Source organism: Rhizobium sp. 10PS4 (assembly GCF_032464805.1).
Lineage (GTDB): Bacteria > Pseudomonadota > Alphaproteobacteria > Rhizobiales > Rhizobiaceae > Rhizobium > Rhizobium laguerreae.
Map to the genome: position 1 here is coordinate 339,106 of NZ_JAWDIW010000004.1, position 56,128 is coordinate 395,233.

52 protein-coding genes and 2 pseudogenes (1 of these 54 cut by a window edge) are annotated in these 56,128 nt (G+C 61.1%); 32 read left to right on the forward strand and 22 right to left on the reverse strand.

Annotated elements, in window-relative coordinates; translation table 11 throughout:
* The 3 genes from RWJ89_RS09780 to RWJ89_RS09790 all read left to right on the forward strand — a co-directional run.
* Window positions 1-690, forward strand: partial view of a hypothetical protein gene (locus tag RWJ89_RS09780; protein ID WP_077981192.1) — the 3' portion only. 210 nt of this gene lie to the left of the window's left edge; only the last 690 of its 900 coding nucleotides appear in the window; its start codon lies off the left edge, out of view; its stop codon occupies window positions 688-690.
* A 205-nt stretch (window positions 691-895) separates the two neighbouring features.
* Complete coding sequence (locus RWJ89_RS09785; RefSeq protein WP_168286545.1) at window positions 896-3,013, forward strand: catalase; 2,118 nt, start codon at window positions 896-898, stop codon at window positions 3,011-3,013.
* A 147-nt stretch (window positions 3,014-3,160) separates the two neighbouring features.
* Window positions 3,161-3,520 carry a low affinity iron permease family protein gene (locus RWJ89_RS09790; RefSeq protein WP_132609733.1) on the forward strand — a complete coding sequence of 120 codons (360 nt, stop codon included), beginning with the start codon at window positions 3,161-3,163 and terminating at the stop codon, window positions 3,518-3,520.
* A 100-nt stretch (window positions 3,521-3,620) separates the two neighbouring features.
* On the opposite strand, the gene RWJ89_RS09795 is transcribed toward RWJ89_RS09790, so the two are convergent.
* On the reverse strand, window positions 3,621-4,028 hold the full coding sequence (locus RWJ89_RS09795) for a low affinity iron permease family protein (RefSeq protein ID WP_025394249.1): 408 nt from the start codon (window positions 4,026-4,028) through the stop codon (window positions 3,621-3,623).
* A gap of 342 nt (window positions 4,029-4,370) precedes the next feature.
* Between RWJ89_RS09795 and RWJ89_RS09800 the strand changes: the two genes are divergently transcribed.
* Entirely contained in the window at window positions 4,371-5,462 is a 1,092-nt protein-coding gene (locus tag RWJ89_RS09800; protein ID WP_168339313.1) for an extracellular catalytic domain type 1 short-chain-length polyhydroxyalkanoate depolymerase, read from the forward strand.
* Window positions 5,463-5,504: 42 nt separating this feature from the next.
* Here the strand turns inward: RWJ89_RS09800 and RWJ89_RS09805 are convergent, their stop codons facing one another.
* Both RWJ89_RS09805 and RWJ89_RS09810 read right to left on the reverse strand, forming a co-directional pair.
* Entirely contained in the window at window positions 5,505-5,804 is a 300-nt protein-coding gene (locus RWJ89_RS09805) for a DUF6074 family protein (protein WP_077981194.1), read from the reverse strand.
* 108 nt (window positions 5,805-5,912) lie between these two features.
* Window positions 5,913-7,931, reverse strand: coding sequence for an adenine deaminase (locus RWJ89_RS09810; RefSeq protein ID WP_316029801.1), 2,019 nt, complete (start codon window positions 7,929-7,931; stop codon window positions 5,913-5,915).
* 73 nt (window positions 7,932-8,004) lie between these two features.
* Between RWJ89_RS09810 and RWJ89_RS09815 the strand changes: the two genes are divergently transcribed.
* The 6 genes from RWJ89_RS09815 (at window position 8,005) to RWJ89_RS09840 (ending at window position 14,681) form a co-directional block, all read left to right on the forward strand.
* Entirely contained in the window at window positions 8,005-9,045 is a 1,041-nt protein-coding gene (locus tag RWJ89_RS09815; protein ID WP_131640260.1) for an ABC transporter substrate-binding protein, read from the forward strand.
* Window positions 9,046-9,177: 132 nt separating this feature from the next.
* The gene (locus RWJ89_RS09820; protein WP_316029800.1) at window positions 9,178-10,002 is read left to right on the forward strand and encodes an ABC transporter permease; all 825 of its coding nucleotides are present in this window, start codon (window positions 9,178-9,180) and stop codon (window positions 10,000-10,002) included.
* On the forward strand, window positions 9,999-10,790 hold the full coding sequence (locus tag RWJ89_RS09825; protein ID WP_017964016.1) for an ABC transporter permease: 792 nt from the start codon (window positions 9,999-10,001) through the stop codon (window positions 10,788-10,790). The genes RWJ89_RS09820 and RWJ89_RS09825 overlap by 4 nt, the downstream gene beginning before the upstream one ends.
* A gap of 6 nt (window positions 10,791-10,796) precedes the next feature.
* The gene (locus RWJ89_RS09830) at window positions 10,797-11,855 is read left to right on the forward strand and encodes an ABC transporter ATP-binding protein (protein ID WP_077981198.1); all 1,059 of its coding nucleotides are present in this window, start codon (window positions 10,797-10,799) and stop codon (window positions 11,853-11,855) included.
* A 17-nt stretch (window positions 11,856-11,872) separates the two neighbouring features.
* A complete protein-coding gene (locus RWJ89_RS09835; RefSeq protein WP_168339309.1) occupies window positions 11,873-13,270 on the forward strand; it encodes a dipeptidase in 1,398 nt (465 codons plus the stop codon).
* A gap of 145 nt (window positions 13,271-13,415) precedes the next feature.
* Window positions 13,416-14,681: a glycerate kinase type-2 family protein gene (locus RWJ89_RS09840; RefSeq protein ID WP_131663856.1), complete on the forward strand. Its 1,266-nt coding sequence runs from the start codon at window positions 13,416-13,418 to the stop codon at window positions 14,679-14,681.
* 84 nt (window positions 14,682-14,765) lie between these two features.
* On the opposite strand, the gene RWJ89_RS09845 is transcribed toward RWJ89_RS09840, so the two are convergent.
* Both RWJ89_RS09845 and RWJ89_RS09850 read right to left on the reverse strand, forming a co-directional pair.
* Window positions 14,766-15,719 (reverse strand): NAD-dependent epimerase/dehydratase family protein, encoded by a 954-nt coding sequence (locus RWJ89_RS09845; protein WP_168281708.1) that lies wholly within the window; start codon window positions 15,717-15,719, stop codon window positions 14,766-14,768.
* A 96-nt stretch (window positions 15,720-15,815) separates the two neighbouring features.
* The gene (locus tag RWJ89_RS09850) at window positions 15,816-16,772 is read right to left on the reverse strand and encodes a lytic transglycosylase domain-containing protein (RefSeq protein ID WP_168281706.1); all 957 of its coding nucleotides are present in this window, start codon (window positions 16,770-16,772) and stop codon (window positions 15,816-15,818) included.
* Window positions 16,773-16,992: 220 nt separating this feature from the next.
* Here RWJ89_RS09850 and RWJ89_RS09855 point away from each other — a divergent pair, with 220 nt between their 5' ends.
* Window positions 16,993-17,715, forward strand: coding sequence for a glutathione binding-like protein (locus RWJ89_RS09855; RefSeq protein WP_168281704.1), 723 nt, complete (start codon window positions 16,993-16,995; stop codon window positions 17,713-17,715).
* A 153-nt stretch (window positions 17,716-17,868) separates the two neighbouring features.
* On the opposite strand, the gene RWJ89_RS09860 is transcribed toward RWJ89_RS09855, so the two are convergent.
* The 7 genes from RWJ89_RS09860 to RWJ89_RS09895 all read right to left on the reverse strand — a co-directional run bounded on the left by RWJ89_RS09860 (window position 17,869) and on the right by RWJ89_RS09895 (window position 26,513).
* The gene (locus tag RWJ89_RS09860) at window positions 17,869-18,528 is read right to left on the reverse strand and encodes a peroxiredoxin (protein ID WP_017964008.1); all 660 of its coding nucleotides are present in this window, start codon (window positions 18,526-18,528) and stop codon (window positions 17,869-17,871) included.
* Window positions 18,529-18,822: 294 nt separating this feature from the next.
* Window positions 18,823-19,821 (reverse strand): TRAP transporter substrate-binding protein, encoded by a 999-nt coding sequence (locus tag RWJ89_RS09865; RefSeq protein WP_077981203.1) that lies wholly within the window; start codon window positions 19,819-19,821, stop codon window positions 18,823-18,825.
* Window positions 19,822-19,834: 13 nt separating this feature from the next.
* Window positions 19,835-21,667 (reverse strand): TRAP transporter large permease, encoded by a 1,833-nt coding sequence (locus RWJ89_RS09870; RefSeq protein ID WP_316030877.1) that lies wholly within the window; start codon window positions 21,665-21,667, stop codon window positions 19,835-19,837.
* A 118-nt stretch (window positions 21,668-21,785) separates the two neighbouring features.
* On the reverse strand, window positions 21,786-22,769 hold the full coding sequence (locus tag RWJ89_RS09880; protein WP_003538873.1) for an ABC transporter permease: 984 nt from the start codon (window positions 22,767-22,769) through the stop codon (window positions 21,786-21,788).
* Window positions 22,766-23,761: an ABC transporter permease gene (locus tag RWJ89_RS09885; RefSeq protein ID WP_017991160.1), complete on the reverse strand. Its 996-nt coding sequence runs from the start codon at window positions 23,759-23,761 to the stop codon at window positions 22,766-22,768. Before RWJ89_RS09885 ends, RWJ89_RS09880 begins: the two co-directional genes overlap by 4 nt.
* Entirely contained in the window at window positions 23,758-25,296 is a 1,539-nt protein-coding gene (locus tag RWJ89_RS09890; RefSeq protein ID WP_316030878.1) for a sugar ABC transporter ATP-binding protein, read from the reverse strand. Before RWJ89_RS09890 ends, RWJ89_RS09885 begins: the two co-directional genes overlap by 4 nt.
* A gap of 77 nt (window positions 25,297-25,373) precedes the next feature.
* Window positions 25,374-26,513, reverse strand: coding sequence for a sugar ABC transporter substrate-binding protein (locus RWJ89_RS09895; RefSeq protein ID WP_221978407.1), 1,140 nt, complete (start codon window positions 26,511-26,513; stop codon window positions 25,374-25,376).
* Between the two features lie 227 nt (window positions 26,514-26,740).
* Here RWJ89_RS09895 and RWJ89_RS09900 point away from each other — a divergent pair, with 227 nt between their 5' ends.
* The 7 genes from RWJ89_RS09900 to RWJ89_RS09930 all read left to right on the forward strand — a co-directional run bounded on the left by RWJ89_RS09900 (window position 26,741) and on the right by RWJ89_RS09930 (window position 36,950).
* Window positions 26,741-27,745, forward strand: coding sequence for a LacI family DNA-binding transcriptional regulator (locus tag RWJ89_RS09900; RefSeq protein ID WP_316030879.1), 1,005 nt, complete (start codon window positions 26,741-26,743; stop codon window positions 27,743-27,745).
* 85 nt (window positions 27,746-27,830) lie between these two features.
* On the forward strand, window positions 27,831-28,418 hold the full coding sequence (locus tag RWJ89_RS09905) for an ANTAR domain-containing response regulator (RefSeq protein ID WP_018241751.1): 588 nt from the start codon (window positions 27,831-27,833) through the stop codon (window positions 28,416-28,418).
* Between the two features lie 34 nt (window positions 28,419-28,452).
* Window positions 28,453-29,733, forward strand: a complete 1,281-nt coding sequence (locus RWJ89_RS09910) for a CmpA/NrtA family ABC transporter substrate-binding protein (protein ID WP_206105872.1) — start codon at window positions 28,453-28,455, stop codon at window positions 29,731-29,733.
* Between the two features lie 482 nt (window positions 29,734-30,215).
* Complete coding sequence (locus tag RWJ89_RS09915; protein ID WP_221945874.1) at window positions 30,216-31,484, forward strand: MFS transporter; 1,269 nt, start codon at window positions 30,216-30,218, stop codon at window positions 31,482-31,484.
* Between the two features lie 17 nt (window positions 31,485-31,501).
* Window positions 31,502-33,952 carry a nitrite reductase large subunit NirB gene (gene nirB, locus RWJ89_RS09920; RefSeq protein ID WP_131629451.1) on the forward strand — a complete coding sequence of 817 codons (2,451 nt, stop codon included), beginning with the start codon at window positions 31,502-31,504 and terminating at the stop codon, window positions 33,950-33,952.
* Window positions 33,953-33,956: 4 nt separating this feature from the next.
* Window positions 33,957-34,292, forward strand: coding sequence for a nitrite reductase small subunit NirD (nirD, locus tag RWJ89_RS09925; RefSeq protein WP_017960132.1), 336 nt, complete (start codon window positions 33,957-33,959; stop codon window positions 34,290-34,292).
* Window positions 34,293-36,950 carry a nitrate reductase gene (locus RWJ89_RS09930; RefSeq protein ID WP_316030880.1) on the forward strand — a complete coding sequence of 886 codons (2,658 nt, stop codon included), beginning with the start codon at window positions 34,293-34,295 and terminating at the stop codon, window positions 36,948-36,950.
* 37 nt (window positions 36,951-36,987) lie between these two features.
* On the opposite strand, the pseudogene RWJ89_RS09935 reads toward RWJ89_RS09930, so the two are convergent.
* Together RWJ89_RS09935 and RWJ89_RS09940 are read right to left on the reverse strand one after the other, a co-directional pair.
* A pseudogene (locus tag RWJ89_RS09935) lies at window positions 36,988-37,664 on the reverse strand (HAD family hydrolase).
* A 119-nt stretch (window positions 37,665-37,783) separates the two neighbouring features.
* A complete protein-coding gene (locus tag RWJ89_RS09940) occupies window positions 37,784-38,203 on the reverse strand; it encodes a DUF2000 domain-containing protein (RefSeq protein ID WP_168281685.1) in 420 nt (139 codons plus the stop codon).
* Between the two features lie 136 nt (window positions 38,204-38,339).
* Between RWJ89_RS09940 and RWJ89_RS09945 the strand changes: the two genes are divergently transcribed.
* Window positions 38,340-38,825, forward strand: coding sequence for an Lrp/AsnC family transcriptional regulator (locus tag RWJ89_RS09945; protein WP_168281953.1), 486 nt, complete (start codon window positions 38,340-38,342; stop codon window positions 38,823-38,825).
* Between the two features lie 52 nt (window positions 38,826-38,877).
* On the opposite strand, the gene RWJ89_RS09950 is transcribed toward RWJ89_RS09945, so the two are convergent.
* Window positions 38,878-39,195, reverse strand: coding sequence for a hypothetical protein (locus RWJ89_RS09950; RefSeq protein ID WP_168281684.1), 318 nt, complete (start codon window positions 39,193-39,195; stop codon window positions 38,878-38,880).
* Between the two features lie 211 nt (window positions 39,196-39,406).
* Here RWJ89_RS09950 and RWJ89_RS09955 point away from each other — a divergent pair, with 211 nt between their 5' ends.
* The 3 genes and pseudogenes from RWJ89_RS09955 (at window position 39,407) to RWJ89_RS09965 (ending at window position 41,553) form a co-directional block, all read left to right on the forward strand.
* Window positions 39,407-39,733: a hypothetical protein gene (locus RWJ89_RS09955; RefSeq protein WP_131663842.1), complete on the forward strand. Its 327-nt coding sequence runs from the start codon at window positions 39,407-39,409 to the stop codon at window positions 39,731-39,733.
* A 153-nt stretch (window positions 39,734-39,886) separates the two neighbouring features.
* Window positions 39,887-39,997 (forward strand): annotated as a pseudogene (locus tag RWJ89_RS09960) (deoxyribodipyrimidine photo-lyase); the annotation flags it as partial.
* A gap of 296 nt (window positions 39,998-40,293) precedes the next feature.
* Window positions 40,294-41,553 carry an SAM-dependent methyltransferase gene (locus RWJ89_RS09965; protein WP_168281682.1) on the forward strand — a complete coding sequence of 420 codons (1,260 nt, stop codon included), beginning with the start codon at window positions 40,294-40,296 and terminating at the stop codon, window positions 41,551-41,553.
* Here the strand turns inward: RWJ89_RS09965 and RWJ89_RS09970 are convergent, their stop codons facing one another.
* The gene (locus RWJ89_RS09970) at window positions 41,554-42,387 is read right to left on the reverse strand and encodes an SDR family NAD(P)-dependent oxidoreductase (RefSeq protein ID WP_168281680.1); all 834 of its coding nucleotides are present in this window, start codon (window positions 42,385-42,387) and stop codon (window positions 41,554-41,556) included.
* 99 nt (window positions 42,388-42,486) lie between these two features.
* The gene (locus tag RWJ89_RS09975) at window positions 42,487-43,146 is read right to left on the reverse strand and encodes a ChrR family anti-sigma-E factor (protein WP_221945870.1); all 660 of its coding nucleotides are present in this window, start codon (window positions 43,144-43,146) and stop codon (window positions 42,487-42,489) included.
* Between the two features lie 226 nt (window positions 43,147-43,372).
* On the opposite strand from RWJ89_RS09975, the gene RWJ89_RS09980 reads away from it, so the two are divergent.
* Genes RWJ89_RS09980 through RWJ89_RS09995 form a run of 4 tightly spaced genes read left to right on the forward strand, consistent with a single transcriptional unit; the run spans window position 43,373 to window position 46,608 of the window.
* Window positions 43,373-44,410 (forward strand): cysteine synthase A, encoded by a 1,038-nt coding sequence (locus RWJ89_RS09980; RefSeq protein WP_168281678.1) that lies wholly within the window; start codon window positions 43,373-43,375, stop codon window positions 44,408-44,410.
* A gap of 6 nt (window positions 44,411-44,416) precedes the next feature.
* Window positions 44,417-45,154, forward strand: a complete 738-nt coding sequence (locus tag RWJ89_RS09985; RefSeq protein WP_168281676.1) for an alanyl-tRNA editing protein — start codon at window positions 44,417-44,419, stop codon at window positions 45,152-45,154.
* Window positions 45,155-45,172: 18 nt separating this feature from the next.
* Window positions 45,173-46,042, forward strand: coding sequence for a 3-mercaptopyruvate sulfurtransferase (gene sseA, locus RWJ89_RS09990; protein WP_168281674.1), 870 nt, complete (start codon window positions 45,173-45,175; stop codon window positions 46,040-46,042).
* Between the two features lie 5 nt (window positions 46,043-46,047).
* Window positions 46,048-46,608 (forward strand): GNAT family N-acetyltransferase, encoded by a 561-nt coding sequence (locus tag RWJ89_RS09995; RefSeq protein ID WP_012757173.1) that lies wholly within the window; start codon window positions 46,048-46,050, stop codon window positions 46,606-46,608.
* 30 nt (window positions 46,609-46,638) lie between these two features.
* Here RWJ89_RS09995 and RWJ89_RS10000 read toward each other — a convergent pair whose 3' ends face one another.
* Window positions 46,639-46,875, reverse strand: coding sequence for a hypothetical protein (locus tag RWJ89_RS10000; protein WP_168281672.1), 237 nt, complete (start codon window positions 46,873-46,875; stop codon window positions 46,639-46,641).
* Between the two features lie 78 nt (window positions 46,876-46,953).
* Here RWJ89_RS10000 and RWJ89_RS10005 point away from each other — a divergent pair, with 78 nt between their 5' ends.
* A complete protein-coding gene (locus RWJ89_RS10005) occupies window positions 46,954-47,463 on the forward strand; it encodes a DUF1203 domain-containing protein (protein WP_168281670.1) in 510 nt (169 codons plus the stop codon).
* A gap of 16 nt (window positions 47,464-47,479) precedes the next feature.
* On the opposite strand, the gene ald is transcribed toward RWJ89_RS10005, so the two are convergent.
* Window positions 47,480-48,598: an alanine dehydrogenase gene (ald, locus tag RWJ89_RS10010; protein ID WP_221946017.1), complete on the reverse strand. Its 1,119-nt coding sequence runs from the start codon at window positions 48,596-48,598 to the stop codon at window positions 47,480-47,482.
* 156 nt (window positions 48,599-48,754) lie between these two features.
* Between ald and RWJ89_RS10015 the strand changes: the two genes are divergently transcribed.
* From RWJ89_RS10015 to RWJ89_RS10025, 3 genes are all read left to right on the forward strand, one after another.
* Window positions 48,755-49,216, forward strand: a complete 462-nt coding sequence (locus RWJ89_RS10015) for an Lrp/AsnC family transcriptional regulator (RefSeq protein ID WP_221945853.1) — start codon at window positions 48,755-48,757, stop codon at window positions 49,214-49,216.
* A 179-nt stretch (window positions 49,217-49,395) separates the two neighbouring features.
* Window positions 49,396-50,277 carry a DMT family transporter gene (locus RWJ89_RS10020; protein ID WP_221998971.1) on the forward strand — a complete coding sequence of 294 codons (882 nt, stop codon included), beginning with the start codon at window positions 49,396-49,398 and terminating at the stop codon, window positions 50,275-50,277.
* Window positions 50,278-50,362: 85 nt separating this feature from the next.
* Window positions 50,363-50,767: a PilZ domain-containing protein gene (locus tag RWJ89_RS10025; protein WP_221946016.1), complete on the forward strand. Its 405-nt coding sequence runs from the start codon at window positions 50,363-50,365 to the stop codon at window positions 50,765-50,767.
* Here RWJ89_RS10025 and RWJ89_RS10030 read toward each other — a convergent pair.
* The gene (locus RWJ89_RS10030) at window positions 50,737-51,459 is read right to left on the reverse strand and encodes a hypothetical protein (protein ID WP_003538796.1); all 723 of its coding nucleotides are present in this window, start codon (window positions 51,457-51,459) and stop codon (window positions 50,737-50,739) included. The two genes, RWJ89_RS10025 and RWJ89_RS10030, sit on opposite strands and share 31 nt — an antisense overlap.
* A gap of 179 nt (window positions 51,460-51,638) precedes the next feature.
* Here RWJ89_RS10030 and RWJ89_RS10035 point away from each other — a divergent pair, with 179 nt between their 5' ends.
* Window positions 51,639-53,627 carry a bifunctional 2',3'-cyclic-nucleotide 2'-phosphodiesterase/3'-nucleotidase gene (locus RWJ89_RS10035; protein ID WP_316030881.1) on the forward strand — a complete coding sequence of 663 codons (1,989 nt, stop codon included), beginning with the start codon at window positions 51,639-51,641 and terminating at the stop codon, window positions 53,625-53,627.
* 43 nt (window positions 53,628-53,670) lie between these two features.
* Here RWJ89_RS10035 and RWJ89_RS10040 read toward each other — a convergent pair whose 3' ends face one another.
* Window positions 53,671-54,639 (reverse strand): LysR family transcriptional regulator, encoded by a 969-nt coding sequence (locus RWJ89_RS10040; RefSeq protein WP_131663830.1) that lies wholly within the window; start codon window positions 54,637-54,639, stop codon window positions 53,671-53,673.
* Between the two features lie 139 nt (window positions 54,640-54,778).
* On the opposite strand from RWJ89_RS10040, the gene RWJ89_RS10045 reads away from it, so the two are divergent.
* The gene (locus RWJ89_RS10045; RefSeq protein WP_029873022.1) at window positions 54,779-55,393 is read left to right on the forward strand and encodes an FMN-dependent NADH-azoreductase; all 615 of its coding nucleotides are present in this window, start codon (window positions 54,779-54,781) and stop codon (window positions 55,391-55,393) included.
* A gap of 48 nt (window positions 55,394-55,441) precedes the next feature.
* Here RWJ89_RS10045 and RWJ89_RS10050 read toward each other — a convergent pair whose 3' ends face one another.
* Window positions 55,442-56,017 carry a TetR/AcrR family transcriptional regulator gene (locus tag RWJ89_RS10050; RefSeq protein ID WP_168256550.1) on the reverse strand — a complete coding sequence of 192 codons (576 nt, stop codon included), beginning with the start codon at window positions 56,015-56,017 and terminating at the stop codon, window positions 55,442-55,444.
* Window positions 56,018-56,128 lie beyond the last annotated feature (111 nt).

Consider the following 56,128-nt stretch of genomic DNA (forward strand, 5'->3'; position numbering starts at 1 on the left):
GCGATCTGGCTCGTTGTCGTGCAATGGCTGTCCTCCGGGCTCGGAGGCTATATCACCGGCCGGCTGCGCACGAAGTGGGCAGCCGTGCACACCGACGAGGTGTTCTTCCGCGATACCGCGCATGGCTTCATCAGCTGGGCGCTGGCGACGATCTTCGTTGCCGGATTTCTAGCCTCGTCGCTGACTTCGCTTGCCGGTGCGGGCGCACAAGCCGTGGGTTCAGCGGCCAGCGCCGCAGGTACGGCAGCAGCGTCGTCGACGGCATCGGCCGCGGATCTGCCTACCGCCTATTTTACTGACGCTTTGCTGCGTCCGGAACAGGCCCGTGCAGGAGCAACATCCGATGATACTGCTGCAACGGCTGAGGTTTCTCGCATCCTCCTCAACGGTGCTGCCGCCGGCCAGATCCCGGATGACGACAAGGCCTATCTGGCCACCATCGTCTCTGCTCGCACCGGTCTTTCCGAAGCCGATGCACGCACCCGCGTCGACACCGTGCTGAAGCGCATCGACGACGCCAAGGTCGCCGCCCAGAAAGCCGCCGACGAGGCACGCAAGGCTGCCTCCACCACGGCATTGCTCGGCGCGTTGTCACTTCTGATCGGGGCTTTCATCGCTGCTGCCGCCGCAGCCTTTGGCGGGTCGCAACGCGACGAAGAGGAAGACCTCCTCGTCACGCCCCGGATCTAAGGCCCGGGGCTCAGGATCAACGGAAATCGGGGCGCGGGTCGAAAGGCCCCGCGCACCATTTATGCGGGGGCCATGCCAGGCTCTGCTGCGGTTGGATGATCGTCCGCTGCAAGCGTTTTTCTCCATGGCGGTTTATTTCGCGTCGGGCGGAACATGTCGCCGTTGGGGAGCTTCGGTTAGGTCAAACCTTTTCCGGAGAATGTAGATGGCCAAGAAGACCTCCCAAACCTCGCCCTCGGACGACGCAACGATCCACGATCAGAAACTGCACCGAGGTGTAGGCGGTGAGCTTCATCAGTTTGCCGAAGACGGCAAACTGATGCTGACTACAGCGCAGGGCGGACCCGTCTCAGATGATCAGAATACGCTTCGTCTCGGTGCCCGCGGCCCTGCCCTCATCGATGATTTCCATTTTCGCGAGAAGATCTTTCATTTCGATCACGAGCGCATCCCCGAGCGGGTCGTCCATGCACGCGGTTACGGCGCGCATGGCTATTTCGAAACATATGAATCGCTGGCCGCCTATACCCGGGCCGATCTTTTCCAGCGGCCAGGCGAAAAGACGCCGGCCTTCGTCCGATTTTCGACCGTCGCAGGTAGCAAGGGTTCCTTCGATCTGGCGCGCGACGTGCGTGGTTTCGCGGTCAAGATCTATACGCAGCAGGGGAATTGGGACCTCGTCGGCAATAATATTCCGGTCTTCTTCATTCAGGACGCGATCAAGTTTCCCGACGTCATCCATTCCGTAAAGCCGGAGCCCGACAAGGAATTTCCGCAGGCGCAGTCGGCGCATGACAATTTCTGGGACTTCATCAGCCTCACGCCCGAAAGCATGCACATGATCATGTGGGTGATGTCGGACCGCGCTATCCCGCGATCGTTCCGTTTCATGGAGGGTTTCGGCGTTCACACCTTCCGCTTTGTCAACGCAGCGGATGAATCGACCTTCGTCAAATTCCATTGGAAGCCGAAACTCGGCCTGCAATCCGTCGCCTGGAACGAGGCGGTCAAGATCAATGGTGCGGATCCGGATTTCCATCGCCGCGACCTCTGGCAGGCGATACAGTCGGGAAACTTTCCGGAATGGGAACTCTGCGTGCAGCTTTTCGATCAGGACTTCGCCGACACGTTCGACTTCGACATCCTCGATCCGACGAAGATCATTCCCGAGGAGATCCTTCCGGTCAAACCGATCGGCCGTCTTGTGCTCGACCGAATGCCCGACAACTTTTTTGCAGAGACCGAGCAGGTCGCGTTCATGACGCAAAACGTGCCCCCCGGCATCGATTTCAGCAACGATCCCCTTCTGCAGGGACGAAACTTCTCCTATCTCGACACACAGCTGAAACGTCTGGGCGGTCCGAATTTCACGCATCTGCCGATCAACGCGCCGAAGTGTCCCTTCCACAATTTTCAGCAGGATGGTCATATGGCGATGCGCAATCCTGTCGGCCGCGTCAATTATCAACCGAACTCGTGGAATCAGGGGCCGCGGGAATCGCCGGTTCAAGGCTACCGCCACTTCCCTGCCGAAGAACAGGGTGCCAAGGTTCGGCTGCGGCCGGAAAGCTTTGCCGATCATTACAGCCAGGCCCGGCAATTCTACATCAGCCAGACTCCACCGGAACAACGCCATATCGCTGCTGCGCTCATCTTCGAACTGAGCAAGGTCGAAACGCCGGTCATTCGTGAGCGTATGGTCTCGCATCTGATGAATATCGATGAGACCCTTGCCAGCAAGGTCGGCCACGCACTCGGCTTCAAATCGATGCCGAAGCCTGCCGATGCCGCCATGCCGACGCGGCAGGATCTCGAGCCGTCGCCGGCGCTCAGCATTGTCGAGCGCGGTCCGAAGCGGTTCGAAGGACGCAAGCTCGGCATTCTTGTCAGCGATGGCACCGATGCCGCTATCTTCAAGGCGCTGCTTGCCGAGATCACCGAGCAGAAGGCGGCCTTCGAAGTGATCGCACCGAAGATCGGCGGCGTGACGCTCTCGGACGGCAATTGGATCGAGGCGCATCAGATGATCGACGGCGGACCTTCGGTACTTTACGACGCCGTCGCCCTCCTCCCCTCAGCCGAGGGAACCGGCGATCTGCTGAAGGAGGCAACGGCCCGCGATTTCGTGGCGGACGCCTTCGTACACTGCAAGTACATCGGTTACGTGGAAACAGCGCTGCCACTGATGCAGAAGGCCGGAATTGCCGATTCACTGGATGAGGGCGTGATGGCGCTCGCAGCGGCGAAAGACGTTCCGGCTTTTATCAAGGCGCTTGGCAAACTGCGTGTCTGGGGCCGGGAGCCATCGGTCAAATTGAATTGACGTCTCGTCGCCATGACGACACGAGGGGCCAGTCGTCGAATAAAACCCGCGGAAACGCGGGTTTTATGTCGTTTGCGGTGCCCTATTTATTGAGCTGAGGTGATGGAAGCTGCTCCATCTCCAGTTTTCCGCGCTGTGGAGAGCCGTATGCGCTCGCACTTTCGACAGATCTCTGATTTGGCCGTCTTGTGGGCAGGCCATCGTGTGGTTCCTGTCACGCTGATCGCGTTCGCAGCCATTTGGGCGGCAGTGGGTCTCAGCTTTTCCTTCCCAAGGCAGTGGTTTTTGCTGACCAATATGGTGGGTACCCTCATCATATTTTTTATCTTGCTGCTGGTGCAGCACTCCCAAAACCGGGACATGACGGCGCTCCATGCCAAACTCGACGAACTGATCCGATCGAGCGAAGCAGGAAACCACTGGATTGCGGCTGAGAAGAAAGATGCCGACGCGATAGAGGGAATGCGCCAGCTACACCACGGCCAAACCTCAGAGACCTCGACCTAAAGCGCGTCGCAATCTTTCAGATTCGCTCCCCGCGCTTCAGATCTTTACTGTTACGCGTGTCGTTATCGCAAAACTGCTGCACAGTTTTGCGCGACATGTCCTAGACGGACGCTGCCTCTGCGGCAGATTTCTCATCCGCTTTGTCCTCGACGCATTCTGCTTTCTCGGCAAGGGTCTTGCTCATTTCCCTGAGTTCGCCCTCATCCAACTTTTCGATGCCGACAAACTTATTGGCCGCCTGGCTCGTCAGGATGAGTTCGTCAAGTTTGGCCTGCAGAGCCTTTCCGTCACGGTTCTGACTGTTCTGCAACACAAATACCATCAAGAAGGTAATGATGGTGGTAGTGGTGTTGATCACAAGTTGCCAGGTCTCTGAATAGCCGAAAAAAGGGCCGGAAACCGCCCAGACAAGCACCAGCGCCAAAGCCGCGACAAAGGTGAACGGCTTTCCCGAGAGATCGGCGACGGTGGTCGCAAAGGAAGAGAAGAAGTTGGATTTGTTCGACATCTGTAAAGCCTCGTTGGGTCGCAATGCTGTCAATCGACAACATCAACTCTACATACGGGCCGAAGTTCCTCGCGCCGCCGAGGTCAATCAAGAGGTCCGACGCTCTTCCTTCGCTGCCCGCGGAGAAGATTGTCGCTGATAACCCGTACCTTCACGGATGTTCCCCCTGCCGGGCAAAAGAAATAAGATATCTGAATAGCTTAGCTGGTTCACTCAGGAGAAGTGGCCCGCCCAACCAAAAACGCGCCAGAAAACATTGTGCAGCGCAGCAACCTTTTCGTAGACTGACGCGTTTAGTTCAGCATCACCGCCGTCCCGGCTGCTGATTGGCGGAGACTTTCAATGAGATCTATGTCAGACACCCTCGCACGCCTTGCTGCGCTGCGAGGAACCCTTCGCGCCCGACCCTCGCAGGACAATCCCGATCTCGTCGCCTTGGACGCATTTGGCTCAAACCCGGGCGCTTTGGGGGGCTACATCTATTTGCCGTCGAAGCGCGGGAAAGACATGGCCCTTGTCGTTGTCCTGCACGGCTGCACCCAGACCGCCGCCGGATATGATATTGGGTCCGGGTGGTCGCGATTGGCCGAGGACTATGGCTTCGCGCTGCTGCTTCCCGAGCAACGACGGGCAAACAATCCAAACCTCTGCTTCAATTGGTTTAACCCAGAGGACATAAGCCGGGATCACGGCGAGGTCTTTTCCATTCGCCGGATGATCGCAAAGGTCGTTGCGGAACACGGTATCGACGGCAGGCGCGTGTTCGTGACCGGGCTTTCGGCCGGCGGCGCCATGGCCGCAGCCATGCTCGCCACCTATCCTGAGGTTTTTGCAGGCGGCGCAATCATCGCAGGCCTGCCATATGCAAGTGCAGCAACCATTCCCGAGGCGTTCGACCGAATGCGCGGCCATGGCAGTCCGACTGGCAAAGAGCTTGAACTGCGATTGAGAAACGCCTCAGGGCACAAAGGCCCGTGGCCGACATTATCACTCTGGCAGGGAACCGCAGACAGAACCGTCGTGCCATCCAATGCGAATGCGATCGTGGAGCAATGGAAAAATATCCACGGTGTCGACGCATCGCCGGGCCGCGTCGAAGATATCGGAAGACACCAGCGAAAGGTCTGGACCGATGCTCACGGTGTCGACGTGATCGAGCTCTATACGATTGCCGGGATGGATCACGGCACGCCGCTCGATGTCGGCACCGGCTACGGAGCAAGCGGCCCCTTCATGCTTGACGTCGGAATTTCATCGACCGTCGAAATTGCCAGGTCCTGGGGTCTGGTCCCCTCATTTGAAAAACGGCGCGATGCAAAAGCCTTTGCTTCGCAACCGGAAAACGTCGCAGGCCCATTCGGCGCGGACAGCGACCGTGGCAGCATTCAGAAAATCATTGAAGACGCCCTTCGGTCCGCCGGACTGCTGCGATAGTCGCAAGGCATACGACGGCCGTCAGAACCCGCGAGATCGGCGCTATCGGTTTTGAGACTTGGGCAGTGGTCCGTTTTGGTGGCTGAAGACGAGTTCGCTCTGGACATCTTGCTGAAACTGCAGCACCCGCTGACCGACATCGCTCTCCGGCATCCCTGCGGCCAGAAGCTGATCGGCAAGCCTGCGGCATTCGGCCTTCCAGAATTCTATCGCATCTGCGCCGTGCCGCCGGCCGAGTTCGCGAGCGCAGCGCTCGACATTGGCAGTTCCGATTCCAGCGGGAAAGGCAATAATCTTGCCTTCATTGGCGCCGGCAGGCCGGCGGGTCATTTCAGTAGCCATCGAACACAGGTTCCTTTGATCCTGTTCGTTGTCTACGGGACTATGGTTAATGCTTTCTATTGCTGCGGTAAGAAGATCAATCAGGTGGAAATTTAGCGGGCCGCAATGTCACCAGACAATCGGATGGGTTTTGCCGGTGAGCACGTTCACGAACCCCTCCGGCGCCAGCTCCGAGGGCGCGACCAGGACCCAGCGCCAAGGCGAGCAGGTCAGCGTCGCAAACGACAGGCGTTCGGGAAATCCCGGCCACCATCGAGGCGAAAAAGTCGGCTCGTACATCCAGTCGATCCCGGCGCCGGCGGCATAAAGAGCCTGCATCTCTGCATCGAGCACTTCGGCCGAACGCGCCGTCATCAGGCCGCCGACCTCGTAGTGGACGCGGGCGAGAATCTTGCCGGCGGATACCAGCACCCAGCCGCCCTGCTGCTCGTTCAAGGCATTGACTGATATCGCCATCGCCTCATCCGATGAGCCGACCGTCCAGATATTGTGCTTGTCGTGCCCGAGCGTGGAGGCGAGCGCCGTCTCCGGCGTGCGCGGCCCGGTGCCCAGCCAGAACATCCTGGAGACCTTGGCCTCCCCGGAGAACCGGTCGACAATCGAGAATTTGGTGACATTGCGCGCGGGATCCCGCTGCACGGCGCCCTCTTCCACCGGCAATTCCATGGTGATGAAGTCGTCGTGCCAGTGAAACGGCCGCAAAAGTGCAGCGTTGACGGTCGTCCGGTTCGGTGGCGCCTCGATGCGGAAATCGTCAGCCGTGACCGTCCTGTCAATTTTCACGGTGCGCGTCGCCCATTGCGGCCAGTCGATTTCAGGACGGACTCCAATGAAGGTCGCACCCTCGGACACGGGACGCCCGTCCGCCCACACTTTTTCGATCGACAGGCTGTCGACGTCGCTGAGAAGAACAATATCGGCGAAGCGGCCCGGCGCGATCGATCCGACCCAGGGCGTCAGCCGCATATGGCGTGCCGGATTGAGGGTGACGCACTGGATGGCGATCTCCGGCGCAAGGCCGTTTTCAATGGCGAGCCGGACATTGTGGTCGGTCGCGCCGATTTTCAGTGTGTCCGAGGCGCTGCGGTCGTCGGTCACCAGAGCGATCTGCGACCAGTCCGTCAGTCCCTTGTCGATCAGTCCGCGGATGACCTCCGGCAGGGAATGCGGCCTGAGCTCGATGAAAAGGCCGTGGAGGAGCTTCTGCCAGATCTCATCGAGAAACCAGCCTTCGTGATCGGAGGCGAGGCCTGCCGCGGCAAAGGCATTGATCGAGGCTATGTCGCGCAGTCCGGCACCGTGGCCTTCGACCACGCCGCGCTGCTCGAAGGTCGCGCCGATCATGCCCCACAGCCGATCGTAGGAAGGATTGCCGGGATCGGATATGGACGGCCAGTCCATGACCTCGTCGAGCCCGGCGACCATCAGGCTTTCGGAAAGGAAGGCCTTCTGCTCATCGTAGCCGAACCAGCCGCCACCCCATTCATAGGCGGTCGGCGGGACGGCGGAGCCAGGCAGCGGAAAGATTTTCATCGGCGATCCGCGCCGGCGCGCTTCCAGCCAGAATTCCAGATTGCGGGCGCCGTTGACGTTGGAAAATTCGTGGCTCGCCTCGCATGTCCAGGTCACGCCATGCGGCATCACCAAAGCCGCCTCCCATTCCGGCGTCAGATGGGAGCTTTCGATATGTTTGTGTGCCTCCCCGAAGCCCGGCACGGCCGCAAGATCCGGCTCGGAGAACCGCTCGTTCACCTCGCCTGCGTAACTGCCGGCGGGGCCGACATAGGCGATGCGGCGGCCCTTGATGACGATCTCCTGATCGTCGAGCCATGTCCTCGAATGGACATCGAGCAACCTGCCGACCCGCAACAGCCTGTCGGCGGGCCGTCGTCCGAGCGCCGTCAGCACGAGATCCTGGCGCGTCAGCACCTCGTCGGAGGCGTTGATCAGCAGATCGTCGGGAAGGGTAGTGCGCGAAGTGGCCATGAATGGAATGCCCGTGAGAAGCTGGAACCGCCGGACCGTAAAGACCACACGCCGATGTGTAAAGCGATGCTCCGGTCTTGGAAAATTCCTCGCACAAGAGCGTATTTGCTCAATTATTGAGCTTGCGGCCCGATCGATCAAAAAATAGTATCCCTCAAATCCTGGGGGTATCATCTCGATTGCCAACGCCGTTTTTCACAGAAGGACATTGCTCATGAAGGCCAGACGTTTTGCCCGAATCCTGTCTCTCGCGCTGCTTGCCGCCGTCGGCAGCACCGCTGCGGCCCATGCGCAATCAAAGACGCTGACTATCTCCTGGTGGGGCTATAACGGCGAGAAGATGAATGCGAACATCATCACGCCTTTCAAGAAGATCTGCGGCTGCGAGATCGTGTTCGAGACCGGCAACAATGCCGACCGGCTCAACAAGCTGAAACTGCGCGATGGCAAGGGCGTCGATGTCATCTATCTCACCGACAGCTTCTCGCAGCTCGGCATTGAACAGGGATTGTTCCAGGAGATCGATGCGTCGAAGATCCCCAACCTCGCGGATATCTACGAGCTGGGCAAGGCGCCTCAAGGCAAATACGGCCCCGCCTATACGATCGGTCGCGTCGGCATCGTCTATGATTCCGCCAAGGTCAATCCGCCGATCACTGCCTGGGGCGACCTGTGGCGCGACGATCTGAAAAGCTCCGTCTCCCTGCCCGGCATCACCACCACTGCCGGCCCGCTGGTCGTTCTGGAAGCCGGCAAGCATGGCGGCGCAGATGCCTATGAGGACACCGACAAGGCCTTCTCGGAAATCGAGGCGCTGAAGCCCAATGTCGTCAAGAACTACAACACCGGCTCGGAGCTGGTGAACCTGATATCAACAGGCGAAGTGCGTGTTGCGCTGGCCCAGGACTTTACCTTGGCATCGATGCAGGCGGCCGTTCCGACGATGACATGGGCCAAGCTCAAGGACGGCGATATCGCCACGCTGAACACCGTGAACATCCCGAAGGGTTCGGAAAATGTCGAACTCGCCCATCAGTTCATCAACTTCATCCTGTCCAAAGAAGTCCAGCAGGCTGAAGCCGAACAAGGCGTCGATGCGCCGATCTCGACAAAGGTCAGCCTGACGCCGGACCAGGCGAAGATCTGGACCTATGGCGCGGATATGGTGGCAGGCCTCACCCGCATCGACTATGCCAAGATGAACGCTGCCAAGGCCGACTGGATCGATCGCTGGAACGAAGTCTTCGGTCAGTAAGCTGCGCGATATCCTGGCCTGAGACCGGTTCATTGCCAGTCCTGGGCTAGACCTGGGCCAGACCTGGAAGCGCCGCACATCCGAATCCGAGATGCGGCGCTCCTGATATCCGGACATGTCACGAGTTTTAAGATGAAGCATTTTGCCAGATGGGGATTGACGATGCCGGCGACGATTGCCGTCGTTGTGCTTCTCATCGTTCCCGTCGCCATCACCATCGCTGCGACGTTTACCGAGCCGAAGGGCGTGTTTGCGCCCTATGTGACATTCTTCAGCAGCGGCTTTCGGCGGGCGGTTCTTTATCGGACGCTGGAAATCGCCCTGATTACGACAGCGATTTCACTCACCGTCGGTTTCATCACCGCCTATGTGATCGCGCAGATGCCCGGTCGCGCAAAGAGCATCATGATCGTCGCAGCGGTCTTTCCGCTGCTGACGGGTGTCGTCGTCCGATCCTTCGCATGGCTGATCATTCTCGGGAAGAACGGTATCCTGAACGCCATGCTGATCTCGACCGGCATCCTCAGTGAGCCGCTTTCGATGCTCTATACCGAAGGCTCGGTGATCGTCGCCATGGTCTATCTCTTCGTTCCCCTGATGATCCTGACACTCGTCGGCGTGCTTGAAGGCATCCCGCGCGATCTGATCGATGCCTCCGCCTCGCTCGGCGCAAGGCCGCTGATGACATTCTTTCAGGTGATCCTGCCGCTCGCGACACCCGGCCTCATCGTCGGCGCGGTCCTGGTCTTCACCGGCAGCTTCACTTCCTATGCGACACCGCAACTGCTCGGCGGAGAAAAGCAGATGATGATGGGGACCTTCCTCTATCAGCGCGCCATGGTGACTTTCGACTGGGTCGGCGCATCGACGATCGCCGCCATCATGGTGGTGCTGACGCTCAGTGTCGTCCTGATCATGAGCCGCATCGCACGCCGGCTCAATCCGATGGCGGTGTGATGGACAGGCGCGTTCACCCGATCCTCGCCGCCTTCGCGGCCTGCGTTTTCTTCTTCCTGCTCGCACCGCTCGTCATCATCATCGGTGCGGCCGTCAGCGACACGACCTATCTGACCTTCCCGCCGCAGGGCCTGACATTGCGGTGGTTCGTCAATATCTTCGAAATCGAGGCCTTCCGCACGACCGCGATCACCAGCCTGCAGGTCGCTTTTCTCGGCACGGCGCTGTCGCTGCTGATCGGCGTCCCGGCCGCCTATGCGATCAACCGCTACCGGGTGGAATTGCCGCGCTGGCTTTCCACCATTTTCGTGCTGCCGATCCTGGTGCCGGAGATCGTCTTCGGATTTTCGCTGATGAAATCCGTCACGATCGGCCTCGGGCTGCCGATCTTCATCAGCCTGCTGGTCGGCCATGCACTGCTGATCCTGCCCTATTCGGTGCGTGTCGTCGGCGCCAGCCTGGCGGCCTTCGATTTTTCCGTCGAAGAGGCGGCGATCAGCCTCGGCTGCCCGCCATTGAAGACCTTCCTGACCGTGGTCCTGCCGAATATCCGCGCCGGCGTCATTGCCGCCTTCATCCTCGCCTTCATCACCTCGATCAACGACGTGTCGGTTTCGGTCTTTCTGACCGGGCCGGGTATCTCGACGCTGCCGATCCAGATCCTTGCGCATATGGAACAGTTCTTCGATCCGACGATCGCATCGGTCTCGGTGCTGCTGATGTTCGTGACAGTCGGCGTCATGGCCGTCGTCGAGGCCACGCTCGGCCTCACCTTCCTGACAAAGTAGAAGCTCTTGACCGTATCCCTCACCATCGATTCGATCTCCGCCCATTACGGCAGCACCCAGGTGCTGAAGGACCTGTCGATCTCAGTCATGGCCGGAGAGCTGGTGTCCCTGCTCGGCTCCAGCGGCTGCGGCAAGACGACGACATTGCGCCTCGTGGCCGGCTTTTTGCAGCCGAGCAGCGGCAGCATCAAGCTCGGCGAGCGCGACCTGACCGGACTTCCCGCGCATGCGCGCGACATCGGCCTGGTTTTTCAGAACTACGCGCTTTTTCCGCATCTGAGCGTCCAGGACAATGTTGCCTTCGGCCTGAGGCAGCGTCGCGTTCCCCAGCAGGAACGGGCGAAAAGAACGATGGCCATGCTGGACCGCGTCGGCCTTTCGGCCTTCGCCGACCGCCTGCCGTCGGCCCTGTCGGGCGGCCAGAAACAGCGCGTGGCGCTCGCCCGGGCACTGGTCATTGAGCCGCCGCTTCTGATGTTCGACGAGCCGCTTTCCAACCTGGATGCAAAGCTCAGGATCGACATGCGCGTCGAAATCAGACAGCTCCAGCGCGCCAACGGCACGACGTCACTTTACGTCACCCATGACCAGGAGGAGGCATTCTCGATCTCCGACAGGGTGGCGATCATGAATGCGGGGCGCATCATGCAGCTCGACGCGCCTGAGGTGCTGTATCGCCAGCCGGCCAATGCCTTCGTCGCCCGTTTTGTGGGCTTCGAGAACCTGATCCGTATGAAGGTGGCTGAGCGCAACGGCGCGCTTGTGGTGGCCGAGACGACCGGTGGAGCGCGGCTGCAGCTGTCGCAGGAAACATTCGGGCCGATCAAGGACGACTTTGTCCTGGCCTGCCGCGCAGACGGTCTTTCTGTCAGCCGTGATGGCGATGGCATCGCGGCCGTGCTCGGCACGCGCACCTATCTCGGCCGGGCCTATCAGTACAAATGCATGACATCAGCTGGAGAGATCACCGCCAATGGGGCGTTGTCCGATCCGCTGGAAACAGGGGCGTCCGCCGTGTTGACGCCTGTAGCAGAGCAATGCTGCATTCTCGATCCGGAAGATTGAAACGCTGAGGAGAGACGATGACCAGTATCATCCATCACGACATCGATGCCGTTCTTGCCTACGTGGACCGGAGCCTTGATGACAGTCTGGCGCGGCTTTTCGAGCTGATCCGCATTCCGAGCGTCTCGACCGACCCGGCCTATCGTGATCACTGCCGGGCTGCTGGCGAATGGCTGAGCCGGGATCTGGCTGCCATCGGCTTCGAAGCATCGGTGCGCAAAACGACCGGCCATCCGATGGTCGTCGCCCATGAAAAGGCGGCGTCCGGACCGCATCTGCTGTTTTACGGCCATTACGATGTCCAGCCGGTCGATCCGCTGGCGCTGTGGACGAGCGATCCGTTCGAGCCGCGCATGGAAGCCTTGCCGAATGGCGATACCGCGATCGTCGCGCGCGGCGCTTCCGACGACAAGGGGCAATTGATGACCTTCGTCGAAGCCTGCCGCGCCTGGAAGAGCGTCACGGGTAAACTGCCGGTGCAGGTGAGCGTGCTGTTCGAGGGCGAGGAAGAGGCCGGCAGCCCGAGCCTCGCACCCTTTCTGGATGCCACGGCGGACGAGTTGAAGGCCGATGCGGTTTTCGTCTGCGACACGGATATGTGGGATCGCGAAACGCCTGCCGTCACGACGATGCTGCGCGGTATCTTCAGTACGGAAATCGAAGTCACCTGCGCCGATCAAGACCTGCATTCCGGCATGTTTGGCAATGCCGCGCGCAATCCGCTGCAGGTGCTGTCAGACGTCGTTTCGAGCCTGCGGCGAGCCGATGGCGGCGTCGCGGTCGAGGGTTTTTATGATGGCGTGAAAGAGCTGCCGGACGCCATCAAGGCGCTGTGGAAAAGGCTGCCCTTCGACGAGGAGGCCTTTCTCGGTGATATCGGCCTCAGAGATCCGGCCGGCGAGGCAGGCCGTTCCGTCCTCGAACAGATCTGGGCGCGGCCGAGCTGCGAGATCAACGGCATGAGCGGCGGTTATACAGGCGAAGGCTTCAAGACGGTCATTCCGGCGAATGCAAGCGCCAAGATTTCCTTTCGCCTGGTTGAAGGACAGGATCCTCAGGCGATCCGCGATGCCTTCCAGCGGCACGTGCGCGCACGTATCCCTCAGGATTGTTCGGTTAGCTTCAAGGATTACGGGCTTTCGCCGGCAACCGTCATGCCGATCGACAGTCCGTTTCTCACCAGAACGCTTCAGGCGCTTTCGACGGAATGGCAATGCGAAGCGGCCCTTGCCGGCACGGGAGGCTCGATCCCCATCATCGGCGAATTCAAACGCCGGCTCGGATGCGATGCCCTCCTGGTCGGCTTCGCCCGCTTTGACAACCGCGTCCACAGCCCGAACGAAAAATACGATCTCTCCAGCTTTCATAAAGGCATACGATCCTGGGTCCGCATCCTGGCCGCCCTCGCCGACTGACGCGAATGTACCGCGCCGCGTAGCTTTTCGGGAGCAGCAAAGGACGCTGTAACACTTTGAATTGCTGCATTATGCAGTAGGCTATGGTGCAGCAAGCGCAAAGCGCCCCACATCACCATCGACACCGAGGCAGCAGAGACCACCGATGACGATAACCGCTCCCCGCGATTTCCTGAAAGGCCTGTTTGACGCGGCGGTTCGCGCCGCCGATCCGCTGACCGGCATCAAGGCGCGTCTGCCTGAAAGGCCGAAGGGAAGGACCGTGGTGATCGGCGCCGGCAAGGGCGCGGCGCAGATGGCGCGGGCGCTCGAAAGCGTCTGGGACAGACCGCTCGAAGGTGTGGTGGTCACCCGTTACGGCTATGGCTGCGAGACACGCGGCATCGAAATCCTCGAGGCAGCGCATCCGGTGCCGGATGTGGCTGGCCTTGCCGCCGCAAAGCGGCTGACGGAGACGGTGAACGGGCTGACGGAAGACGATCTGGTGATCGCGCTGATCTGCGGCGGCGGCTCGGCGCTGCTGCCCGCCCCGCCGGACGGGCTGACCCTCGAAGACGAGATTGCGCTCAACGAAATGCTGCTTGCCTCGGGCGCGCCGATTTCGGCGATGAATGTCGTGCGCAAGCATCTCTCCACCATCAAGGGCGGCAGACTTGCAGCAGCGACCAAAGCGAGGGTCATCAGCCTGATCGTCTCCGACATTCCCGGCGACAACCCGGCTCATGTCGCCTCCGGACCGACGGTGCCTGATGGTTCGACACGGCACGATGCGCTCGACATCATCAGGCAATACGGATTGCAGCTGCCGCAGGCAGCACTCGACCATCTGAACTCGCCGAAAGCCGATGCACCGCGGCCGGACGATCCGGTGTTTTTGCGGCACGCGCATCACATCATCGCCTCCGCCGGCGTTTCGCTGGAGGCAGCTGCCGCCCTGGCAAAATCGCAGGGGATCGAGCCGGCTATCCTTTCAGATGCGATCGAGGGGGAATCGCGTGACGTGGCGCTGGTGCATGCGGCGATCGCCCGCGAGGTGTTGGGCCGGAACAGGCCGTTTTCCAAGCCGGTCGTCATCCTTTCCGGCGGCGAGACGACGGTGACGCTGAGAGCCAAGGGTGGCAAGGGCGGACGCAATGGCGAATTCGCGCTCGCCATGGCGCTTGCGATCGACGGACAGGAGGGCATTCATGTCCTCGCCGCCGACACCGACGGGATCGACGGTTCGGAGGATAATGCCGGCGCCTTTGCCGATGGCGGCACGGTGAGGCGCCTGCACGCCGCCGGGCTCGATCCGCGCCGGCTGCTCGACGGCAATAACAGCTATTCGGGCTTTGCGGCCACCAGCGATCTCTTCGAAACCGGCCCGACCGGAACCAACGTCAATGATTTCAGGGCGATCCTGATCCGTTAGAGCAATTTCAGGAAAAGTGCGAAGCGGTTTTCCGTCCGGAATTGCGTAAAACAAAAGCAGCCGGCCGCCGGCGGCGCTGGCGGATCAGGTCTCGATCCGCCCCTGCTCGACCAGCCAACCCACCGATTCCTGCACCGCCTGCAGGGAGGTGTATCTCGGAGTGTAACCCAGCAGGCGTCCGGCTTTTGCGATCGAACAATTCGGGCTGCGGGCAATATGTTCCCAGGTCGCCTTCGCATCGTCAGCCGTCTGACTTTCGGCCCAGGCGTCGAATGGGGCGAAGCTGAGCTTCGGCTCGTGCCCGAACCAGCGAGACATGGATTCGGCATAACCGCGAAGGGTCAATGCCTGCTCCGAAACCGCGTGGAAACTTTCACCGGTAGACGCATTCCGGTTGGCGATCACATCCATGAACATCGCCGCCACGTCATCGGCATGGACGTGATGAACGGTCTCCAAGCCGAAATGGGGCAGCGCCAGGGTCTCTCCGCGGGCAAGGGTTGAAAAGACCTGCAGGTTGAAATTGCCGGCCGGATTGAGCGGCGTCCAGCCGGGACCGACAATGTGCCCGGGATGGATGATGGTTGCCGGAAATCCGCGAAGCCTTGCCTGCTGCTGCAGATAGGTTTCGATCGCCGCCTTCTGCGTGCCATAGTCGCCGAAGGGAAATTTCGGCGTCTCCTCCAGCGTGGGTACGACCGTCGAATGGCCATGCGTCCAGATCGTGCCGGTATGCAGGAAGTGACCGACATGCCCTGACAGCGCCGTCACCAGATGCTCGGCACTTTCCAGCGTGAAGCAGATCATGTCGATGACGATGTCGGCTTTCAATGCACGTACGGCCGGGCCGAAATCACCCGTCAGTTCCATGGCTGCCCGATCCATCTGACGCTGATCGACGGCAGCCCAGGCGTGGTTTGCCGTATAGGGCTTTGCCGTGCCGCGGCTGATCGTGACGACGTCGTGACCGGCTTCCACCAGACGGGGAACGAGATAGGTTCCGACATGGCCCGTTGCTCCGATTACCAAAACCCGCATCGTCGTTCCTCCCTTGGCATTTCCGTGTTGAATATGCCGCGCTCAGGTGATCCTGCAAGCAGACTTTTCGTGATCAAGTCGGCTCAACCAGGCCCGCTATCGATTCTTGAAAACAAGACAGGTGCCGCCGTGTTTGCGGATCTGGTTGCAGAGGTCGTTGGCTTCCATGCGCGTCTGCCGGCCGATGCGGACAGCATAACGCGGCCGAAAACCGAAGCTGCGATCGCGCTGGCGCAGGATCAGCGGCTGCTCCGCATTCAGGGGCGCGGGCAGATCCTGCATAGCATCGAGAAACATGCGCCGGGCGACCGCGACATTCGCATTCGCCGCAAGCTGGACGCCCCAGGGCGCCCATTCACCCTCCTGACGCCAGGGCGTGTCCTTCAACGTCCGTCTCTCCGCAAGCGCCACGCAACCATCGAGGAAGGACTTGTCCTTGTCGAGCGGGGCGGCCGCATCTTCCGGTGGGTTATCCTTCCATTCCTCGACTGTATGCGCGGTGATCGCCATGACGTAGCTACGTGTCTCGTAAAGTAATCTTCCTGACGCAAGGTAAGTCGCAAGGCCGTTTTCACCGGCATTATAGGCGGCGGCGGCAAGGCCGAGATTGCCGAAACGATTGCGCAATTCGTCGAGATACTGCGCCGATTTCCGCAGCGCTTCCAACACCTGGTAGCTGTCTTCGAGACCGCGCAGTTTCGCCGTTCCGGGCATGAACTGCGCAATCCCCTGCGCTCCCTTGAAGCTGACTGCATCAGGGCGAAAGGTGCTCTCTCGCCAGATGAGACGGGCGAAATAATCCGCTGGCAATTGATTGGCGCTGGCGAAATGCTCGATCGCGACGCAAAGGTCGTAGTTGAAACTGTCTTTCCGGATGCAGAGCGTCTCACCCGATCCCGCCGCCGAAGGTCCCGAATACAAGCAGGCCGGCGGCCCGGCGCTCCCCTCAGGCTGGGCCTTTACTGTATCCACGGCGGGAAACAGAAGACCGAGCGAAAGCATGGCCTTCACCGATCTCCTCCCCATGTCGGACTGACGCTTCCGGCCTATCATCGGATCTCAGCAGGTTCGAACTTCCATCTCGACGCTCGATTCTAGATACCATCGATCAAAGCGCGACGCTTCCCCATTCCATATCTGCACCCGAATTGGCGCCAGGAACGCTCACAGGTTTTTAATTTCGCCATCGATTTTGGAACAAACATATTCGGCCTGCCATGGTCGCAGCGCTATTCTGCTCATCAGGAATGCTTAAGCGAATGAGGATAAGCAGATGATTGATCTCCACTACTGGCCGACGCCGAACGGCAAGAAGGTTTCGATCTTCCTGGAGGAAACGGGCACGCCCTATCAGCTGGTGCCGGTCAATATCGGCCGGGGCGACCAGTTCAAGCCTGATTACCTCAGACTCAATCCCAATCACCGCATGCCTGCCATCGTCGACCACGAACCTGCCGATGGCGGCGGTCCGTTGAGCGTCTTCGAATCCGGCGCGATCCTCTTCTACCTCGCCGAGAAGACCGGCAAATTCTGGCCGCAGGATCTGCGCGGCAAATACGAGGTCACGCAATGGGTGATCTGGCAGATGGCGAACCAGGGGCCGAAACTCGGCGAAGCCGGTCATTTCCGTCGCCTTGGCGATCGCGAAGGCGACCAGTCCTATGCGGTGCGGCGCTTCACCGACGAAGCCAACCGCCTTTACGGCGTTCTCAACATGCGGCTACGCGACCGGCGCTATCTTGCCGGCGACGAATTCACCATCGCCGACATCGTCAGCTATCCCTGGACCGTCAACTGGCAGGCACAGGGTCAGGACATCAACGAGTTCAAACATTTCAAGCGATGGTTCGAGGAGGTCGGCGCAAGGCCCGGCGTTCAGCGCGGCCTTGCGGTTGGCGCCGATCTTGGCACCGACAACAGCAAGCTCTCCGAAGAGGAACAGGCACGCATCCGCAAGATCCTCTACAACCAGCGCGCCCTTCCCGTTCCGGATTGAGCCTAAGCAATTCCAGCAAAAGTGCGCGGCGGTTTGCGTCCGGAATTGCGCAAAAACAAGGCGCAGCGGGGCGACATTCTTCCAGAATGCCTGCAGGAAAAAGCCGCCGGGCCATATGGCCGCGGCGGCTTGGGAGTGGCTTGAAAGCAGCAATCAAGCCGTTGGCTGCTTGGTCTTCCTGAGATAGGGCAGAACCGTATCGAAGGAGCCGAAACGCGTGATCGCGTCTTCGTTGGAAACCGCGGCGGTGATGATAACGTCCTCGCCCTGGTTCCAGTTCGCCGGTGTGGCCACCTGGTGCTTGGCCGTCAGCTGGATGGAATCGATGGCGCGCAGGATCTCATTGAAATTGCGGCCCGTCGTCATCGGATAGGTCAGGATCAGCTTGATCTTCTTATCGGGACCGATGATGAAGACCGAACGCACCGTCGCATTGTCGGCAGGCGTGCGGCCTTCCGAGCTCTCGCCGGCGCCGGCCGGCAGCATGTCGTAGAGCTTGGCGACCTTGAGGTCCTTGTCACCGATCAGCGGATATTCGACGTCGAAGCCGGTGGCGGTCTTGATGTCGTTCTTCCACTTGGCATGGCTTTCCACAGGATCGACGGAGATGCCGATGATCTTGGCGCCACGCTTGGAAAATTCCCCGGCCAGGCCAGCCATGGCGCCGAGCTCGGTCGTGCAAACCGGCGTGAAATTCTTCGGATGCGAGAACAGGACGGCCCAGCCGTTGCCGATCCAATCGTGAAAGCTGATCGGTCCCTGTGTGGTGTCGGCGGTAAAATCGGGGGCAATGTCGTTGATGCGTAAGCTCATGGTCGGCCCTCCAAAGCCTTGTGTTAAATGTTGTTCATCCCAAATCGAGGCCATGGGATCCGTCCGCCGGAAGCGGTCGCAAGATTGCGGTCATCAGGATCGCGCCGGCTGAAGGTAAAAAACTTCCCATCCCAGGATTTTCAGTAAGTCATATACCACGATCACCGAAGGCATGCTCTTTCGATTTCCGGCCTGCTTCGGCATTATTTTTCCGGCAAGTGCGCGCGATGAAGAGACCGATGGCTTTTCCATCGGTCCCCGTTCAAAGCTGCAGGAGAACCGCCCGCCGCTTGCTCAGGCGGCCTGGATCGATTTGATCCTGTCGATGCCGCCGACAATAGGCGCGAAATCGTCCCACACACCCTTTGCGCCCTTCTGCCATTCGTCGAAGGCTTCCGGCTTCAAGAGCTTTCCGCCGTTGGCAAGTGCGGTCTCGACGGATTTGGATTCGTCGTCGACGATCAGCTGGTTGAAATAGGCAGCCCCCTCGCTGGAAGCCTGCTGGAACACCGCCTTCTGCTCGTCGCTGAGGCCGGCCCAGAAGGTCGAGGCATAATAGACGACGCCGGATGCCCAGATGTGCCCGGTCTCGGTCATATCGGGCACGACCTCATAGAGCTTGAAGCCGGCATAGGCCGACTTGGTCAGATCCATCGCGTCGGCGACGCCGGTTGCGAGCGCATTATAGGTCTCGGTGATCGGAATGCCGATCGGCGTCGTGCCGAATGCGCTCCAGAGCTTGGTGTGCAGCGGGCTCTGGATGACGCGAATGCGCTTGCCCTTGAGCTGCTCCGGCCGCGTCACCGGTTCCTTGGTCAGGAGATGGCGGGCGCCGTAGTTGATGAAATCACCGACGACGAAATTCTGCGCCTGCAGTTTCTGTTTGAGATCGGCGCCGACATCGCCGGCGACGGTCCTGCGGACATGGTCGGCATCGCGGAAGAGGAAGGGCAGATCGAGGATCTGCAGTTCCGGCGCCCATCCGGAGAGCGACGAGACCGTGGAAAGACTGGCCTGGATGGAGCCGAGGCGCACGCCTTCGGCCACTTCCTTCTCGCCGCCGAGCGCGCCGTTCCTGACGATATTGAACTTGAACTGGCCGGGAAGCTTCGCTTCGACCAATTCGCCGATCTTCACCCAGATCTTCGTTTCCGGCTTGTCGTCGCCGAGCAGCGAGGCGATCGTGATCGTCGTCGTGCGGGCGGCGGCGGTGCGGACGATGGCGGGCGCTGCAAGCGCCGTTCCAGCGAGAGCTGCGGTCTTCAGGAAATTGCGTCGGTTGAAATTGTCCATGGGGTTGTCCTGTTTACGAGAAGATGATGGCCCAGGCGCAGAGGATTGCGAGCGAGACCAGGAGAGCGAGCAGATAGGGAACCACCGCCCGAAAGAGCTCTGAGGCGGGAATGCGCGTGACGCCGCTGACGACGAAGATCAGCATGCCGAGCGGCGGTGTCAGTCCATGGATCATCAGGTTGACGACGATGATCACCCCGAACTGAATGGGATCGATGCCGGCGGCGACCGCTGCCGGCAGCAGGATCGGGCCGAAGAGCAGGATCGCAGCGCCGATATCCAGAACGAGGCCGATCACCAGCAGGATGACGTTCGACAGCAGGATGACCGCAAGCGCGCTGCCGCCGAGCGCCGTCGTCAGGTGCGAGATCAGTCCGGACACGTCGTCGACCGCCAGCAAAAAGGCAAAGGGGCCGGCCGTGCCGATCAGAAGGCCGATCGCCGCCGCTTCGACTGCTGCCTGGCGAAAGGCGGCATAGAGCGAGAGAACGCCGAGGCGCGCGCCGATGCCGAGCAGCAGCGTGTAGAAAGCAGCAAGAGCGGCGGCTTCCGTGGTCGTGACGATGCCGATGCGGATGCCGACGACGACGATGACGCCGAGTCCGAAGGCCGGGATTGCCTGGACCGCCGATTGCCAGCGCTGCCTCGCGTTTGCGCGTGGCAACGGCACCTGTTCGCTGACCGTCAGATGGATTGCGACCGCCAGGCATATGGCCATCAACCCGCCGGCAAAGAAGCCGCCGACGAGCAGCGAGCCGACGGAGAGATTGGTCGCGGTTGCAAGGATGAGAAATGCGATCGACGGCGGGATGACATTGTCGAGAACCGATGTCGAGGCGATGATCGCCGTCGCCTGCGCCGGAGGGTAGCCGTGTTTGACCAGCTCGGGCTGGAAGGTCGATGCGCCGAAGGCGGCATTTGCGACCGACGAGCCGGAGGCGCCGGAAAAGAGGACGCTGGTCAACAGCGTCGTCTGCGCCAGCCCGGCCCGGCGATGACCGACTATGGCGGCGGCGAAGCGCACGAGCTGATTGGCGACGCCGGAGACAGTGAGAAGACCGCCGGCGAGCAGGAAGAAGGGAATGGCGAGCAGCAGGAATTTCGAGATGCCGGTGACGGTCGCGGAAACGATCGCGGGCTCCGGCAGGCTGCTGCCGAAGGCGATGGCGACATAGGCTGCGGCAAGAAAGGCGTGCGGCAGAGGCGCAGCAAGCACGAGGCCGACCGCGGCGATCAGTCCGAGAAAGATGCTCGGCGGCCAGTCGAGATCGAGCGAGACATGCGGAATGCCGGCATAGAGCGCGACACCGACGGCAAGCGAGAGCAAAACCGGCAGGATCCTGCCTTCGGCGACGCGCTGTAGAAGCAGCACGACGAGGATCAGCGCGCCACTGGTGCCGAGGAAGCCGAAGCGGATCCATTCCGGCACGCCGAGCGTCGGCGAGACGCCGCCAAGCATCGTCATGATCTCGCTGCCGCCGAAGCTCAGAATCAGTGCCGAAAGCACGGTGAAGACATCGGCGCCGATCGGCGTGACCTTCTGCAGGCTTTCCGGCAGCATCTTGACGAAGACGTCGAGGCGCATGGCAAGCGCGCTGTTGAGACTGAGCGGCGCGCCGAGCGCGATCAGGCCCACATGCAGCCAGATGCCGAGATCCTCGGCGCCGATGAAGCCGGCGCTGAAGAAATAACGCAGGCAGACTGTGACCAGCACCATGAAGAGCAGCACCGCGAGAACGACTGCCGCGGCAATGCCGAGAACCGCTTCGACCGCCCTCAAGGCGCGCGCGGCAGGTCCGTCATCCAGAGCAGTCCGTTCGATCGGATGAAATTCGCTGGTGGCCACAAAACGTACCTTCTGACTTCCCTGGTGACATCGAGCCGCGGCAGCTCCTTTTCGCCGAAACGATAGGTTTCCTCAAGCAGCGGATGCTGGAAAACATGAAAGTATCGACAACGGCCGATCAGGCCGGCTTCTGGCGGCCATAGAGCAGGAGCATGCCGATGATGACGGCGCCGTAGATGAGCTGGCGGCCGGCCTCCTCGATCTGCATCACCGAGAGGATGGATTGCAGCAGCGTGATCAGGATGACGCCCGCCACCGTTCCGAGGTAGGAACCTTTGCCGCCGAGCACATGCGTGCCGCCGAGAACGACGGCCGCGATCGACGGCAGCAGATAGGCGTCGCCCATGGATTGCGACGCCTTTGACGCGTAACCCGCCAGCAGAACGCCGCCGAGCGCGCTGAGCCCTCCCGAAATAACAAAAGCCAGAAGCGTAATGCGACGAGTATTGATGCCGGACATGTAGGCGGCGCGCTCCCGGTTTCCGATGGCGTAGAGCGACCGGCCGAAGGTCGTCCGCGTCAGCATGAAAACCGCGGCCAAACCCACGCATAGCCAGACGAGAACCCCGTTAGGGAGGCCCGGGATTGTGTAGCCGGTTGCCAGGAACCGCATGGCCGGCGTGGCCGAATCCTGCGGGGAGAAGCCGCCGGTGTAGACGACCATCAGCCCTTGCGCGACGGCATTGGTCGCCAGCGTGATGATCATCGAGGGAATGCGGAGATAGGCGACCGCCAGGCCGTTGACGAGACCGATCGCAGCGCCGCAGAAAATGCCGAAGGGGATCGCCAGAACCGAGCCGGTCGTACCGTAAGCGGTCGCGGCGCAGGCCATCATCGCACCTGTCGTCACAACCCATGGCACCGAAAGGTCGATCTGGCCGAGCAGGATGACCGCCATCATGCCGGTGGCGATGACGCCAAGGAACGAGGCCACCTTCAGCTGCTGCAGCAGATAATCCGGCGACAGGAAATTCGGCGAATAGATCGATCCGGCGAGCAGAAGCAGGATGATGCATCCGAAGGCGGTCGCCACCGCCGGATCGACGCCGCGCAGGCGTGTGGGCACTCGAAGCTGCCGCATGAGAGACGCTTCCTCGCTCATTGAAACCACTCCAGCCGATTGCGGACCCTGGCAAGCCCGATGCAGCCGATACTGATCGCCAGCATCAACACCACGCCCTGGAACAGCGGCTGCCAAAGCGGATCGAAATCGAAGACGAAGAGCAGGTCGCCGATCGTGCGAAAGGCCAGGGCTCCGAAGACAGCGCCGACGGCGCTTCCCTTGCCCCCCGCAAGGGAAACGCCGCCGAGCACCACCGCCGCGATCGAATAGAGCGTGTAGGCGTTGCCGCTCGCAAACGCCGCTTCGCCGGTATAGGAGAAAAAGGTGAGATAGAGCCCGCCGATCGCCGAAAGCAGTCCCGCCAATGCATAGGCGGTGAATTTCGCCCGCTTGACCGGCATTGCCGACATATAGGCGGCGTTCTCGGCCGAACCCACCGCATAGGCCGCCCTGCCGATCGCCGAGCGGCTGAACGGAACCCAGATGACGACAATGACGGCGAGGAGAACCACGAGGCTTGCCGGAACGATCCCAAAGAGCTTCGAGGTGAAGGCATCGGCCAAATCCTCGTTGACCGAGCCGCCGGGCGTCGGTCGCAGCAACAGCGCCAGCCCATAGAAGATCGCGCTGGTCGCGATCGTCGCCACGATAGGCTGCAGCCGGCCGAAGATGATGATGAGCCCGTTCAGCATGCCGCAGCCCAGCCCGGCGAGCAGCACCACGACGATGCCAGTTCCCGTCTGCAGCGGCGTGCCGACGACCAGCCAGGAGGCGAGGCAATTGCAGAGGACCAGAACCATGCCGGCCGAGAGATCGATGCCGGCGGTGATGACGACCAGGCATTGCGCCATGGCGACGAAGGCAAGCAGCGTCGCCTTGTTCGAAGCCGTCTGCACGACGTTGGGCGTGAAGCCCGCCGGGTGGTTCGAGACGTAGAGGGCGAACATGGCGACGAAGAGGAGTGCGGCAAACAGCGTTCCCTTCTGCTGCGCATACCAGAACCGCCGGTCGCCGGAAGCATGCTTGTTCATAGGGCAATCCTTTGCGCTGCGTGGTCGCCGGCGATGTTGAGAGCGGCGCCGATCAGCTCGTGCTCGTTGATCTCGGCGCCTTCGAGCTCGCGGATGATGCTGCCGTCATACATGACGAGCACGCGGTCGCAGCAGCCGATCAGTTCGTCGTAGTCAGTCGAATAGAAGATGATCGCCGCTCCCGCATCGGCAAGCTTGCGCAGCAACAGATAGATTTCCTGCTTGGTGCCGACATCGATGCCGCGTGTCGGATCGTTGAGCAGGATGATGCGCGGCCGGTTCATCAGCCATTTAGCGATGACCACCTTCTGCTGGTTGCCGCCGGACAGGGCGGCGACGGGCATGTCGATCGTCGCGGCCTTGATCGCCAACAGCTTGAACAGGTCGTCGATCTCGCGACGCTCGGCCACCCGGTCGATGACGCCGTTGCGCGAGACGCGGTCGAGGGCTGCAATCGACAGGTTCTCGCGCACGGTCATCGGCAGCATCAGCCCTTCGGTCTTCCGATCCTCGGGGATCAGCGCCATGGATATGCCGCCGGACTTGGCATCACGGGGGCTTTTCAGCGTCACCGGCCTGCCGTCGATTACGACTTCACCCTTCACATCGCGCAGCACGCCGAAGAGGGCAAGCAGCAATTCGCGCTGTCCCTGCCCGTCCAGGCCGCCGACGCCGATGATCTCGCCGGGCCTGATGTCGAAAGTGATGCCGGAAAGCCTATCGCCCCAGGAAAGGTTGCGGCAGGAAAGGACCGGCTTTACGTCTCCGCGATGCGCCGGTTTCGGCGGAAAGACATTGCTGTATTCGCGGCCAATCATCAGCTCCACCACTTGCTGGTCGGTCTTCGTGCCGGCCGGATAGGATTCGATGCTGCGGCCGTTGCGGAAGACCGTGCACTCATCCGCCAGCTGGGCGATCTCGTGCATGCGGTGGGAGATGTAGATCAGCGCCATTCCCTCGGCGCGCAGGCGCTTCAGCACGGCAAAGACCTTTTCGACATCCGACTGCGTCAGCGCCGAGGTCGCCTCGTCGAGGATCATCAGCCGCGGCTTGCGGGCAAGCGCCTTGGCGATCTCGACCATTTGCCGCCGGGACAGGGGTAGATCCTTGACCAAGGCGGACGGATGAATGTCGGAGGCGCCGGCGCGCGCTAACGCTTCCTCGGCGATCCGCCGCTGCCTGCGCCGGTCTATCATGCCGAATTTCAGCGGTGGATTGCTGATGACGATGTTGTCGGCGACCGAGAGGTCGGGGATCAGCGAAAGCTCCTGGAAAACGCAGACGATGCCCGCCGCATTGGCGGCGGCCGGCGAGGCAAAGGCGATCTCCTTACCGTCGAGCAGCATGCGTCCTTCATCAGGCGCCACGACGCCCGCCATGATCTTGATCAGCGTTGATTTGCCGGCGCCGTTCTCGCCGAGGACGGCATGGATCGCGCCCGGCCGGATGGCGATATCGGCATCCTTAAGCGCGACGGCACCGCCATAGCGTTTCGATATGCCTTCCATGCGGAAAAGCGGTTCGGGCAAGGTCATGCATCCAGCCTCCATTCGGTCTATCACCTTCGAGATTGCGGGTGCGAACACCCGCAATCAGATCCGGAGGACGGCTGCTATTGGTTCTCTTTGGACTGCCCCATGATTTCCTGAGCGCTGAAATTAATGCCGCAGGTGGGGAAGGAATTGCCGACGAAGAAGTTGTCGGACTGGGTGGGATAATAATCCTCGCCTTCCTTGAAATCAGGATCCGAAACAACCGCGGTCGGCAGCTTGACGGCCTGCGGCACGACCTGACCCTCAAGGGCTGCAATCGCCGTCTTGATGGCGACGGCGACCTGGGCCGGGCCGGTGCCGGCGGACGAGCACTTCAGGCCGTCGGCGGCATGGGCAGCGCAGAATTTGCGGAAGCCATTTTCCGTCTCACCGCCGAAGGGCACGAAGGGATGTTTGGCATCGATCATCGCCTGAACGACGCCGGTATCGCCGCCCTGGGCAGTGATGCCGTCGAACGGGCCGTTGGTGGCGATCGCGTCAGCGGTTGCCTTCTGTGCAACGCCGTCATCCCATTTTCCGACGACCTCGGTTACCGTGAACTTCTTGCCCGAAGCGTCCAGGGTTTCGTGGATGCCGTTGTGGCGATCCGTATCGACCGAGGTGCCGGCGACGCCACGCACTTCCAGCACCTTGCCGCCGTTCGGCAGATGCTTCACCAGCCAGTCGGCCCAGAGGACGCCGAGCCCCTTCTGGTCGACGTTGACATTGATAGCGTCCTTGGTGTCCAGGATATTGTCGAAAGCGACGAGGACGACCCCGGCCTCTTTGGCGCGCTTGATCACCGGCCCGAAGGCGGTCGGGTTCTGCGCGTTGACGACGATGGCATCATAACCGGCATCGATGAAGTTGTTGATGGCGGAAATCTGCGCCGGCACATCCTCGCCTGTGGAAACGACCTTGAACTCCTTCAGCTTGGCTGCGACATCGGGCTGGGCGGCGTAGGCCTTGGCCGTCTGCACCATCTGGATACGCCAGGTGTTGGCGATATAGCCGTTGGCGAGCGCGATGCGATAGGGGCCGTCCTTCTTCGGATATTGCAGGAACTGTGTGTCGGCTGCCCACGGCACCATGCAGCCGGGCTCGGCGGCCGGACCGGACACGACCTTCGGTTCCGCACTGGCCGCGCCGCAGAGCAGGGCAAGCGCGGATACGGAAAACGCGGCAATGCGAGCCATTTTGGCTTCTTTCACCTTAAACATGAATGTTCTCCTCCTCAGGCGGACCGAGCCGCCTCTCCTATGCTTTGATTTGCATACTTGGTCCCGGAAGGCTCCACCCCTCCCTTTCCGGTACAATTTTAGGTTAACATAGTTGACAGCGCTGTCAAATCGTATCTGCTAGCGCTGTCAACTACAGCGATGAGCAAATATTCTCTAATTTTAAAGAATATGAGAATCAATATTATGGGACGAATGGCGAGACTTGCATGCGGCGGATAACACTTGATGACGTGGCAAATCTTGCCGGCGTCAGCCCGATCACGGTTTCGAGGGTGCTGCGCAAGCCCGATGCGGTCTCGCCAGGCCTGCGGCTGCGCGTCGATGCCGCCGTCAAGGAACTCGGCTATGTGCCGAATATTGCCGCGAGCCGCCTCGCCTCCTCGCGCACGCATGCGATCGGCGTCATCGTTCCGACCCTCTACAACGTCATCTTCGCGGAATATCTGTTTGCGCTTCACGAGGTGCTGGTCGCCGCCGGCTTCCAGGTGATCGTTGTCAACAGCCGTTATTCCGAGATCGAGGAGGAAAACGCCATCAAGGCGTTACTCGGGCAAAGGGTGGAGGCGATCATCATCGCCGGCATTCATCACACGCCGCTCTCGCGTCAGCTTCTCGCCCAGGCTCGTCTGCCCGTTGTCGAGACCTTCGAGCTTTCTCCAAACCCGATCGACCTCAACATCGGCATGTCGCAGGAGCATGCCGGGCAGACGGCGACGCAGCACCTGATCGAACGGGGTTTCCGCCAGATCGCCTTCCTGACCGGCAATCTCGACCACCGCGCCCAGTCGCGTTTCGACGGCTACCGGCTGGCGATGCAGGAGGCGGGGCTGCCGAATCTGGAGATCATCGCCGAGAGGCCACGCCATAGCTCCGTGGCACTCGGCTCCGACCTCTTCGCCATGACGCATAAACGTGGCGACGTGCCCGAGGCGATCTTCTGCACTGACGACAATCTGGCGCTCGGCGCCATGCAGGAATGCCGCAAACGCGGCATCCGTGTGCCCGATGACATCTCGATCATCGGATTTCACGACCTGGAATTCGCCGCCTGCGCCGCACCCTCCCTCTCCTCGATCGCGACCCGGCGTTTCGAAACCGGAAAACTCGCGGCCGAAAGGGTGCTTGCCGCGTTGAATTCCTCCGTGGTATCGAGGGCCGAGCAGATCGACCTCGGCTTTGCCTTGATTCCGCGCGAAAGCACGGCAATCTGATCATATATTATGCATACTTAGTTTTTGCACACTTTTCAGGCTGGCGCGCTTGCCAAATTTGCTGCACTGCGTCATGAATATAGCCATGACGCATCTCGATCTGACAATTCTGGTGATCGACGAAAATGCCATTCGCGCCTCCATCATCGAAGAAGGCCTGCGCGAGGCAGGGCATGTGCGCGTCACCGTGGTGCACGAGGTCAACGGCATCGCGCGAATCATCGAAACGCTGATGCCCGACGTGATCATCATCGATATCGAGAATCCCAACCGCGACATGATGGAGCATCTGTTCCAGCTGACGCGCACCGTCAGCCGCCCGATCGCCATGTTCGTCGACCGGTCCGACACGGCCTCGATCGAGGCAGCCGTCGATGCCGGCGTCTCGGCCTATATCGTCGACGGATTGAAGAAGGAACGCGTCAAACCGATCCTCGACATGGCTGTCAGCCGCTTCAATGCCTTCAACCGGCTACGGCGGGAGCTTGCCGATGCCCGCTCCGCGCTTGAGGAACGCAAGCTGGTCGAGCGCGCCAAGGGCATATTGATGAAGATGCGCGGCCTGTCGGAGGAAGAGGCTTTCGCCCTGCTGCGCCAGACAGCGATGAACGAAAAGAAGAAGATGTCGGAAATCGCCCAGAGCGTCGTCACTGCCGCGGGGCTGTTGATGTAATGGCCGAGCTGATGAATTTCCGGAGGAAACCGGAGTGGATATGATGACAACGACCTCCAATTCCGGCGGTGAGCTGCCCTCGCCCGTGCGGGTGAACAACGAAGGACCGAAAGTGCTGCGGGCCGGTTTCATTCCGCTCGTCGATGCATCGGTGCTGATTGTGGCGGCAGAATTTGGCTTCGCGCGGAAGGAAGGCCTGACGCTCGATCTCGTCAAGGACGTCTCCTGGGCGAATGTGCGCGACCGCCTGGCATTCCGCCAGTTCGACATCGCCCATATGCTGTCGCCGATGCCCGTCGCCTCCATGCTCGGTCTCGGCTCCAACCCCTCACCGACGATCACGCCGTTTTCGCTGGGGCGCGGCGGCAACGCGATCACGCTGTCGGTGCGGCTCTTCGACAGGATGCGGAATGACGTGGGATTGCCGGAAACGGCAAGCGCGCTCGACAATGCCCGCGCCCTGGCAAAAACATTGGCGGTAATGAAGTCCCGCGGCGAGCCGCTGCCGACTTTCGGGGTCACCTACCCCTTCTCCTCGCATAATTACGAATTCCGCTACTGGCTGGCAGCTGGCGGCATCGATCCCGACAGGGATGTCAAGCTCATCGTCGTGCCGCCGCCCATGACGTCGGATGCGCTGGCAGCCGGTGCGATCGACGGTTTCTGCGTCGGCGCGCCGTGGAACATGGTTGCTTCAGAGCGCGGCGTCGGCCGCATCGTCGCCGCCAAACAGGATATCTGGCCGTCGGCACCGGAAAAGGTGATCGGTATGCGGCCGGACTGGGCGGAAAGCCATCCGGAAACCGTTTCCAGGCTGATCGTGGCGCTCGATGCGGCAGCCCAGTGGTGCGACCGGCCGGAAAATCACGACGCGCTGGCGGCGGCTCTTGCCGACCCGCGCTATATCGCTGCCCCCGTCGAAATCATTCGCCGTGTGCTCGCCGGCGAATTCAGCCTCGACGCAAAGGGTAACCGCCGCATCATCGCCGATTATTTCATGTTCCATTCCGGCTTCGCCAATTATCCCCGGCCAAGCCAGGCGCTGTGGATCTACAGCCAGATGATCCGCTGGGGACAGGCCGAGATCAGCCTTAACATGGCAAGGGCCGCAGCATCCGCCTACCGCCCGGATCTCTATCGCGCTGCTCTCGGTGACGACAACGCACCCGAAGATGCCGATATCCGGATCGAAGGCAGTAACGAGGGCGACCGTTTCATGGACGGCCACGTCTTCGACCCGGCGAGGCTGCCGGACTATGTCGCAGGTTTTGCAGTCAAAAGCGCCCTCGCCTTCGTTTGCGACGACGAGGTCTAACCGATGCCGGCCTGCACAAAACGCCAGCAAGCATCTGCCCACCTCACGACAAGCGCACAAAATATTTGCATGAGCGGGTGCCGGCCCGAAAAACAAGCAGGCGGCTCGTTTTGCAAAATATCATTTGTATTCAGTGACTTGAAGGTAAATCTCAAAACTGGCACGCAGTTTGCATGATCTTTAATGGCACCGGTCAACGACGATCAGCGCAGAATGAGCGCGCGATAGACGCTCATGGAAGACACAGAGATTGCTCTTCAGATTGAAGAGGTAGGTTTTAGCTTGAGCAATCTGGCCAACGGATTGCCTCCAGGCAAGTGGGCCAGAAGGCCCAAGAATTCGGCGTCCAACGGCGGGCGCCACCAGCAAAGCCGCTGATCAGGATATTTCGCGCACCTCGTGTATGCGCGTCCTGACCAGCGGCTTTTTGTTTTAACCCTCAGCGATGGATCGGCACGACCTTGTCGGGCCTCGGAGAAGTTATGTCTGTCATCGAGAAATCACTGCCCATGTCCGCCGGCGAACCAGCCAAGGCATTGTGGATCTCCACTGTAGCCTTCACCCTCTGTTTTGCGGTGTGGACGATCTTCGCGATCATCGGCATTCGCATCAAGCAGGATCTCGGCCTGAACGAGGCCGAGTTCGGATTGCTGGTCGGCACCCCCGTGCTCACCGGTTCGCTTGTGCGCATCGTTCTTGGTATCTGGACGGGGCGTTACGGCGGCCGTCTCGTTTACACCCTCACCATGCTGGCCGCTGCATTGGCGACCTTTCTGCTCTCTTACGCCCAGACCTATACGCAGATGTTGATCGCCGGCCTCGGCGTCGGCCTCGCCGGCGGCTCCTTCGCAGTCGGTGTCGCCTATGTCTCGCCTTTCTTCCCGGCGGAGAAGCAGGGAACCGCGCTCGGCATCTTCGGTGCCGGCAATGTCGGCGCGGCCGTAACCAAATTCGCAGCCCCCTTCGTGCTGATCGCATGGGGCTGGCAGGCGGTTGCTGAGATCTGGGCCGTCGGCCTGGCGCTGATGGCAATCGTCTTCTGGTTCACCACGACCGATGATCCGGCCTACCGTCTCCGCCGCGAACGCCGCGTTGCCACCAAGAGTTTCGTCGAGGAATTCGCGCCACTCCAGAACGTTCAGGTCTGGCGCTTCTCGCTTTACTATTTCTTCGCCTTCGGAGGCTTCGTCGCCCTGTCGCTGTGGCTGCCGCGCTACCTGGTCGGCGTCTACGGCTTCAACCTGGAAACCGCCGGCATGATCGCAGCCGCTTACTCCATCCCGGGCAGCATCTTCCGCGCCTTCGGCGGCGTGCTGTCGGACAAGAAGGGCGCGCGCAGCGTGATGTATACGATGTTTGCCGTGTCCGCCGTCGCCACCCTCATCCTCTCGCTGCCGGCCGCCGACGCGTCCGGGACGGGTCCGGCGTTCGGTATCACCCCCTTCATCTTCATCGTCGTCATCTTCGTGCTCGGCTTCTTCATGAGCCTCGGCAAAGCTGCCGTCTACAAGCACATCCCGGCCTACTACCCCGAAAATGTCGGCGCCGTCGGCGGCGTCGTCGGGATGATGGGCGGCCTTGGCGGCTTCATCCTTCCGATTGCCTTTGGCCTCCTCAAGGACGTGACCGGCCTTTGGTCCAGCTGTTTCCTGCTGCTCTTTGCAATCGTCGTGATCTCTCTCATCTGGATGCACCTGTCCGTGAAGCAACTGTCGCGCCAAGGGCACTCGGCGCCCGTGGCTGCAACCTGATCTAAGGACCTGGAAATATGACCGAAAAACTTGTCATCATCGGCAATGGCATGGCGCCCGGGCGCATGCTGGAGCACCTCTTCGAGCAGGCGCCCGGACGCTATGAAGTTACGATCTTCAATGCCGAGCCGCGCGTCAATTACGACCGCATCATGCTGTCGCCGGTTCTCTCCGGAGAAAAGGACTACGAGCAGATCATCATTCACGGCGATGGCTGGTATATCAAGCACGGCATCATGCTCTACAAGGGCCACAAGATCGTCAATATCGATCGCGCCGCCAAGACCGTCACCTCCGACCACGGCGTCACCGAAAGCTACGACAAGCTGGTGATCGCAACTGGGTCCGTGCCCTTCATCATCCCCGTTCCCGGCAAGGATCTGCCCGGCGTCATCACCTATCGCGATCTCGACGACGTGCAGGCGATGCTGCTTGCCGCCCAGTCGCGCGAAAAGGCTGTCGTCATCGGCGGCGGACTGCTTGGCCTCGAAGCGGCGGCCGGTCTTGCCCAGCGCGGCATGGACGTCACCGTACTGCACGTCATGCCGACGCTGATGGAACGCCAGCTCGACCCCGCCGCCGGCTATCTGCTGCAGAAGGCAGTCGAGGAACGCGGCATCAAGGTCATCTGCAAGGCCAATACCAAGGCGATCGTCGGCAACGGCAAGGTCGAGGGCATCGAGCTTGACGACGGCCGTATCATCCCGGCAACGTTGGTCGTGATGGCCGTCGGCATCCGTCCGAGTGTGGGCCTGGCGAAGGACGCCGGCATTGCGGTCAATCGCGGCATCGTCGTCGATGCCGGCATGCAGACCTCGGATGGCGATATTCTCGCGCTCGGCGAATGCGCCGAGGTGGGCGGCATGGTCTATGGCCTCGTTGCCCCGCTCTATGAAATGGCCCGTATCGCCGCCTCGCATCTTTCCGGCGATCGCTCGCCCGCCTTCGTTCATGCGGATACGCCGACCAAGCTCAAGGTCACCGGCATCGAGCTTTATTCGCTCGGCGATTTCGCCGACGGGGACGACCGCGAGGAGATCGTGCTGCGCGATGCCAGCGCCGGCGTCTACAAGCGTCTGGTGCTCAAGGACAACAAGATTATCGGCACCGTGCTTTACGGCGAAACCGCCGATGGTGCCTGGTTCAATGACCTGAAGAAGAAGGCAACCGATATTTCGGAGATGCGCGAGACGCTGATCTTCGGACAGGCCTATCAGGGAGGGTCGCCGCTGGACCCTATGGCGGCCGTTGCAGCCTTGCCGGATGACGCGGAGATTTGTGGCTGCAACGGCGTATGCAAGGGCAAGATCACTTCGACGATTTCAGGCAAGGGGCTGACGTCGCTCGACGACGTACGCGCCCACACGAAGGCATCCGCCTCGTGCGGTTCCTGCACCGGCCTCGTCGAACAACTCATGGCGCTGACGCTCGGCGACAGCTACAATCCGACTGCGGTCCAGCCGATGTGCACCTGCACCGAACTCGGCCATGACGACGTTCGCCGGCTGATCAAGGCCAAGGGCCTGAAGAGCATCCCTGCCGTCATGCAGGAGCTCGAGTGGAAGACTTCCTGCGGCTGCGCCAAATGTCGGCCGGCGCTCAACTATTACCTGGTCTGCGATTGGCCGGACGAATATGCCGACGACTACCAGTCGCGTTTCATCAATGAACGCGTGCATGCCAACATCCAGAAGGACGGCACCTACTCCGTCGTTCCGCGTATGTGGGGCGGCGTCACCAATTCGAACGAGCTGCGCGCCATCGCCGATGTCGTCGACAAGTTCGAGATCCCGATGGTGAAGGTGACCGGCGGCCAGCGCATCGACCTTCTCGGCATCGAGAAGGAAGACCTGCCCGCCGTCTGGGCCGATCTCGGCAAGGCCGGCTTCGTCTCTGGCCAGGCTTATGCCAAGGGTCTGCGCACCGTGAAGACCTGCGTCGGCTCCGACTGGTGTCGCTTCGGCACGCAGGATTCCACCGGCCTCGGTATCCGGATCGAAAGGTTCATGTGGGGCTCCTGGACGCCGGCCAAGCTGAAGATGGCTGTCTCCGGCTGCCCGCGCAACTGCGCGGAAGCAACCTGCAAGGACATCGGCGTAATCTGCGTGGATTCCGGTTTCGAGATCCATTTCGCCGGTGCAGCCGGTCTCGACATCAAGGGCACGGAGGTCCTCGGGCTTGTCCGGACCGAGGACGAGGCACTGGAGCATATCGTAGCCCTGACGCAGATGTACCGCGAGCAGGCCCGCTACCTCGAGCGCATCTACAAATGGGCAAAGCGCGTCGGCCTGGAGGAAATCCGCCGCCAGATCATGGGTGATGCCGAAAAGCGCAAAGCCTATTACGAGCGCTTCGTCTTCTCGCAGAAATTTGCCCAGGTCGATCCCTGGTCGGAGCGTGTTTCCGGCAAGGACAAGCATGAGTTCAAGCCGATGGCGACGATCGGCTATCCGCAGGCTGCAGAATAAGGAGATGGACATGAACTGGATCGCAATCGGTGACATCTCCGACATCCCGCTGCGCGGCGCGCGCTGCGTGAAGACGCCACAAGGCAAGATCGCTGTCTTCCGCACGGCCGAAAACGAGGTCTTCGCCATCGAGGATCACTGCCCGCATAAGGGCGGCCCGCTCTCCCAAGGCATCGTCCACGCCAAATCAGTCACCTGCCCGCTGCACAACTGGGTGATCTCGCTGGAAACAGGCAAGGCGCTCGGCGCCGACGAAGGCGAGGTCCGGACGATACAGGTGCTGAACGAAGACGGCAGGCTGTTCATCGCTCTGGAAAGCCTGATGATGGCGGCGGAATAGATGGCGGCTGAGGTCAAGACCACCTGTCCCTATTGCGGTGTCGGCTGCGGCGTTATCGCCACGGTGGACGAGGCAGGCGCAGTCAGCGTCAAAGGAGATCCCGAGCATCCGTCGAATTTCGGCCGGCTCTGCTCGAAGGGTTCAGCCCTTGCCGAAACCATCGATCTCGATGGCCGGCTTCTCTATCCCGAGATCGAAGACAAACAGAGCGGCTGGGACGAGGCGCTTGACCTTGTCGCCCGCCGTTTTTCTGAAACGATCGCCGAACACGGGCCTGACGCCGTTGCCTTCTACGTCTCGGGCCAGTTGCTGACCGAGGATTACTATGTCGCCAACAAGCTGATGAAGGGCTTCATCGGCTCCGGCAATATCGACACCAATTCAAGGCTCTGCATGTCCTCTTCGGTGGCGGGGCATCGCCGCGCCTTCGGCGCCGATACGGTGCCCGGTACCTATGAAGATATCGAACTTGCGGATCTGGTGGTCCTGACCGGCTCCAACCTCGCCTGGTGTCATCCCGTCATCTACCAACGCCTTGCCGCCGCAAAGACGGCGCGGCCAAACATGCGGATCGTCGTCATCGATCCGCGCCGGACGATGACCTGCGACATCGCCGACCTGCATCTGGCCATCCGTCCTGATGGCGACGTTGCGCTGTTCATGGGACTGCTTGCCCATCTCGCGACCAGTCCGGCAATCGACCAGAATTATATCGGCGCCCATACAGAAGGTTTCGGCGACGCTTTTGCGGCGGCCGCCGCGCTCGATATCAACGATCTCCTGGAACGGACCGGCCTGCCCACCATGCAGATCAGGGAGTTCTTCCGGCTGTTCGAGACGACGCCGAAGGTCGTGACCTGCTACAGCCAGGGCGTCAACCAATCCTCCTCCGGCACCGACAAGGTCAATGCCATTCTCAACTGCCACCTGGCGACCGGCCGCATCGGCCGTCCCGGCATGGGACCGTTTTCGCTGACCGGCCAGCCGAATGCCATGGGCGGACGCGAGGTCGGCGGTCTCGCCAATATGCTTGCCGCCCATATGGCGATCGAGAACACCGAAGACCGGGACCGCGTGCAGCGCTTCTGGAATTCGCCCGTCATCGCCGCAAAACCCGGCCTAAAGGCGGTCGACATGTTCCAAGCCGTGGCCGACGGACGCATCAAGGCGCTCTGGATCATGGCGACCAATCCCGTCGTCTCGATGCCGGATGCCGACAGTGTCGAAAACGCGATCGCCGCCTGTCCCTTCGTCGTCGTGTCGGACATCCTGAAAGAGACGGATACGACCCGGCACGCAAATGTGCTTCTGCCCTCGCTCGGCTGGGGCGAGAAGGATGGCACCGTCACCAATTCCGAACGGCGCATTTCAAGGCAACGATCGTTTCTTGATATCCCCGGCGATGCAAGGGCCGACTGGTGGCAGCTTGCGGAGATCGGACGCCGCATGGGATTTGCCGCCGCCTTCGATTTTGACGCTCCGGCCGCAATTTTCGCCGAACACGCCGCGCTTTCCGCCTTCGAAAATAACGGCAGCCGCGATTTCGACATCGGCGCGCGCGCCGGCATGAGCGGCGGGGCCTATGACGAACTGTCGCCCTTCCAGTGGCCGCAGGCGGCGGGGACAGAACCGAGCATCACCCGCTTCTTCGCCGAGGGCGGTTTCTTCCATCCCGATCGCAAGGCGCGCTTCGTCGCGGTCAAACCGCCCGCAACCGATCGCGCCAATGCCGAATACCCCTTCACGCTGAATACCGGGCGCATCCGCGACCAGTGGCACACGATGACGCGAACAGGAAAGAGCGCTCGGCTTTCCGCCCATATCGCCGAACCCTTTGCCGAAATCCATCCGCGCGACGCGATCGAGACCGGTATATCAAGCGCCGGCCTCGTCGAGATCGACAGCCCGCACGGCAAGGCAATCGTCAGGGCGCTGGTGACCGATCGCCAGGCGCGCGGCGGCATCTTTGCGCCGATGCACTGGAACGACCAGTTCGCCGCAAGAGCGCGAATCGACGCCGTGGTCGCGCCGGTAACCGATCCCATTTCCGGTCAACCGGCGTCGAAGAACGTTGCCGTCGCCGTCCGACCCTTCCGCGCCACCCATTACGGTTTCGCCGTCTCCGCCACAAAACCCGCTACGCCCGACGCTGCCTATTGGGCGCTGGCGAAAGCCGCCGGCGGCTGGCGGCTGGAGCTTGCCTTCGCGGAAACCGTCGAAGACTGGACGGCCTGGTGCCGCGCGGTTTTCGCCATTCCGGCCGAGATCGAACCGCTTGGTTATGCCGATCGGCAATCCGGCGACCTCAGGCTCGCCTTCTTCGATGGCGAGGTCCTGCTTGCCGCGCTGTTTTTGGCACGCGAGCCCGTCGCTGTCGCGCGCAACTGGGCGATCTCGCAGCTCTCCGCCTCGCATGGCGACCTCAGGAAACGCTTTGCGCTCGTTGCGGGTCGTCCCGGCGCCGGCAGGCCGGATCCAGGCGCTACCGTCTGCTCCTGCTTCAGTGTCGGGGTCAACCAGATCGCCGCTGCCGTGCGCGGCGGATGTCACAGCGTCGAGGCGGTCGGCAAGGAAACCAGCGCTGGAACCAATTGCGGCTCCTGCCGCAGCGAAATCGGCAGCATCATCGATCGCTGTCTTGCCGCAGCTGCCGAGTGAACCGCGCAAAAGCAAGCAGGACGCAGCCGGAGCACTGTCAGGCCGCGTTCGGGACGATCAGCATCCGGTGATCGGAGGAGATGCGGACCGAGATCTCATCATAGGATGAAAGCGTCGGGTGCGGCGTCTCCATCTTTTGGTGATGTGTTGCCGTGATGACCATGACATCGGCACCCGCCGCCTCGCCGGCGGTAATGCCGGCTGCGACATCCTCGAACACCAGGCAATCCTGCGTGCTGACGCCGAGGCGCTCGGCGCCGAGAATATAACATTGCGGGTCGGGTTTTCCGACCTTCACGTCCTCCGCCGTCACCATGAATCTCGGCACCGGCAAGCCTGCTGCCTCCAGCCGCCGGTGAGCAAGGCGTAATGCGAGGAGGTGACGATCGCCCAGCGATCCGGGGGCAGTGAACTCAGAAAGGTCGCGGCGCCGGGAATGGCCACAACGTCGCTGACATCGGCGATCTCGGCCTCGGTCACCAGCTTCGATTCATGTTCGGGATCGACTCCAGGCAGGTTCAGCCGGGTGATCGTGTCAATGCCGCGCGATCCATGCATCTTCGGTAAAAAGGTGGCGACATCGAGCCCCTGACGCCTCGCCCAGTCGCTCCATACACGCTCGGCCGCACGGATCGAATTGAGGATGGTGCCGTCCATATCGAACAGGAAAGCGGCATAGGGCTTCTCGAAGCCGCGGGGCATCGGCAGGGACAAAGGCTGATCCTTTTAAGGAGGAGTGTCGGATGGTCGTCGTATCGTTCGATCAAACGGCAAATCATGGCCTTTTGCAAGCTTTCCCAGGACGAGCCTATCCGCACGCCCGGCCAAACGGATCACCGAAGCAGCTTTAGCGAGCCGGTCAGCGAGCGGATCCATTTCGCCGGGCCGGCGAGCCCGACGCCGTCGATAATTTCCGAAGAGAGGTCGCGTTCGGGCATCGAAGCCTCGTAATCGGCATAAAAGTGCAGCGCGCGGGCAAAACGCGGGAATGGCACGACCAGCGCACCTTCGGGGGCCGGCAGTGCCTTCAGCAAAAGTGATCTCAAATCGGTCGCCGCGGCCTGCAGCACCGGGACCGGCTTATTGGCACTGACATGAAATGCCCGACCGGCACGATCGGTCAGCCGCGCACCGGCAAGCGCGGGTGCCGCAGCACCAAGGCCGATCGACAGCACCGCAACAGTATTGGCGAGTTCGCCAACTGGCAGCCCCGGTTCGACAATCACCGCGACACGCCAATCCTCAACCATCATCCGTCCGCTCCTTCTCTGTTCGAAGTCCTCAACCTATCGAAAGGCAGGGAAATGTCCTGCCTATTCCTGACGTCTCGCTTCAAAATCAGGTAAGATCTTCCCGTTAATCGATAAAACTCGAAAGGACATACCTATGATGGAATTCGAGCCGGGAGATATCCGCATATTGAAGGCGCTGCAGGGCGATGGGCGGCTCACCAATCAGGAGCTTGCCGAACGCGTGGGAATGTCGACATCGCCTTGCTGGCGCAGGGTAAAAAAGCTGGAAGAGGCAGGCGTCATCCGCGGCTATCAGGCTGTCGTCGATCGCCGCGCCGTCGGCCTCGGCGTCCTGGCTTTCGTGCGTGTCCAGATCGACACGCATTCGCATGACGAAGCCGAGCGGTTCGAGCGCGAGGTTGGTGACCTGGAGGCGGTCATCGCCTGCTATTCCATCGCCGGCGAGGCTGATTTCCTGCTGCAGGTGGTCGCGGCTGATCTCGACAGCTACGCCGAATTCGCCATGACGGTAATCCGCCGTCTGCCCGGCATCAAAGAGATGCATACGATGTTTGTGCTGAAGGACATCAAAGCATCGACGATCCTGCCTGTTCAGGCATCGGCCGCCAGCCTTTCGCGCTGAAGTAACCGCCTGCCCCTTTCCCTCCGTCTGCGGCCTCCAGACAGGCCACCGGCTAGAAGGCTGTGCTGGCAGTGGTGGTGATCTGGTCGCAGGAGAGCCGGAGACCGATCGGATCGTGGCACAGATCATCCTCGGTGCCGGCGAGTTCCAGCCCGTCCGGAGCGTCGGCACGCAGGTAGGTCTGCGTGGTGACCTCGACGCGCACGGGAGCGGCGGTCCAGAGCGAGGGGCGGCTGACGTCAATCGCGGAGATACGGCCCTTCTCGCCGCTCAGTGCAGAGGACGCGATCGCCATCCCGCTTGCCGTCAAGGCGAGTGAGAGCGCAATCTGAAGACCGAGATCTGCGGCCTCGCGAGGGGAAACGAACATAGCGGCCTCATGCTGCGGGCTTTTAGCGTTTCATCATGCAACTACGGCAGGTGAGCGCGTCGATCCAGCGGCTTCGACCGTTAAGGTTTATGCATAACCACGCGGGACAGCCGCAGGGGCCCGCTAAGTTTTTTTGCAAATTTCGGAACAATGATTCCACCAGGCGGTTACTCGAGGGTCATCCAAGATGAAAATCAAAGGAGGATATCCTATGACTAAATCCCTCATTGCCGCTTCACTGCTTGCCATCGGCATGGCGTCGTCGGCCTTTGCCCAATCGAACCCCGATCCGATCGGGCCAACGAATGGCGGTTCGACCGACCCGAGTTCCGGCAATTATTCGTCCGATTACACCAATAGTGACAACGGCATTCGTCCGGTACCTGTCTCGCCGGTCGATCCGACGACGACACAGAGCATCGGCCGACCGCAGACGATGGAATGCCCCGGCATGCCTCGGCAGATGTCCGGCGTCGACACGCGCGGCGGTCAGAGCGGCGCATCGATCAGCGAAGCCTGCCGCGAGTACGACAACTAAGCAGGCGGTTCCCCGCTCCCGGAAAAGGCCGGTTCACGCCGGCCTTATCCATGTCGTGGCAGCGATGAACGCTTTTCCTTTGCAATGAAATTTTTGATCCGGGCGTTCCGTACATCCGTAGCAGGTTGAAGAACACAGTCAGGGAACGCTTCATTGGCAAGGGACGCGGCAAAACCGGTTATCCTTTGGTTTCGCAAGGATTTGCGCCTTGACGACAACGAGGCTCTCAACGCAGCCCATCGCTCCAGGCGGCCGATCAACCCGTGAATTGCGGCTGAAAGCTCACGCCACGTCAGGCGTCCGGCGCCTCTGCCTGAAGTCGGCGTCCGGCCGCCCCGCCCGCTTGCACACGTGGCGGAATGACATATCAGCACGCGCGTTTTTCACACGCGCAAAGCGATGTTGCAGCACTTTCAACTGCTGCAAAATCTTATCCTCAAATCGGTTCCGATTTCAGGAATTATGCGGTAGCCTTTCATGCAATGGCCGGAGGCCGCCCGAGTACATCGTCGCGGATGTATCGTCGTCCCGAACCGGCAAAAAATGCTGGAGGAGGAGAGATGAGCAAGGCGCAGGACTGGAATCTGCTGGCCCGTGACGCGGTGACGCTGACGGGGGAAAACATATCCCGTCTGGCAAAGGGGCTGCCCTTCAAGGCGAAGCTGGCGCTGCGCGGACTTCTGCGCATGCAGCACGGTTCGCTTGCCGTCACCCTCCCCGACGGCCGCAGGCTGCTGATCGAGGGCAAGCAGCCCGGGCCGAAGGCGGCGCTCAGCCTCAACAATTGGAACCTTGCCTACCGGGCGCTGACGAGCGGCACGATCGGGGTCGCCGAAACCTATATGGACGGCGATTGGGACAGCCCCGACATCACCGCCTTCCTTGAACTCTTCCTCGTCAACGGCGAGGCCGCGCACAGCTATGCGCATGGCAAGGGCGGCGTCAGCCGTCTCTTCGAGCGCGTCCGCCATTGGATGAACGCCAATACCAAAACGGGCTCGAAGCGCAACATTTCCGCCCATTACGATCTTGGCAACGATTTCTACAGGGAATGGCTCGATCCGAGCATGACCTATTCCTCAGCACTTTATTCGACCGGCGCCAACGATCTGCAATCGGCCCAGAACGCCAAATACCGGGCGCTTGCCGAGGCGACCGGCATCGGGGCTGGCGATCATGTGCTGGAGATCGGCTGCGGCTGGGGCGGTTTTGCCGAATTTGCCGCAAGCGAGCTGAACTGCAAGGTGACGGGGCTGACGATCAGCCGTGAGCAGCTCGCCTTTGCCGAGGCGCGCATTCACAAGGCCGGCCTCGATGACCGCGTGGAATTCCGTTTCCAGGATTACCGCGATGAAGCAGGGCTCTACGACCGAATCGTCTCGATCGAGATGTTCGAAGCGGTCGGCGAAAAATACTGGCCGTCCTATTTCTCCAAGCTCCGGCAATGTCTGAAGCCGGGCGGCAAGGCTGGGCTGCAGATCATCACCATCCGGCCGGAATCCTTCGACCAGTATCGCAGCAACCCCGACTTCATCCAGAAATACGTCTTTCCCGGCGGCATGCTGCCGACGCGCAATCATCTCGCCGAACTTGCCGGCAAGGTCGATCTGTCGCTGGTCAAGGATTTCGGCTTCGGGCTCGACTACGCCCGCACGCTCGCCGAATGGCGCGAGCGTTTCTGGTCGGTCTGGGAACGCATCCGCCCGATGGGCTTCGACGAGCGCTTCAAGCGGCTCTGGGAATTCTATCTGTTCTATTGCGAGGCCGGCTTCCGTGCCCGCAATATCGATGTGCGCCAGGTCGTGTTCTCGCACCGTTGATCATTCCGCCGCATGCGGTGTCACCGGGTGGCGACCAGCCGACGGCGGCCGCTCCCGCCAGCCGGTCACGCGGTTCACCAGCGTGAAATAAACGCTATAGGGGAGCAGGCGCGCGAGCTTCAGCATGGTGGTGAAGCGCTTCGGAAACGTGATCTCGAAGGCCTGCGATTTCAACCCGGCGACAATCTCCCGGGCGGCCTCCTCGACGGATACCAGCGACGGCATCGGAAAGGCATTCTTCCTCGTTGCCGGCGTATCGACAAAGCCCGGGCAGACGAGCTGGATGCGGATGCCCATCTTATCGAGATCGAATTTCAGGCTTTCGGCCATATTGATCAGCGCCGCCTTGGTGGCGCCATAGGCAGCTCCCGTCGGCAGGCCGCCATAGCCGGTGACGGAGGAAACGATGGCGATCTGTCCCTGCCCCTTCGCCTTCATATGGCGGATCGCCGGCAGCAGACAGTTGACGACGCCGGAGAGGTTGACGGCAAAGCTCTTCTCGAAATCGGTGCGGTTCAAATCCTCGGCATGGACGGGCAGGTAGACGCCGGCATTGAGGATCGCCATGGCGAGCGTGCCGTGCTCATATTCGATGGAGGCCATGACATGTTCCATGTCCTCGGCATCGGTGACGTCGCCGTCGAGCACAATGATACCGCCCGAGAGGCCATTGGCTTCGGCTTGCAGTTCGACCAGCTTTTCGTGGCTTCTGGCCGTGACGGCGACCTTGTATCCTTCGCCGGCGAGCCTCAGTGCAAGCGCCCGGCCGATGCCCGAGCTCGCACCCGAAATCCAGACGATTCCATGTTCGGGATGGGCAATGAAATCACGCATGACATGTTCCTCCGGGCTGCCTGATCAAATGCGAAAACAGGTCCGGAAGTTCCTCAACCCCTCCGGATTTACGGCTCTATCACACTATTGTGGCTGCTTTCAGCCGATCAGGTCGCCGATCATCTGGCGGAAGGATCCGGTGAGCTTGACCGGTCCGTCCGAGACGGCAAAGGCGATGCAAGGCCTGTCCTTTTCGGCGACCGGCCGGTGGTCGACCGTCTCGTCGGCAATGGAGATGTCGCCGGGGCCGAAACGGCCGCGTTCATCGTTGAAGGCGCCGTCGAGAATGAGGATCAGTTCCATGCCTTTATGGGTGTGCGCCGGCAAGGCGCGGCCAGGCCGGATCCACATCAGGCTGACCTCGCAGCCGTCCATGTCGAGCGAATATTCCTTAAAACCGGGCAACCGCCGGCGCCAGGGCACATCCTCGGCCTCGAAACCCAAGAGGGCGCGCAACGCTTGCGGAAACAGCGCGTTTTCCGGTCGCGTGACCGTCCGTGGCGCCGGGATGGGAGAGGCAGAGGAAAAGATTGCCGCAAGCCGCCCGTCGCGATCGGCAATGGCGGCTTCAGGCGCGTTTTCCAGAGCTTCGCCTGCCAGCAGCTCGAGGCTGTTCACCAGGCTGCGATTGTCCGGTTTCATTTCGAGATGAGACTGAACCAGCACACGCGCCGGCTCGGGCAAGGAGCCGGCAACATAATGCGCCATCAATGCATCGATCGTGTCGATCTGCTCGTGAACCATGTCGGTTTCGGTCACGCCCTGTTGCCGCGTTCCGTTTTCGCTTTGTCGTCATCCGTACGGGGAAAGTCAATCTTCGGATCACCCCTCACACGGCGGGATTGCGGGCCATGCGTCATTTCAGGGAAAGGAAAGCAAATTTTATCGTGTCCGACAGAGGCGTGGAATAGCATTTCTTGCCAACTCAGCCTTGTGAAGGGAAAAGACCGTTCCTAAAGTAAGAGTTCGAATAGAGGCAGATTCCATGACCTTCCACCCCTCCGTCCTCGACGCCATCGGCAACACGCCCCTGATCAAACTCAAGGGCGCCTCAGAGGCGACCGGCTGCACCATTCTCGGCAAGGCGGAGTTCCTGAACCCCGGCCAGTCGGTCAAGGATCGCGCCGCGCTCTACATCATCCGCGACGCAGAGCGGAAGGGGTTGCTTCGTCCGGGCGGCGTCATCGTCGAGGGCACGGCCGGCAATACCGGCATCGGATTGACGCTGGTCGCCAAGGCGCTCGGTTATCGCACCGTCATCGTCATTCCGGAAACGCAGAGCCAGGAAAAGAAAGACGCGCTGAAGCTGCTGGGAGCCGAACTCGTCGAAGTGCCCGCCGTTCCCTACAAGAACCCGAACAACTACGTGAAGGTGTCCGGGCGGCTGGCAGAACAGCTGGCGAAGACCGAGCCGAACGGGGCGATCTGGGCAAACCAGTTCGACAACGTCGCCAACCGCCAGGCGCATGTCGAAACGACGGCAAAAGAAATATGGCAAGACACCGACGGCAAAGTCGACGGCTTCATCTGCTCGGTCGGCTCCGGCGGCACGCTCGCAGGTGTCGCTGCCGGCCTCAAGGCTTTCAAGGCAGACGTCAAGATCGGCATCGCCGATCCCGACGGCGCCGCACTCTATGAATTCTACCAGAACGGCGCGCTGAAATCCGAGGGATCCTCGATCACCGAGGGCATTGGCCAGGGCCGCATCACCGCTAATCTCGAGGGCTTCACGCCTGACTATGCCTATCGGATCCCCGATGCCGAAGCGCTTCCTTATCTCTTCGACCTCGTCGAGAACGAGGGCCTCTGCCTCGGCGGATCGACGGCGATCAACATTGCCGGCGCGGTCAACCTCGCCCGGGATCTCGGACCTGGTCACACGGTGGTGACGATCCTCTGCGATTACGGCAACCGCTATCAGTCAAAACTCTTCAACCCGGATTTCCTGACGTCGAAGGGACTGCCCGTTCCGGGCTGGATGGCCAAGTCGCCCGATATCCACGTTCCCTACGAGCCCGTGTGAGACCCCATGCCCGTCAATGCCCTCTATCGTGACGACTTCTATCTCTCGACATGCGAGGCGGTCGTCACCGCCGTTCACGAAGACGGGGGCATCGAACTGGACCAGACCTGCTTCTATGCGACATCAGGTGGCCAGCCTGGTGACACCGGGCTGCTCGAACGCGCCGACGGCACCAAGATCGCGCTCGGCCAGACGAAGCATGGTCCAAGCAAGGATGTCATCATCCATGTGCCACTCGAAGGTGAGCCACGGCCTGTGGTCGGAGAGACGCTGGTGCTGCATGTCGACTGGCCGCGCCGCTACAGGCTGATGCGCATGCACACGGCCTGCCACCTGCTTTCCGTCGTCTGCTCCTATCCGATCACCGGGGCTGCGGTCGGCGAGGAGGAAAGCCGCGTCGACTTCGACATGATCGAGACGATCGACAAGGACGAGGTGACGGCCAAGCTGATGGAACTGGTCGAGCAGAACCATCCGGTCACTCTGCAATGGATCACCGACGAAGAGCTTGTGGCCAACCCCGATATCGTCAAATCGAAGAACGTGCGCCCGCCGATGGGGCTCGGGCGCGTCAGCCTCGTCTGCATCGGCAAGAACTCCTCGATTGACAGCCAACCCTGCGGCGGCACACATGTCTCCGAGACTCAGGAAGTCGGCCGGATCCATATCGCCAAAATCGAGAAGAAGGGCAAAGAGAACCGGCGCTTCCGCATCCGCTTCGGCACGCCCGGCGACGAAGCCTGACCATCAAGGGAGACCATAATGAGTGAGACCAAGAGCCGTTTCGTCGTTTCGGCCGACTGGCTGCAGTCCGAGCTCGGCAAAGCTGACCTGCGCGTGCTGGACGCTTCCTTCTATCTGCCGGCGCAGAAGCGCGATGCCGATGCCGAATATGCAGCCGGCCATATTCCCGGCGCTATCCGCTTCGACCAAGACAAGATCGCCGACCATTCAACGTCGCTGCCGCACACGATCCCCTCGCCCGATTATTTCGCCGCCGAAGTCGGCCGGCTCGGCATCAGCGAGAATGATCGGATCGTCGTCTATGACGGCATGGGCCTGTTCGCCTCGCCGCGCGTCTGGTGGCTGTTCCGGGTGATGGGCGCGAAAAATGTCTTCGTGCTCGATGGCGGTCTCGACGGCTGGAAGGCCGAGGGCCGTCCGCTTGAAACCGAAGCGCCCAATCCTGCGCCGGCGACCTTCACGCCTGACTTCGACGAGAGCCGCGTGGTGACGTTCGATACGATGCGCGATATCGTCTCCAGTGGCGCGATGCAGATCGCCGATGCCCGCAGCGCCGGCCGCTTCGCCGCCGTCGAACCCGAGCCGCGTGCCGGCATGCGCTCCGGCCATATGCCTGGCGCCCGCAACCTGCCCTCCGGCGTCTTCGCCAGCCAGGGCCGTTTCAAGTCGCTGCCGGAACTCAGGCAGACGATCGAGGATGCCGGTATCGATCTTTCAAAGCCTGTCGTCACCTCCTGCGGCTCGGGAATCACCGCCGCGATCATCACGCTGGCGCTGGAATCGCTCGGCCACAACGACAATAAGCTTTATGACGGGTCGTGGAGCGAATGGGGCAGCCGTGACGATACGCCCATCGTCACCGGTCCGCCGACGCAGGCCAAAGTCTGATCGCCATGGGAAAGGCACCCGCTTCGCTGAAAGCTCACATCACCCGGCTCGAAATGACGGCGCCGCCGAAGGCGAGCATGCCGGTGCCCGTCAACATCCAGACGGCGATCATGCGCGCTCCCGAGATCCCATTGCCCTTCTACCGCTATCTCTACCGGCAGGTGGGCGCGCGCTGGCAATGGGTGGACCGGTTACGCATGAGCGACGAGCAGCTTGCCGAGACGCTGAACGACAAGCGCAACAATATCAGCGTTCTCTATGTTAACGGCGCGCCCGCCGGCTTCTACGAATATTTCTGCGAAGACGAGGATATGATCGAGCTCAGCCATTTCGGCCTGATCGAACATGCGCTCGGTCTCGGCATCGGCAAATGGTTCCTGCTGCAGGCGCTCTATGCTATCTGGTCGCTCAATCCCAAACGAGTTACCACCACCACCAACAATCTCGACCATCCGCGTGCGCTGCAGCTCTACCAGATGTACGGCTTCTCCCCGGTTTCGACCGGCACCGGCATCGTGCGGCCGCTCAGCGACAAGGAGCTTCTGGAGATTGCACGGAAAAGCTGACGGATGCCTTCCTGACGTGGGCAGAGCTGGTTAACGTCGCGTCAGGCTGTTCGGACGGCGCGGGTCGTTGCGGCGCTCGAAATCGAGCGTTCGGCCCGACTGTTCCTTCAGTTCCGCCACTTCCTTGCGCAGAGCCTTAAGCTCTTCCAGTATTTCCACATTCTGTTGCGCCAGCAGCGCGAGATCGACATCGGCCAAGGGTTTCTCCTTTCGCCTTACAAAGTACGGACAGAAGATACGCCGCTTTTCGCTTTTCGGCGATCTCATATCCAGATGCAGGCAAGAAACGGGTGGCTTGCGCGTTCGTCCAGGTGCAAATCATGGCAATCACAAAGGAGATTTGCCATGACCGCCATTCGTTTTGTCGCCATGCCGACGACCGACGCCGAATACCTCTGGAACGGCGGCCGCGACGCCTATGACAGGCTGCCCGAGACGATCGTTTCCGATGGTCCCGGTCATCCCTGCCGCCATTGCCTCGAAAATATCGATGCGGGCGAGGAGTTGCTGGTCTTCGCCTACCGGCCCTTCCCCGAGTTGCAGCCCTATGCCGAAACCGGCCCGGTCTTCCTGCACAAGCAGCCTTGTGCACGCTATGCCGCCGAGGAGATCATGCCGCCGGTGCTGACGACGAGCCGTGACTTCATCGTCCGCGGCTATAACGAAAATGACCGCATCGTCTACGGCACCGGCGCGGTGACTGCTATTGGCGACATTCCAGCCTATGGCGAGGAGCTGCTGGGACGATCTGATATCGCCTATGTGCATGTGCGTTCCGCGCGCAACAACTGCTTCCAATGCCGGATCGACAAGGTAAAGGCGCCGGGCCTTGCGGAGACCGGCGCCTCTATCTGACCTATAGTCAGGTAACTCACGCTACGTTCAGCACGCTTTCAGGCGCGAAGGCCTCGTAGCCCAGCGCGTCGGCGACCGGTTTGCTGGTGATGCGGCCCTTGTGGACGTTGAGGCCGTTCCTCAGATGCTTGTCTTCGGCAATAGCGCGCAGGCCGCGATCGGCAAGCGCCAGTCCATGAACCAAGGTGGCATTGTTCAGCGCGTGCGCCGAGGTGACCGGCACGGCGCCCGGCATGTTGGCGACGCAATAATGCACGACGCCGTCGACTTCATAGGTCGGATCGGAATGGGTCGTCGCATGCGAGGTCTCGAAGCAGCCGCCCTGGTCGATGGCGACGTCGACGATGACGGAGCCCTTCTTCATGCCGGACAGCATTTCGCGGGTGACGAGCTTCGGAGCGGCAGCGCCGGGGATCAGTACGGCGCCGATAATGAGATCGGCCGAGAAGACTTCCTCCTCCAGCGCCTGGATGCTGGAATAACGCGTGTGGATGCGGCCTGCGAAGATATCGTCGAGCTGGCGCAGGCGCGGCAGCGACTTGTCGAGGATGCTGACATCGGCGCCAAGGCCGGCAGCCATCCTGGCCGCATGCAGGCCGACGACGCCGCCGCCGATGACCGCGACCTTGGCCGGCAGCACGCCGGGCACGCCGCCGAGCAGGACGCCGAGGCCGCCATTGGCCTTCTGCAGGGCGGTCGCTCCTGCCTGGATCGACAGGCGTCCGGCGACCTCCGACATCGGCGCCAGCAACGGCAGGCCACCGCGTTCGTCGGTCACCGTCTCATAGGCGATCGCGGTGACGCCGGAGGCGATGAGGCCTTTGGTCTGTTCGGGATCCGGCGCCAGGTGCAGATAGGTGTAGAGAAGCTGGCCGTCACGGAGCTGCGCCCATTCGGCGGGCTGCGGCTCCTTCACCTTGACGATCATGTCGCACTTTTCGAAGATATCCTTGGCGGAGGCGGCGATCCTGGCGCCAGCCGCGGCATAGGCGGCATCATCAGCGCCGATACCGATGCCCGCTTTGGTCTCCACCCAGACCTCGTGGCCGTGGGCAACGTATTCGCGCACCGAAGCCGGCGTCAGGCCGACGCGATATTCATGATTCTTGATTTCCTTCGGGCAACCGACACGCATGCGCGTTCCTCTCATTTTATCTCCGCGGCCGCGGATTTTTTCAGATGAGGAATCCAACCATCAAGACAGTGAAATGTCCTTGCAAAGACGATTTGCGAAGACGCGATTTTTCGGCGATTATTGCGCTGCTCCTATTTTTCTTCGAAGGTTCTTCGAATGGCCGATCTCGATACCATCGATCTTGCGATTCTCCGGGCATTGCAGGCCAATGCTCGCATCACCAATGCCGGGCTTGCCGAAAGGATCGGATTGTCGCCTTCGGCCTGTTCGCGCCGGCTCGACATCTTGGAAAGAAGCGGCGTCATCGGCGGCTACCATGCGCGGCTTTCACACAAGGCGCTCGACTACAAGATGATCGCCATCGTGCATATCTCGCTCTCCGGCCAGTTCGCCAAGACGCTGGCGGAATTCGAGGCCGCAGTGAAGCTCTGCCCGAACGTGCTCGTCTGTTACCTGATGTCGGGCGAATACGACTATATCTTGCGCGTCGCCGCCCGCGACCTCGAGGACTATGAGCGGATCCACCGCGACTGGCTGTCGGCCCTGCCCCACGTCGTCAAGATCAATTCCAGCTTCGCGCTCAGAGAAATCATCGACAAGCCGAATGTCGGCCTTTGAGGCCTTGCATCTTTGCCGAAAGCCTGCCCAGACTTTCGTCGCGCGCACGCGTTTCCCCACTACAGCGCCGCGCGTCTTTTCAGACGCGCAGAGGACGCTGTAACACCTTAGACTTCTGTGTAATTTCACCCTTAAATCGATTTCGATTTAAGGGTGAAATTACACAGTAATGGCAAATCATGACATCGAAGACCCAAGGCTATATTTTCGCGCTGCTGGCGATCACCATCTTCTCCCTGCAAGATGCCATCTCGAAACATCTGGCGACGGCCTATCCGCCAATCTTCGTGACGATGATCCGCTACTGGGCCTTTGCGCTTTTCACGATCATCCTCGCCTCGAAGATGCGCGGCGGCATCAAGGCGACGGCCCGCACCAAACGCCCTCTCCTGCAGGTGACCCGCGGCGTGCTGCTTGCCGTCCAGGTGGTTCTGGCCATCACCTGCTTTGCGATGATCGGCCTTGCCCGTTCACAGGCGATCTTTTCCGCGACGCCGATCCTGATCGCGCTGCTGGCGATGCCGATCCTCGGCGAGCGGGTCGGGTGGCGGCGGTGGGCAGCGATCGGCGCCGGACTTTTCGGGGTGCTGCTGATCCTGAAGCCGGAAGGCGAATTTTTCGACGTGAAGCTGCTTCTCGCCGTCATTTCCTGCTTCAACTTCGCCTTCTACGTCATCGCCACCCGTCTGGTCAGCCGCGACGATTCATCGATGACCAGCTTCTTCTATACCGGCGTCGTCGGCGGCGTCACGATGACGCTGGTCGGACCGTTCTACTGGAGCTGGATGTCGTCGGGCGACTGGGGCTGGATGGCGCTCGTCTGCGTCACCAGCATTTCCAGCCATTATTTCCTGATCCGCGCCTATGATGTTCTCGATGCCGCCGCCGTCCAGCCGCTGACCTATCTGTCACTTGTCTACGCCTCGGTCATCGGCATGGCGGTCTATGACGAAACGCTCAGTCTCAACACGATCATCGGTTCGATCATCGTGGTTGCCGCCGGGATTTTTACGGTCTGGCGCGAGCATGTGGTCGGAAGCAGGGCCACTGCGGCCAATTGATTGTTTCACTGCAATTTTAGCCAAGCCCCTAAAACCATTTCAATTTTCCGACGCTATGCTCCCCCGCTATATCAAGGGAGACAGTATGACCCGCAACTTGAAAATAACCGCCCGGAAGTATGATCGGAAAAACTGCCGCATTTTCGGCCATGTCAAATATCTGAACAGCCAGGTGGATGCCCGCATCCTCGACCTATCGCTGACCGGTGCCGCCCTGGAGATGAAGGGGCCGCTCCATGCCGCCTCCGGCAGCCAGGTGCGCATCGAGGCCGAAAACCTCGGGCTGCTCGAAGGCATCATCCGCTGGAAGCATAATGGCCGCGTCGGCATCCAGTTCGACGTGAATTCGAATGCGCGGGCGCAGATTTCCTCCTATTTCCGCTTTTTCCATAAGGAGATGCGACCGGTGCTGGCGGTACGCCAACTGGCCAAAGCCGGCGCCAATAGCGACCGGATGCCTCATTTGGCAACGTCGACGCTGAAATCGTAAGGCTGCACGGCCTTTGCGCCGAATGACCGGCTGAGATCGTTCCAGTAGCTGCGGTTGACGTTGACGTCGAGGGTGACCGAGCCTTGCGTCTGCGGCAGCCTGGCGCCGAGGTCCCTGACGTTGACCGTGGCGGTATTGGCGTTGGCGCCGGACAGCAGGATCGTTTCCGTGCCAAGCGGCACGTTAACTGCGCCGGGCGCCTGGCTGCTGGAGAGCGGCTCGCTTGATATGATCTGGCCGTCTCCACCCAGGAACTTGATATCGCAGGTCTGGCATTCGCCCTGCGTCCAGCCGGGATTGACCTTCAACTCGACCCGCGGTGGCAGCGAGCGAGTGCCATCCTGAGCATGGGCGACGCCGACGATGCCGAACAGGCTGGCGGCCGAGCTGACCTCGATCGGCCTCGGGTTGGCTGCACTCCCCTGTGCGGCGGCCATGATGAGGGCCGGTGCGCCGATGCCAAGAAGAAGCGCCTTCTGCAACTGCTGTTCGCGATAGATCAGGGCGATAGCGCCGCCGATAATGAAGAAGACGACGATGGCGGCAAGCGCGCAGGCAACTGAGATCCAAGGGTTTGCCGTCGTCGTCAGCCATTTCTCCACATCGCCGCTGTAGAGCGCCTGCGCCTTGTCGACCAGACTGGGTGCGATGCCTCCGAAACCTCCGACCAAAGCGATAACGACCTTGTTCATAATCCCATCTCCCCCAATGGTTCCAGCTGTTACCACTGTACCATAAATTGCATTTCACGACCACGCCGCTTTTCCGTCGGATTGTTTTGCCGTTCTGTCATTTTCACGGTGTACTCCTCGGCAAATCGTCCTAATTCTGACGGGCCGGACGATGCATGATCCCTATTAGGAGAATTTCCATGTCTTCCATTCTTGATGTTGGCGTGATGAGCCGCCGTTCCCTGCTTGGCGGCCTCGCCGCCACTTCCGCCCTGGTGCTGCTGCATCCTTTCAGCGCGCGCGCCAACGCCAACCAGGCCCATCTCAGACTGATGGAAACGACTGACATCCACGTCAACGTCTTCCCCTACGACTATTATGCCGACAAGCCGAACGACACGATGGGCCTGTCGCGCACCGGGACGATCATCGACGCGATCCGCGCAGAGGCCGTCAACTCGCTGCTGATCGACAATGGCGACGTGCTGCAGGGCAATCCGATGGGCGATTATATGGCCTATCAGCACGGCATGAAGGACGGCGACGTCCATCCGGTGATCAAGGCGATGAACACGCTCGACTATACTGTGGGCACGCTCGGCAATCACGAGTTCAACTACGGCCTCGACTTCATGTTCAAGGTCCTGGCAGGCGCAAACTTCCCCTTCGTCTGCGCCAACCTGACCAAGGGCCAGCTCGCCTCGGACCCGAAGCAGGACGCTCTCTTCTTCAAGCCCTACATCATCGTCGAAAAGCAGATCAAGGATGGCGCCGGCAATGAGAGCCCTGTCAAGATCGGCTTCATCGGCTTCGTACCGCCGCAGATCATGCTCTGGGACATCAAGAACCTCGAAGGCAAGGCACAGACGCGCGACATCGTCGAGGCCGCCAAGGCCTGGGTTCCCGCCATGAAGGAAGCCGGCGCCGATATCGTCATTGCGCTCTCGCATTCCGGCATCGACGGCAGCGCACCGTCCGAAAAGATGGAAAACGCCTCGCTGCATCTCGCCGCCGTCGACGGGATCGACGCGATCTTCACCGGCCACCAGCATCTCGTCTTCCCTGGCCCGAAGAGCTGGGACGGTGTGGCCAATGCCGACCCCGTCAAGGGCACACTGCACGGCAAGCCCACCGTGATGGCCGGATTCTGGGGCTCACATCTCGGCCTTATCGACCTGCTGCTCGAAAAGGACGGCAATAGCTGGAAGATCGTCGATTTCACCTCGGAAGCACGGCCGATCTTCCATCGCGACGACAAGAAGAAAGTGGTTGCCGACTACGCCGACAAGAAGGATGTGGTCGAGGCCGCCAAGGCCGAGCATGAGGCGACGCTTGCCTATGTCCGCACCCCGGTGGGCAAGACCTCCGCACCGCTCTATTCCTACTTCGCACTGGTTGCCGACGATCCCTCGGTGCAGGTCGTCAGCCAAGCCCAGACCTGGTACATCAAGCAGATGCTCGCCGACACCGAGTTCAAGGACCTGCCGGTGCTTTCGGCGGCGGCCCCCTTCAAGGCCGGCGGTCGCGGCGGCGCCGACTACTACACCGACGTTCCGGCCGGCGATATCGCCATCAAGAACGTCGCCGACCTCTATCTCTACCCGAACACGGTGCAGGCCGTTGCCATCACCGGCGCACAAGTGAAGAACTGGCTCGAAATGTCGGCCGGCATGTTCAATCACATCGAGGCCGGCTCGAAGGATGCGGCGCTGCTCAACAACGACTTCCCATCCTACAATTTCGACGTGATCGACGGGGTGACGTACCAGATCGACCTGTCGCAGCCGCCGAAATATGATTCGTCAGGCAAGGCGATCAATCCGGACGCAAACCGCATCCAGAATCTCGCCTTCGGCGGCAAGCCGATCGATCCGGCCCAGAAGTTTGTCGTTGTCTCGAACAACTACCGCGCCGGCGGCGGCGGCAATTTCCCGGACATCAAGGCGGACAAGGTGATCTTCCAGGCGCCGGACACCAACCGCGACGTCATCGTCCGTTACATCCACGATCAGGGCACGATCAACCCATCCGCCGACGCGAACTGGACTTTCAAGCCGCTGCCTGGCACGACAGCGACCTTCGAAAGCGGCCCGAAGGCGAAGCAGTTCCTTGCCGAGGTCAAGAGCGTCAAGATCGAGGATGCCGGCGAAGGGGCCGACGGTTTCTCGAAGTTCAGGCTGGTTCTTTAGGCAGAAGACAATATCAGCGAAGGCGCGGCACCCCGCGCCTTCGTCATTCGGCCGCGAGCGGCGTACCAGCTTCCTGCAGTTCCGCTATCTGAGCATGGAAATCGGCTTGGCTCGGGCAGGCGGAAAGCCGCGTGCGGAACGCGTCGATCATCCAGGTGGCGGCAGGTCCGGGCGGGTTGGCGAGCTGACGGACCGAATATATCGGATACTCTCCCTGTTCGTAGGCATCCAGATCGAGATGGACGAGCCTGCCGCTCGTCAGATCGTCATGAATCACGGAAGCCGGAAGGCCGCCCCAGCCAAGGCCGGCCCTGATGAGCTGGTGCTTCGTCGCAATATCGCTGACGCGCCATGTCTTATAGGAGAGAACGTTAAAATCGCGCCCCTTCGTCCGTCCCGACGCATCGGTGACGACGAGTTGCACTTCCTCGCGCACGTCGCCGAGCGTCAGCGGCCGGCCGATTCCGGAAAGCGGGTGGTTATGCGCTGCAACCGGCAACATGAAGGAATGACCGATCCGCTCCGTGACGATCGAATCGTCCTGCTTGACGACCGCGCCGCCAATCCCGATCGTCGCCTTGCCGCTGAGGACGAGATCCATGACCATTCCGAGCTCACCGACATTGAGGCTTAACGAAACGGATGGAAACGTCTCCCGGAATTCGCGGAGCACGTCCACCAGGGCTCGCGAAGGCACCATGACACTGATGGCGACGGAAACCTCCGCTTCGAGCCCTTCCCTCAGGCTCTTGACGCGCGCCCGCATGACTTGCAGATCGCCCAGAATGCGCCGCGCATCCTCCAGCATCGCCTTGCCCGCCTCCGTCAGCTTCGGCTGACGCGCGCCGGAGCGCTCGAAAAGCGGCACTTCGAGCTGTGCTTCCAGATTGGCGATCGTATAGCTGACGACCGACTGCGCACGGTTCAGCGCCCGCGAAGCGGCCGAGAAGCTGCCGGTCTCGGCAACGGTCAGAAACACCTGCAATTGGTCCAGAGTGGGGTTGGGCAGCATCTTCTATCCATTCCATCGATAGTTTCGATCTACATTATCACCGTTTTTTCGATAGCAGGCCAGACCTATTTTCCTCATCGAGACTGCGGCTCACCTCCCAGCAACGGGCCGTCAAATCCCATTCGAAAGGAAATGCACCATGTCGTCCATCCTTCTTCTGACGTCCAGCCCGCGTGCCGAATCGCTCTCGACGCCGATCGCCGTCGATCTCGCCGAAAAGCTGAAGAGCCAGAACCCGGGCAGCGTCGTCGTTCGCCGCGACCTTGCTGCCAACCCGCTGCCGCACATCGATGACCTCTTCACCGGCGCAATCCGCAAGCCGGCCGAGGCCCGCACCGCTGAAGAAGCCGCAGCCGTCGAGACTTCCGACGAACTCGTCAACGAGCTGCTCGCCGCCGACACGATCGTCATCAGCACCGGCCTCATCAACTTCAACATCTATTCGTCGCTGAAGACCTGGATCGACAACGTCGCCCGCGCCGGCCTGACCTTCAAATACACGGAAAGCGGCCCGGTTGGCCTCGCAACCGGCAAGAAGGTTTATGTGGTGCTCGCCTCGGGTGGTGTCTACTCGCAGGGACCGGCCGCCGCTTTGAACCATGCCGTGCCGTACCTGAAGTCGGTTCTCGGTTTCCTCGGCATCAGCGATATCGAGACCATCTATGTCGAAGGCCTGGCCTTTGGTCCGGAAGCTGCCGAAAAGGCGATCGACGCCGCCAAGTCGCGCGTCCAGGAAATCGCACTGGCGGCCTGATCAGCTCTTCAACGCTCCATGGAACGGCCGGCTTTTGCTGGCCGTTTTTCATTTGTCGATATCGGCGACAAAATCCCGGACCGTCGCCAGGATTTCGGCCGAGAGCTCCTCATCGGACGAAATCCTGGCAAGGCCGACGCCGCCGGCCATCATCGCGAAGGCCATAATCGCCTTGCGCCGCCTTTCCCCTTCGTCCGCTCCCGCAGCCTTGATCGCCAATGACGCGAAATTACGCTTGAGCCCGTCCGTCGCGATCCCCCGCGCCTTCTCGCCGCTGCGGGATATATCGGAGGTCAGCGCGGCAAAAGGGCAGCCCTCGCCGGGATTGTCGCGATGATAGGCGCTGACATAGCGATCGGCGACATCGGCAGCCGTCATCTCCGCCGGATTCACCCCCTCGGCTTCCAGCTTGCGTCCCCATGAATCGAAAGCGGACTGGATCGCCTCGGCGACCAGATCGTCACGGGAGGCGAAATGTTTGTAGAAGCCGCCGACGGTCAGTCCGGCCTCCTTCATCAGGTCGGCGACGCCAATACCTTCGAGCCCCTCCTCGCGCAGCCGCTTCGACGCAATCTCGACAATCTTCTCGTGCGTCTTCTGCTTTTCCAATTGCGAACGACCCATCGGACATCTCCCCGGCACCAATCGAATGAGCATGATGTCGGCCAACCGCTTACACTTTTCGGAATCATGCTTCTCTTGACTTAAATGGATTATCATCATAATCCTTATAGA

What these genes read in the sequence shown, in the direction of transcription:
- RWJ89_RS09785 (WP_168286545.1), top strand. Translation starts at nt 896, where the DNA reads ATGGCCAAGAAGACCTCCCAAACCTCGCCCTCGGACGACGCAACGATC.
- RWJ89_RS09985 (WP_168281676.1), top strand. Translation starts at nt 44,417, where the DNA reads ATGCCCGTCAATGCCCTCTATCGTGACGACTTCTATCTCTCGACATGC.
- RWJ89_RS09855 (WP_168281704.1), top strand. Translation starts at nt 16,993, where the DNA reads ATGATTGATCTCCACTACTGGCCGACGCCGAACGGCAAGAAGGTTTCG.
- RWJ89_RS09815 (WP_131640260.1), top strand. Translation starts at nt 8,005, where the DNA reads ATGAAGGCCAGACGTTTTGCCCGAATCCTGTCTCTCGCGCTGCTTGCC.
- RWJ89_RS09820 (WP_316029800.1), top strand. Translation starts at nt 9,178, where the DNA reads ATGAAGCATTTTGCCAGATGGGGATTGACGATGCCGGCGACGATTGCC.
- RWJ89_RS09890 (WP_316030878.1), bottom strand. Translation starts at nt 25,296, where the DNA reads ATGACCTTGCCCGAACCGCTTTTCCGCATGGAAGGCATATCGAAACGC.
- RWJ89_RS09805 (WP_077981194.1), bottom strand. Translation starts at nt 5,804, where the DNA reads ATGGCTACTGAAATGACCCGCCGGCCTGCCGGCGCCAATGAAGGCAAG.
- sseA (WP_168281674.1), top strand. Translation starts at nt 45,173, where the DNA reads ATGAGTGAGACCAAGAGCCGTTTCGTCGTTTCGGCCGACTGGCTGCAG.
- RWJ89_RS09945 (WP_168281953.1), top strand. Translation starts at nt 38,340, where the DNA reads ATGGAATTCGAGCCGGGAGATATCCGCATATTGAAGGCGCTGCAGGGC.
- RWJ89_RS10015 (WP_221945853.1), top strand. Translation starts at nt 48,755, where the DNA reads ATGGCCGATCTCGATACCATCGATCTTGCGATTCTCCGGGCATTGCAG.
- RWJ89_RS09795 (WP_025394249.1), bottom strand. Translation starts at nt 4,028, where the DNA reads ATGTCGAACAAATCCAACTTCTTCTCTTCCTTTGCGACCACCGTCGCC.
- RWJ89_RS09955 (WP_131663842.1), top strand. Translation starts at nt 39,407, where the DNA reads ATGACTAAATCCCTCATTGCCGCTTCACTGCTTGCCATCGGCATGGCG.
- ald (WP_221946017.1), bottom strand. Translation starts at nt 48,598, where the DNA reads ATGCGTGTCGGTTGCCCGAAGGAAATCAAGAATCATGAATATCGCGTC.
- RWJ89_RS09840 (WP_131663856.1), top strand. Translation starts at nt 13,416, where the DNA reads ATGACGATAACCGCTCCCCGCGATTTCCTGAAAGGCCTGTTTGACGCG.
- RWJ89_RS10035 (WP_316030881.1), top strand. Translation starts at nt 51,639, where the DNA reads ATGTCTTCCATTCTTGATGTTGGCGTGATGAGCCGCCGTTCCCTGCTT.
- RWJ89_RS09790 (WP_132609733.1), top strand. Translation starts at nt 3,161, where the DNA reads ATGCGCTCGCACTTTCGACAGATCTCTGATTTGGCCGTCTTGTGGGCA.
- RWJ89_RS10040 (WP_131663830.1), bottom strand. Translation starts at nt 54,639, where the DNA reads ATGCTGCCCAACCCCACTCTGGACCAATTGCAGGTGTTTCTGACCGTT.
- RWJ89_RS10030 (WP_003538796.1), bottom strand. Translation starts at nt 51,459, where the DNA reads ATGAACAAGGTCGTTATCGCTTTGGTCGGAGGTTTCGGAGGCATCGCA.
- nirD (WP_017960132.1), top strand. Translation starts at nt 33,957, where the DNA reads ATGGACATGAACTGGATCGCAATCGGTGACATCTCCGACATCCCGCTG.
- RWJ89_RS09930 (WP_316030880.1), top strand. Translation starts at nt 34,293, where the DNA reads ATGGCGGCTGAGGTCAAGACCACCTGTCCCTATTGCGGTGTCGGCTGC.
- RWJ89_RS09880 (WP_003538873.1), bottom strand. Translation starts at nt 22,769, where the DNA reads ATGAGCGAGGAAGCGTCTCTCATGCGGCAGCTTCGAGTGCCCACACGC.
- RWJ89_RS09970 (WP_168281680.1), bottom strand. Translation starts at nt 42,387, where the DNA reads ATGCGTGATTTCATTGCCCATCCCGAACATGGAATCGTCTGGATTTCG.
- RWJ89_RS10045 (WP_029873022.1), top strand. Translation starts at nt 54,779, where the DNA reads ATGTCGTCCATCCTTCTTCTGACGTCCAGCCCGCGTGCCGAATCGCTC.
- RWJ89_RS09980 (WP_168281678.1), top strand. Translation starts at nt 43,373, where the DNA reads ATGACCTTCCACCCCTCCGTCCTCGACGCCATCGGCAACACGCCCCTG.
- RWJ89_RS10025 (WP_221946016.1), top strand. Translation starts at nt 50,363, where the DNA reads ATGACCCGCAACTTGAAAATAACCGCCCGGAAGTATGATCGGAAAAAC.
- RWJ89_RS10050 (WP_168256550.1), bottom strand. Translation starts at nt 56,017, where the DNA reads ATGGGTCGTTCGCAATTGGAAAAGCAGAAGACGCACGAGAAGATTGTC.
- RWJ89_RS09965 (WP_168281682.1), top strand. Translation starts at nt 40,294, where the DNA reads ATGAGCAAGGCGCAGGACTGGAATCTGCTGGCCCGTGACGCGGTGACG.
- RWJ89_RS09995 (WP_012757173.1), top strand. Translation starts at nt 46,048, where the DNA reads ATGGGAAAGGCACCCGCTTCGCTGAAAGCTCACATCACCCGGCTCGAA.
- nirB (WP_131629451.1), top strand. Translation starts at nt 31,502, where the DNA reads ATGACCGAAAAACTTGTCATCATCGGCAATGGCATGGCGCCCGGGCGC.
- RWJ89_RS09915 (WP_221945874.1), top strand. Translation starts at nt 30,216, where the DNA reads ATGTCTGTCATCGAGAAATCACTGCCCATGTCCGCCGGCGAACCAGCC.
- RWJ89_RS09905 (WP_018241751.1), top strand. Translation starts at nt 27,831, where the DNA reads ATGACGCATCTCGATCTGACAATTCTGGTGATCGACGAAAATGCCATT.
- RWJ89_RS09885 (WP_017991160.1), bottom strand. Translation starts at nt 23,761, where the DNA reads ATGAACAAGCATGCTTCCGGCGACCGGCGGTTCTGGTATGCGCAGCAG.
- RWJ89_RS09835 (WP_168339309.1), top strand. Translation starts at nt 11,873, where the DNA reads ATGACCAGTATCATCCATCACGACATCGATGCCGTTCTTGCCTACGTG.
- RWJ89_RS09940 (WP_168281685.1), bottom strand. Translation starts at nt 38,203, where the DNA reads ATGATGGTTGAGGATTGGCGTGTCGCGGTGATTGTCGAACCGGGGCTG.
- RWJ89_RS09950 (WP_168281684.1), bottom strand. Translation starts at nt 39,195, where the DNA reads ATGTTCGTTTCCCCTCGCGAGGCCGCAGATCTCGGTCTTCAGATTGCG.
- RWJ89_RS09895 (WP_221978407.1), bottom strand. Translation starts at nt 26,513, where the DNA reads ATGTTTAAGGTGAAAGAAGCCAAAATGGCTCGCATTGCCGCGTTTTCC.
- RWJ89_RS10005 (WP_168281670.1), top strand. Translation starts at nt 46,954, where the DNA reads ATGACCGCCATTCGTTTTGTCGCCATGCCGACGACCGACGCCGAATAC.
- RWJ89_RS09850 (WP_168281706.1), bottom strand. Translation starts at nt 16,772, where the DNA reads ATGATAGGCCGGAAGCGTCAGTCCGACATGGGGAGGAGATCGGTGAAG.
- RWJ89_RS10000 (WP_168281672.1), bottom strand. Translation starts at nt 46,875, where the DNA reads ATGAGATCGCCGAAAAGCGAAAAGCGGCGTATCTTCTGTCCGTACTTT.
- RWJ89_RS09800 (WP_168339313.1), top strand. Translation starts at nt 4,371, where the DNA reads ATGAGATCTATGTCAGACACCCTCGCACGCCTTGCTGCGCTGCGAGGA.
- RWJ89_RS09860 (WP_017964008.1), bottom strand. Translation starts at nt 18,528, where the DNA reads ATGAGCTTACGCATCAACGACATTGCCCCCGATTTTACCGCCGACACC.
- RWJ89_RS09865 (WP_077981203.1), bottom strand. Translation starts at nt 19,821, where the DNA reads ATGGACAATTTCAACCGACGCAATTTCCTGAAGACCGCAGCTCTCGCT.
- RWJ89_RS09845 (WP_168281708.1), bottom strand. Translation starts at nt 15,719, where the DNA reads ATGCGGGTTTTGGTAATCGGAGCAACGGGCCATGTCGGAACCTATCTC.
- RWJ89_RS09900 (WP_316030879.1), top strand. Translation starts at nt 26,741, where the DNA reads ATGCGGCGGATAACACTTGATGACGTGGCAAATCTTGCCGGCGTCAGC.
- RWJ89_RS10020 (WP_221998971.1), top strand. Translation starts at nt 49,396, where the DNA reads ATGACATCGAAGACCCAAGGCTATATTTTCGCGCTGCTGGCGATCACC.